This window comes from Rahnella bonaserana, assembly GCF_019049675.1.
Taxonomy (GTDB): Bacteria; Pseudomonadota; Gammaproteobacteria; order Enterobacterales; family Enterobacteriaceae; genus Rahnella; species Rahnella bonaserana.
This window is the reverse complement of sequence record NZ_JAFMOW010000050.1, coordinates 57672-98675: the sequence shown is the minus strand read 5'-3', so window position 1 is coordinate 98675 and position 41004 is coordinate 57672. Positions and strand designations below refer to the sequence as shown.

The following is a 41004-nucleotide window of genomic DNA, read 5'->3' as shown; positions in this document are numbered from 1 at the left end:
GTTGATATTTCTGTGCTCCCTCCCCTGCGAAGGGGAGGGGTGGGGTGGGGTGGGGTATTAATGACCCCATCTGAATCTGAAGTTGCCTGCTAAACCCCCTCCCATCCTCCCCTTCGCAGGGGGAGGCGTTTTATCAGGCCACCTGAACCGGCACGGCTTTGGCAGTGCGTTTCAGTTGGTTTTCACCTTCAAAATAGGCCACTTTCGGTTTGTGCTGGCGGGCCTGTTCATCTGACATCTGCACGTAAGAACAGATGATCAGCAGGTCGCCGACGCAGGCACAGCGTGCTGCCGCACCGTTGACCGAAATAATCCGCGAACCGCGTTCTGCCGCGATGGCGTAAGTCGAGAAACGCTGACCGTTATCAACGTTATAAATATCAATTGCTTCGTATTCCAGAATGCCTGAGGCATCGAGAAAATCCTGATCGATGGCGCAGGAGCCTTCGTAATGCAAATCTGCCTGAGTGACGTGAACCCGGTGCAGTTTGCCTTGCAGCATTGTACGTACCATTGCGTATGACCCTTCGTGCGTAAAAAGTCTGGGGATCCGCCGGCCGGACAGTCTAAAAGTCCGAAATTTCCGGCGGCCAACATAGTTGCCCATTTGACCTGCGCTGTCTACTGCGTCAGATCAACCTCCTGGTTATCAATCAGTCGCGCTTTACCCAGCCATGCCGCCATCAGGATCACCGCAGTGGTGCTGTCGACGGATAACTCCTGCAAGGTTTTTGCATCACGGATAAACAGTTCATCCGGCGTGAAACCCGCTTCGCGAAGTTGCTGCGCGGTTTCCTGCAACATTTCGTCGGTATGGCGTTCACCCTGGCTCAGACGCTGTGCCAGCGCGTTCATGATTTTGTTCAGCTGAGGCGCGATTTTACGTTCTTCGGCAGTCAGATAACCGTTACGGGAACTGAGCGCCAGACCGTCTTTGGCACGCACAATCGGCACGCCGACAATCTCGATGTCGTATCCCATATCTTCCACCATCGTGCGCAGCAGTGCCAGTTGCTGGAAGTCCTTTTGCCCGAAACAGGCCACCTGCGGTTGCACCAGATTGAACAGTTTACTGACAATGGTTGAGACGCCACGAAAATGTCCCGGACGGCTCGCGCCTTCCAGAATAGTGGAAATCACCGGCACATCTACCTGAGTCTGGGTCGCCAGACCTTTCGGATACACTTCCGCAGGCGACGGGGCGAACACTAAATCCACGCCACGCTTATTCAGCTTCTCGCAGTCTTCCTGCAAGGTACGCGGGTAACGTTCGAGATCATCCGCGCGCTCAAACTGCATCGGATTCACGAATATACTCACCACCACCACGTCGCCACGCGCTTTGGCTTCTTCCACCAGCGTCATGTGGCCTTCGTGCAGGTTGCCCATCGTCGGCACCAGTGCGATTCGTTTGTTATTCTTACGAAAATCACGGATTTCGCGACGCAGCAGCGCCACGCTGTCAATTATCAACACCAGCCTTCTCCCGCTTATTTAAAGGAATGTTCTTCGCCCGGATACACGCCCTGCGCGACCTGATCAACATACAAGCGCACAGCGCCACGAATATCGCCTGCTTCGCTGAGGAAGTCTTTGGCGAATTTTGGCGTATGACCGCCGGTGATACCAAAGGCGTCATGCATTACCAGAATCTGTCCGTCAGTCACATTCCCTGCACCAATGCCGATCACCGGAATGCTCAGTTCTTCTGTCACGCGGCGCGCCAGTTCGACCGGCACACATTCCAGCACCAGCAACTGTGCGCCAGCTTCTTCGAGCATCATGGCATCTTTGATCAGCTGATTGGCGGCGACTTCATCGCGTCCCTGAACTTTGTAGCCGCCGAAAATGTTCACCGACTGGGGCGTCAGCCCCAGATGGCCACACACCGGCACGGCACGTTCGGTCAGCATTCTGACGGTATCGCACAGCCAGCTGCCACCTTCGAGTTTGACCATATTGCCGCCCGCGCGCATCAGCACGGCGGCGCTTTCAAACGCCTGTTCAGGTGTGGCGTAACTCATGAACGGCAGGTCAGCGAGCAATAACGCGTGAGGCGCGCCACGGCGCACGCAGCGGGTGTGATAAGCGATCTCTTCAACCGTCACCGGCAGCGTGGAATCCTGGCCCTGAACGACCATGCCCAGCGAGTCACCGATCAGCATCACGCTGATACCTTGTTCGGCAAACAATTGCGCGAAACTGGCGTCATACGCGGTAATGGTCGCAAATTTATGTTTTTCCTGCTTCCATTGGCGAAGCTGGCTCAGCGTTGTTGGTTTCATGAACACGTTCCTTTGAATAATTCATCGGATGAATATGATGCCGGTATTCTACTGTATGAGTGGAAAGTCAGACAGCACGATCACGCTCAGAGACGTTGATCCCGCTCTTAAGAAGTGATTAAGAAGCGTCGGCTATAATGGCAAAAACGGAGGGAACCATGCGAATTCTATTAGTTGAAGACGACAAGATGATCGGCGATGGCATCAAAGCCGGGCTGACAAAATTAGGTTTTACGCTCGACTGGTTTACCGACGGCGTGACGGGTAAAGCGGCGCTCGACAGCGCGCCTTATGATGCAGTGATCCTCGATTTGAGCCTGCCGGGCATGGACGGAATGGATCTGCTGCGCGAATGGCGCAAGGCCGGACGTGACACGCCGGTGCTGATCCTTACCGCCCGTGATGCGCTCGAGCAGCGCGTCGGTGGCCTTCAGGCCGGCGCTGATGATTATCTGTGTAAGCCTTTTGCGCTGGTGGAAGTCGCCGCGCGCTTGCAGGCACTGATCCGCCGTCGTCACGGCGTAGTGACGCCAAAAGTCATTCATGGCGCGATAGAATTTGATCCCGCTGCCCGCAGCGTGATGCTTAACGGAGATGCGGTGACGCTTACCCCGCGTGAAGTCGCGGTACTGGAACTGTTTCTCAACAACAAAGGCCGGGTGCTGGCTCGTACGCTTATCCAGGAAAAACTCTACAGCTGGGACGATGAGGTCAGCAGCAACGCGGTGGAAGTGCATATTCACCATTTGCGCAGCAAACTCGGCAAAGGCTTTATCCGCACCGTCCATGGCGTGGGCTATACGTTGGGCGATGAAATAAAAGCGGGTGAAGGAGGGGAGGCGTGAGGCCGTTGAAGAAACTGAAAAATCTCAGTCTGCGACTGCGTCTGATCCTGCTTTTCTCGGTTCTGGCGCTGCTGACCTGGATGATTGCCAGCGGCGTGGCGTGGCATCAGACCCGTAAACACATCAACGAAGTTTTCGATACCCAGCAGATGCTGTTCGCCAAACGTCTTGCCGCCACAGGGCTTGGCGATCGCCTGAATCTGTCAAAAGATGCCGAATTGCCGGACACCAAAAAAATGGTACGCAAAGGGTCACGCGGTCATACCGATGACGATGCGCTGACCTTTGCTATTTTTAACCTTCACGGGCAGATGCTGCTTAACGATGGCGAAAATGGCAAACGCATCCGCTTCGATGGTGATACGCAGGGCTTTATCGATACCGAACTAAGAGGCGACAGCGATACCTGGCGGATGGTCTGGCTGACGTCACCGGACGGCCAGTATCGCGTGGCGGTCGGGCAGGAATATGATTATCGCAATGATATGGCCTGGAGTCTGGTCAGCGGTCAACTGACGCCGTGGCTGGCCTCGCTGCCGGTGCTGTTACTGGCGCTGATTGTGATGGTCACGCTGGAATTGCGCCCGCTGCGCCGCGTGGCGCAAGGATTGCGTCAGCGTTCGCCGGAAGATGCTACGCCGATAGTGACGGATTCCCTGCCCGGCGAAGTGCTGCCCCTGGCGAATGCGCTGAATTCCCTGTTTGCCCGTACCGGTGAGATGCTGGTACGCGAACGCCGGTTCACTTCGGACGCCGCCCACGAGCTGCGCAGTCCTCTGGCGGCGTTGCGGGTGCAAACTGAGGTGGTTCAGCTTTCGGGCGATGACGCCCAAATGCGTGAACATGCGCTGGAAAATCTGACCACCAGTATCGATCGTGCCACGCGGCTGGTGGATCAGTTACTGACGCTCTCAAGGCTGGAAAGTTTCACCGCGCCTGAAGAGCTGGAACGTATCGACTGGCCTTCGCTGGTCGCCCAAAGTCTGGCGGAACAGGATTACCGCGCGCACGGCAAAGGTATCGAATTACGTTTTGAAGAGCAGGGCGTTCCGCCTGAAATGCGGGGCCAGTCGCTGCTGCTCTCGCTGATGGTGCGCAATCTGCTGGATAACGCCATCCGTTACTCGCCGCCCGGAACCTGCGTGACGGTGCGACTGAATACGAGGGGCATGACGGTTGAAGATCAGGGGCCGGGGATCAGTGATGAACATCTGGCAAGGATCGGCGAGCGTTTTTACCGGCCACCTGGACAGGAACAAACCGGCAGCGGTCTGGGGATCTCTATCGTACAGCGGATCGCGCAGTTACATCAGCTGAAAGTGGTCTATGAGAATAAGGCAGAAGGGGGATTGATTGTACGGGTAAATCGCTGAGCGACTTACCATTTAGTCAGGCCGTTGAGCGGAACGCGTTCGAGCAGGGTTTGCAGCGTTTCGCCATCCGGAAACACCAGTTCCGGCGCCAGATCCGCGAGCGGATACAGCATAAACTCGCGGTTTTTCATGTCGTAATGCGGCACAGTTAAACGCTCGGTATTGATCACCTGATCGCCATAGATCAGCATATCGAGATCTAACGTCCGTGGTCCCCAGCGTTCGGCTTTGCGAACGCGTCCCTGATTTTGCTCGATCCCTTGCGTGCAATCGAGTAACTCTTCCGGCGGTAACAACGTATCAAGCGCCACCACCGCATTCAGATAATCAGGTTGATCTTGTGGCCCCAGCGGTTTACTGCGGTAAAACGGCGATGCGGCCACAAAGCGGGTGCGCGGCAAATGTGCCAGCGCCTCCAGCGCGCAATTTACCTGGTCAAGCGGACGGGCAAGATTACTGCCCAGAGCCAGGTAAACGCGGATCATTGACCGCTATCCTTACGCGGAGCCCGTTTACGCGGACGGCGCGCACGCGCACGGCGTGCCGGTGTCGCATCGTCACCGAGCGTACCCAGCATACTTTTTTGTGAAGCCGGTGTGGCTTCCTGGAACTCGCCCCACCACTGCGCCAGACTTTGCAGTTCGCGATGTTGTTCGACTTCAGCACGCAGCACCAGCAAATCATAAGCCGCGCGGAACTTAGGATGTTCCATCAGCTTGTGTGCGCGCTTACCCTGACGGCGTGACAGACGCAATTGCAGCGCCCAGATATCACGCACCAGCGTAGTAATACGTTTCGGGATCGCCAGCGTACGGCACTGCTCATCGAGCACGTCGTTCATCGCCAGTGCGAAGGCGTCGTAATACGTCAGACCGCCTTCCTGCGCCAGTTTCTGTGCATGCTCAATCACCGGATACCACAGCATTGCCGCAAACAGGAACGCCGGATTGACGCGCTGATCGTTATGCAAACGGTGGTCGGTATTTTTCAGCACCTGAATCAGAATGTGTTCCATCGGACTGTCGCCTTGCTCAGTAAACTGGCGGGCAATCAGCGGGAACAGCGGCTGGAACAGCTGGTATTCACAAAGCTTTTTGTAGGTCTCGTAGCCGTAACCGGCCTGCAAGAGCTTCAGGGATTCTTCGAACAGACGCGCTGGCGGGATTTCCTGCAACAGCGTAGCCAGACGCGGGATCGGCTCGGCGGTTTCCGGGCTGATTTTCATGTTCAGTTTCGCGGCGAAACGTACAGCGCGCAGCATACGGACCGGATCTTCACGGTAACGGGTTTCCGGATCACCAATCAGACGGATGATGCCGTTTTCCAGGTCGCGCAGACCGCCGGTGTAATCGCGAACGGTAAAGTCAGCAACGCCGTAATACAGGCTGTTAATCGTGAAGTCACGGCGCTGGGCGTCGTCTTCAATGGTGCCGAAAATGTTATCGCGCAGCAGCATGCCGTTGACCGCCTGCTGGGAAACGTTTTTATCTTCGGTTTCTTCGTACTGTTCGTGGTGACCACGGAAAGTGGCGACTTCGATGATTTCCGGGCCAAACATCACGTGGGCCAGACGGAAACGGCGACCGACCAGACGGCAGTTGCGGAACAGTTTACGCACCTGTTCAGGCGTGGCGTTGGTGGTGATATCGAAATCTTTTGGTTTTTTATCCAGCAGTAAATCGCGTACGCCACCGCCGACCAGGAAGGCTTCAAAGCCAGACTTGTTCAGACGGTAAAGGACTTTCAGGGCGTTTTCGCTGATATCACGACGAGAAATATTGTGCTCATCGCGGGGGATAATGGTCATCGCACGGGTTTCACCGGCGTAATCGAATGACGGACGCGGTTTCTGCACGTGTTCAACAGAAGAACGCGGAGCGCGTGGTTCGTTACGGTCGGCGCGCTGATCGTTATGACGATCGCCACGGGAATCGCTGCGCTCGCCACGAGGCTGATAAGGGGAAGAAGAGCGGCGGTTGTTATTATTGCGGCGGTCGCCCCGGTTCGCATTGTCATCCCGACGGCCGCGATTTTCACGGCGTTGCTCGTTGTCACGACGTTCAGGATTTTTTGCCTTCACATTGCCTTCGGCCACAGGAGACGGTTCACGACGGGAATTTTCCTCGCGATTAGTTTCTCCATGAAGCGCGGCTTCGTCATGAACAGCCTTTTCTTCACGAACGACTTTATCTTCACGAACTAGCACCTTACGGCAAAAATTGGCTACTCGGGTAAAAATGGTACACCTCGATAGTGACTGAAAAAATTGGCGTGACGCAAAAACAGCGGCTAATCATAGCTCACAGTAGCCGCTTTGAGAATGCCGATGTCACATCTGCGCAGCATTAGCGCCCTGATGCGGGATATCAGCCGTCGTCCACTGTGCTGTCGCCCAGCGTAATAATAAAGGCAAAGTGTAATCCTGCCAGTTTTCCGGCAGTCTTTGGCCTAAAAATTTGAGTGCATTAATGATAACCGGACGGGGATCGCCTTCCGGCAGCGCTGGCGCGTGATTCTGCTTGGAAAGTTTATCGCCATTTTCATTGAGCGCGAGCGGTAAATGCAGGTATCCGGGCTGCGGATAACCTAAATGCCGGTAAAGGGAAATCTGGCGCACAGTCGGTTCAATCAGATCCGCACCGCGCACAATGTGATTGACACCCTGAAAATGGTCATCCACGACTACCGCCAGATTATAGGCAAACAGGCCATCACGGCGGCGGATGATAAAATCTTCCCCGGCCAGTTTCGTGCTGGCCTGCAAATGTCCCTGAAAATCGTCATCAAAACCATACACTGGCAGCGTCTGGCGCAGGCGGATGGCGGCATTTTCTGCACCTAAATTCAAATCACGGCAATGACCGTCATAGGTTCCGCCGGTTTGTGAAATACGCTGGCGGGTACAGGTGCAGTAATAGCTTTTTTGCTGCTGATACAGCCAGTCCAGCGTGGCGCGATAGGCGTCATGACGTTTTGACTGCCAGACGACCTCGCCATCCCACTCCAGCCCGTAGCGTTCGAGCGTGGCTAAAATGCGGTCAGCGGAACCAGGAATTTCACGCGGCGGGTCGATGTCGTCGATGCGGACTAACCATTTGCCGTTTTGCGAACGGGCATGCAGATAGCTGCCAAGCGCGGCAATCAGCGAACCGAAATGAAGGTCACCGGAAGGTGAGGGGGCGAAACGGCCTGTGTAGTTTTGTTCTTGCGGCATAAAAGTGGGGGAGTGCGCTAAAAGGGAACGCGGTGCATGACGCACCGCGTGGGACCCGAAACTTAGCCAGCCATCTGCTTTTCGCGGATTTCTGCCAGAGTCTTACAGTCGATACACAAATCAGCGGTAGGACGTGCTTCAAGACGGCGGATGCCAATCTCAACGCCACAGGAATCGCAATATCCGAAATCCTGGTCTTCCACTTTTTTCAGTGTTTTTTCAATCTTTTTAATCAGCTTACGTTCACGGTCACGGTTACGCAGTTCAAGGCTGAACTCTTCTTCCTGTGTCGCCCGGTCAGCCGGGTCAGGGAAGTTAGCTGCCTCTTCCTGCATGTGTGAAACGGTACGATCTACTTCATCCCTGAGCTGATTGCGCCATGCTTCAAGAATCTTTTTGAAGTGAGCCAGCTGAGCGTCGTTCATGTACTCTTCGCCCGGCTTCTCTTGATACGGCTGCACCCCAGCGATAGCGAGAATGCTCAAGGACGACGTCTTACGGGTTTGGCCTTCTTGCATGATGCTTCTCCTACATAACACGCACTATGTTCATCCGCTTTTTACGCCACAGCATCACTGCAACATGCCAGCTTCGAACATTCGATCCCCAACGGGGGAAAAAATCAGGCCGCTATAAATAACAGAAGGCAACGAGGTTGGCAATTATTCCTCGCAGGTGCTTGACAAGCCTGTGAGGAAAAGCGTATTCGCGACCTGTTTTTTATGCCGCCGACAGGTAATTACAGGGTTATCCGAACTCTTTTTATTCACTGACTGATGTCGTCACCAGCGGTAATCTCTCTGTGAGGCGGATACCCTCAGCAGAAAGTTTGGCACCGTAGCACATCACCTCAACACCCTTGTTTTGAACATACGTCAGTAATTCGGTATAACGCGGATCAATATGGTGTGCGGCAGACACGCTTTCAATACCTGAATGTAAAACAGCGAAGAAAAGTACCGCCCGCTGCCCCTGTTCTGCCATCGACTGTAACTCGCGTAAATGCTTCTGACCGCGCAGTGTGACTGCATCGGGAAAGAATCCCTGCCCCTCCTGCAGTAACGTGACAGATTTCACTTCAATATAGCAGTCAGGTTGATTTTCTGCCTGTAACATCAAGTCTATACGGCTATTTTCGGCGCCGTATTTTACTTCTGATGTGAGTTTACTGTAACCGGATAATTCCGGTATGCGTTGCGCCATAATGGCTTCGCGTACCAGCTGATTGGCCCGTAACGTGTTGACGCAAATCCAGTGATTTTGCTGTGTTTTTGTCAGTTCCCAACTGTGCGGGTATTTGCGCTTGAGATTGTCGGACGTGGAATACCAGACGGTGTCGCCGGGTGTCGCGCAACCGGTCATTGCGCCAGTGTTGGCACAGTGCAGGGTCAGTTCGGTGCCATCGGGCGTGATCACGTCGGCGAGAAACCGTTTGTAACGTTTGATGAGGGTGGCAGGTTGAAGCGCAGGCTCGAAGTGCATGAAGGTTTCCGTGTGAAATGCTCTTGTCAAAGAGAATGCTAAAAGAGATCAGGTTTCCTGCATATCGCCCAGCGGCCAGGTTTGCAGGCAGTGGTAACGGGTGCGTCCCCGCTCAAACAACGATTCGTACAAGCTGAATTCGGTGGCATCCAGTTGCCAGCCAGGTGTGGCCGGTGGAATAGCGACCGGGCGTGTTGCATTGCGGTACAGCGACACATGCGGGTGGAACGGCAGTGTACTCTGATGACAGCCGTTGCGTGCCGCGTGAGATCGCAAAACAGACGCCAGCTGCAACAAGGCGTTGGGCGCGCGTCGGCTGCCAATCCATACCACGCCGGAGCCCGGCCAGTGGCCGATATCATCCAGTATCAGGCTGAATTTTTTCCCCTGAATGCGCCCGGCAACGCGTGTCAGCGCCGCTTCTTTAAGAGCGCTGACTTCACCGAGAAACGCCAGCGTAATATGCAGGCTGGCGGCTGCGACGGGGCGGCCGGTTTCCGCTGGGAAATTATCCGCACGCCAATTAATCACCTGCTTTTGCGTTTTTGCGGGCAGCGATAAGGCGAAAAACAGGCGGCGTTCGGCAGACATAGAAATTCCTGTGCAGGCAAATCACGGCAACATGCCGGATGTGGGGCTAAATGCTACAATGCCCGCCGTTTAAAGTTAACTCTCATGGTGAATTCATTGCCTTCTTTGCCGGTCAGCGCCGTACTTGAACCGCTATTAGCCGCACTGCAGCAGGCGCCGCAGGTGCTTTTACTTGCCCCGACCGGTGCGGGTAAATCGACCTGGCTGCCGTTGCAGTTGCTCAAACAGGCCAATTTGCCGGGCAAAATTCTGCTGCTGGAACCCCGTCGTCTGGCGGCGAAAAACGTCGCCTTCCGTCTGGCGCAACAGTTGGGTGAAACGCCGGGGCAGACGGTGGGGTATCGTATGCGCGCGGAAAGCAAAACCAGTGCCGCAACGCGCCTTGAAGTGGTGACTGAAGGCATCCTGACCCGCATGGTGCAGGCGGATCCTGAACTGACCGGCGTGTCGTTGGTCATTCTTGATGAATTCCATGAGCGCAGTTTGCAGGCCGATCTGGCGCTGGCGCTGTTACTCGATGTGCAGAATGCGCTGCGCGATGATTTAAAAATCCTGATTATGTCAGCGACGCTCGACAATCTGCGTCTGTCTTCTTTACTGCCGGATGCGCCGGTGATTGAATCCGCTGGCCGCAGTTTTCCGGTTGAGCGTCAGTATCTTTCCCTTGCCACGCACGAGCGGCTGGATGAAGGCGTGGCGCGCGTGGTCAGCCGTCTGATGGGCGAAAATCACGGCTCGATGCTGCTGTTTTTACCGGGCGTTTCTGAAATCACCCGCGTGCAAAATCTGCTGACCGGCAGGCTGGCGGAGGATATCGAACTCTGCCCGTTGTACGGTGCGCTGTCGCTGGAGCAACAGCAAAAAGCCATTCAGCCTTCACCCGCAGGACGCCGCAAAGTAGTGCTGGCGACTAATATTGCGGAAACCAGTCTGACCATCGAAGGCATTCGTCTGGTGGTGGACAGCGGTCTGGAGCGCAGCGCGCAGTTTGATCCACGCAGCGGCCTGACGCGGCTGGTGACGCAGCGCATCAGTCAGGCGTCGATGACTCAGCGCGCGGGCCGTGCCGGACGTCTCGAACCGGGATTATGCTGGCATCTGTTCAGCAAAGAGCAGGCTGAACGCGCCAGTGCGCAGGCCGAAGCGGAAATTCTGCAAAGCGATCTGAGCAGTTTCTGGCTGGAGTTGTTGCAGTGGGGCTGTCAGGATCCGGCGCAACTTCAGTGGCTGGATAAGCCGCCTGTTGCCGCGTTATCTGCCGCTAAAAATCTGTTACAGCAGCTTGGCGCCAGCGATGCGCAGGGCAAACTCACCGCTGCCGGACAGCGTATGGCGCAGCTTGGCTGTGAGCCAAGGCTGGCGGCGATGCTGATTGCGGCTGCAGCACAAAGCCCGGATGCGCTGGCAACGGCCGCCTTGCTGGCCGCAATACTCGAAGAACCGCCACGTGGCGGATTACCGGATATCGATTACTGGTTCAGCCGCCCGCAGGGCAACTGGCAGCGGCGGGCCAAACAACTGGCGCAGCGTACCGGTGCAAAAAACGGTGAGCCGGATGCCTCGCTCGCACCCTGGCTACTCGCCCGGGCTTTCAGCGACCGCATTGCGCAGCGCCGCGGCGAAGATGGCCGCTATTTGCTGGCGAACGGACTGGGCGCGTCTTTGCCGCAGGACGACGGGTTAACCCGTGCACCGTGGCTGGTTGCGCCGCAGTTATTGCAGGGCAACAATAGCCCGGATGCCCGCATTCTGCTGGCTGTCCCGCTGGATATCACGCAACTTCCATCGCGCCTGCCGGAAGTCGTTAAAGAACAGACAGCGGTGGAATGGGATGAAGAAAAAGGCACGCTGCGCGCGTGGCGACGCTGGCAGATTGGCCGGCTGGTGCTGAAAGCCAGTCCGCTGGCGAAGCCGGATGACGAAGAGCTGCAACAGGCGCTGATTGACTGGATCCGCACACAGGGTTTGCAGGCGCTGAACTGGTCGGTGGCGGCAGAACAACTGCGACTCCGGCTTCTGTGTGCCGCAAAATGGCTGCCGGAAGCTGACTGGCCTGCTGCCGATGACCAGGCTTTACTCGAGGGTCTGGAACGCTGGTTGCAGCCGTCTTTACAGGGCGTCCGCTCTTTAAAGTTACTGCAACAGGTTGATTTGTATGATGCCTTATTAAGGTTGCTGGACTGGCAACAACGTCAGCGTCTTGACAGTGCATTACCGACACATTACACCGTGCCGACTGGCAGTCGTCTGCCAATCCGTTATCATGCAGACCAGCCACCGGCACTTTCGGTGCGGATGCAGGAAATGTTTGGCGAGCAGCGCAGCCCGCAACTGGCGGAAGGCCGCGTTGCCGTGGTCCTTGAGTTATTGTCACCGGCACAGCGTCCGTTGCAGATAACAGCCGATCTGGCCGCTTTCTGGCAGGGATCGTACCGCGAAGTGCAAAAGGAAATGAAAGGGCGATATCCGAAACATCCGTGGCCGGATAATCCGGCCGAGGCACCGCCGACGCGCCGGACGAAAAAATACTCGTCCTGATGTCTGTCTGAGCTTATAAAAATTGTGCATGAAAGGGCCGATTTTTCAGACATTTCTTCTGGGCGAAATCCTGAGCGGGGCACAGAGTAAGCGCCTTGCGGCCTGAACTTCAGGCCATTAACGGTATCTATTTGAAATACAGTGTTTTTTGAAATCAAAAATGAAAATGACTCAGCTAAGCAGAATCATTATGACGAACACAGCAGCACGTTGGGAGATTGACTGATGTCTGGCGATGATCGCGAGCCGATTGGCCGTAAAGGTAAACCTGCCGGGCGGAAGCCTGCGCGGGCTCGTCCCGTTCGCCGTAGCCGCAGGGATGACGACTACGATGATTACGAAGAAGAAATCGATGACGAGTATGAGGATGACGATGAGTACGAAGAAGAACAGGGATCCCGCATGAGCCGTAAAGCAGCGCCGCGTAAAGCCAAAAAAGGCGGAAAAAAGAGCCTGAAGCGCCGTATTTTCTGGCTGTTAGTCAAACTGTTCGTCGTTTTTCTTATTCTGCTCGGGATTTATGCGTTTTATCTCAACAAACAAATCCATGACCGCATTGATGGCGGTAAAGTCTGGCAATTGCCTGCGGCGGTGTATGGTCGCCAGGTGAACCTTGAGCCGGACATGCAGATCAGCAAAGCTGAGATGGTCGGATTGCTGGAAGGTACGCAGTATCGCGAAGTGACGCGTATCACCCGCCCGGGCGAATTTACGGTCCACGCAAATTACATCGATTTGCTGCGTCGTCCGTTTGATTTCCCGGAAGGTAAAGAAGGACAGGTAAACGCCCGTCTGATGTTTGATGGCAGCAGCCTTGCAGAAATTAAAAATCTGGATAATCAGCGTGATTTCGGGCTGTTCCGCCTCGACCCGCGTCTGATAACGATGTTGCAGGCGTCGAATGCTAACGGCGAACAGCGTCTGTTCGTGCCGCGCTCCGGTTTCCCGGATCTGCTGGTCGATACCCTGCTGGCAACGGAAGACCGTCATTTCTATGAACACGACGGCATCAACTTCTATTCCATCGGCCGTGCGGTGCTGGCGAACCTGACCGCCGGTCATGCGGTGCAGGGCGGTTCAACGCTGACGCAGCAGCTGGTGAAAAACCTGTTCCTGACCAACGAACGTTCACTGAGCCGAAAAGCGCGTGAAGCCATTATGGCCATCCTGCTGGACGCGGATTACAGCAAAGACCGCATTCTTGAGCTGTATCTGAACGAAGTGTATCTCGGCCAGAGCGGTTCCGATCAGATCCGCGGTTTCCCGCTGGCGAGCCTGTATTACTTTGGTCGCCCGGTGAATGAACTGAGTCTGGATCAGCAGGCATTGCTGGTCGGCATGGTGAAAGGTGCGTCGCTGTATAACCCGTGGCGTAACCCGCAAATGGCCTTGCAGCGTCGTAATCTGGTGCTGCGTTTACTGGTTGATCAGAAAGTTATCGATCAGGAACTGTATGACATGCTCAGCGCCCGTCCGCTCGGCGTGCAGCCGAAAGGCGGCGTAATTTCGCCTCAGCCTGCTTTTATGCAGATGGTGCGTCAGGAGTTGCAGGCCAAACTGGGCGATAAAGTTCAGGATATGTCAGGGGTGAAAATCTTCACCACGCTGGATCCTATTTCTCAGGATGCGGCGGAAAAAGCGGTCGAAGAAGGCATTCCTTTACTGCGTAAGAAAAGTGGCCTGAATGACATCGAAACCGCGATGGTCATTGTTGACCGTTATACCGGTGAAGTGCGGGCGATGGTCGGCGGCGCGGAAACGCAGTTTGCAGGCTTTAACCGTGCGATGCAGGCGCGTCGTCAGGTGGGTTCTCTGGCTAAACCGGCGACCTATCTGACTGCACTTTCACAGCCGGATAAATACCGTCTGAACACCATTCTGGCTGACCAGCCGCTGACGCTGAAACTGGCAAATGGTCAGACGTGGTCACCGAAAAACGATGACCATCAGTTCCGTGGTCAGGTTCTGCTGGTGGATGCGCTGGCGCGTTCCATGAACGTCCCGACGGTGAATCTGGGTATGGCGGTAGGGCTGGATAACATCACCCAAACGCTGATCAATCTGGGGATCCCGAAAGAGTCCCTGAACCAGACGCCGTCGATGCTGCTTGGTGCGATTGCACTGACGCCGATGGAAGTTGCGCAGGAATATCAGACCATTGCCAGCGGCGGTAACAAAGCGCCACTGTCCGCAGTGCGTTCGGTGATTGCGGAAGACGGCACGGTGCTTTATCAGAGCTTCCCGCAGGCGGTCCGCGTGATCCCATCGCAGGCGGCGTATCTGACGCTGTATGCGATGCAGCAGGTTGTACAGGAAGGGACCTCGCGCGCGCTGGCGAACAAATTCCCGAAACTGCATCTGGCAGCGAAAACCGGTACGTCGAACGAACTGCGTGACAGCTGGTTTGCGGGCATCGACGGCAATCAGGTGGCGATTACCTGGGTTGGCCGCGATAACAACGGCCCGTCCAAACTGTGGGGTTCAACCGGTGCGCTGGTGCTTTACGGCCGCTATCTGGAGAACGGCACGCCGCAGCCTCTGGATCTGCAAATGCCGGAAGGCATCAGTACGATGAACATTGATGGCAGCGGCAACTTTGTCTGCGGCAACAGCAGCGGTGGAATGCTGGGCGGCGGTGGCGCAACGCGTTCCATTCCGGTCTGGACTGATTCTCCGGACGCCATGTGCCAGGCTTCTGTGACCGCTGTTCAGCAACAGCAGCAACAGATGCAGCAACAGCAGCAGCAGCAGCAACAACAACAGCAATCCGGGCAACAACAACAGCCACAATCTCAGGATGAGAAGAAAGACAGCAACGGCGTTGCGGGCTGGATTAAGGATATGTTTGGCTCAGGCAACTAAATATCCGTCATCCTTCAGGCTGGCCCGGCGTTAGCTGCGTTAAATCAACCTGAATGATTTAGGATATTGGATTAATTACAAAAAAGGGTGCGATGAAAATCGTGCCCTTTTTAATTGTTATTCTTAACGCAAATTAACCCGCCGCGTTTTACATTCTCCGCAAGTTCGTCACATCGATTCTCGTTTAATTTACAGGCATTTTTACCCATGTTTAACATAGGGATATTTTTTATTCATTCAGCCAATCTATGTGTGAATTAGTGTTGCAGACGGGCAAGCATTGCGCATAATATGCGACGGTCATAATAATAATTATCGTTTACATTCCCATTTCTACTCCAGAGATTATGCAATGGCTTCTCAACGCTCGCTTTCAAATTCTGTCCCAAAAGGCGCATTTAAGCGTCGGACATTAGCTTTAACCATTACCGCAGCACTGGGTACTGCCGCATTTTACGCGGGTGCCGCTACCACCGCGCCTGCGAAGGAAGATACCATTAATGTGACTGCTTCTTCTGCTCCCGAAGCGGCACAGGAATCTGCATGGGGCCCTGCGGCGACCATCGCAGCAAAACATAGCGCAACCGGTACAAAAACCGATACGCCACTGGTGAAGACACCACAATCTGTTTCAGTCGTGACTCGCGAAGAAATGGACATGAAGCAACCGGTGACTGTGAAAGAAGCCCTGGGTTATACGCCGGGTGTTTTTGCCAGCCGGGGCAGTTCTAACACCATCGACGCCATGGCAATCCGCGGCTTCACTTCAGTTAACACCAACCAGTATCTCGACGGTATTAAACTTCAGGGCGATAACTATTCTGAAGTCTCAATGGATCCGTACATGCTTGAGCGTGTCGAAGTGCTGCGCGGGCCTTCTTCCGTACTGTACGGCAAAAGCAATCCGGGCGGCGTTGTCAGCATGGTCAGCAAGCGCCCGACCACTGAACCGCTGAAAGAAGTGCAGTTCAAAATGGGTACAGACAATCTGTACCAGACCGGATTTGATTTCAGCGATGCCATTGACGATGCAGGCGTGTATTCCTACCGTCTGACCGGTGTGGCGCGCAGTCAGGATGCGCAGCAGGAAATGGCGAAAGAGAAACGCTATTCCATTGCCCCGTCTTTCTCATGGCGTCCTGATGATAAAACTGACTTCACCTTCCTGAGCAATTTCCAGAACGATCCTGATGCGGGTTACTACGGCTGGTTGCCGCGTGAAGGTACCGTGGTGCCGTATTACGACGCCAACGGTAAAGCACATAAACTCCCGACAGATTTCAACGAAGGTGAAGCGGGAAACCGCATGTCCCGCAACCAGAAAATGGTCGGTTACAGCTTCGCGCATCAGTTTGATGATACCTGGACGGTGCGCCAGAACCTGCGTTACACCAAACTCGATACCGAATATAAATCAGTTTACGGCTTCGGTTACCTCGGTAACGGCAACATTACGCGCAGCTATGTTCAGTCCAAAGAAAAGCTGGCGAACTTTGATGTTGATACGCAGGCACAGGCCAAATTCGGCACCGGCGATATCGATCACACGGTGCTGGCAGGCGTTGATTACATGCGTATGCGTAACGATATTGACGCAGACTACGGCAGTGCAAGTAACCTGAATCTGGCGGATCCGCAATACGGTAACGGCAACGTTTCGCTGTACTTCCCGTATGAGATCCTCAATCGTCAGGAACAAACCGGTCTGTATGTGCAGGATCAGGCAGAGTGGAATAAGTGGATCCTGACTGTTGGCGGTCGTTACGACTTCGCGAAAAGCTCAACCTTTACCCGCACGACCAACAGCGCGTCGCAGATCAACGATGAGCAGTTCACCTGGCGTGGCGGTCTGAACTACCTGTTCGACAACGGTATTTCTCCGTACTTCAGTTACAGCGAATCCTTTGAACCGACCGCAGGCGCGACCAAAGAAGGCAAGCCGTTCGATCCTTCAATGGGCAAACAGTACGAAGCCGGGATCAAATACATCCCGAACGATCGTCCGATCAGCCTGACGGCAGCGGTATACCAGCTCACAAAAGACAAAAACCTGACGGCCAACCCTGCTGATGCTGCCTTTAGCGTTCAGTCTGGTGAAATACGTTCGCGTGGTGTGGAACTGGAAGCCAAAGCCGCGGTTAACGCCAATATCAACGTGACGGCGTCTTACACTTACACCGATGCAAAATACACGCATGACACCAATTTCGAAGGCAAGCGTCCTGTTGAAGTGCCTGCGAATATGGCGTCTCTGTGGGCGGATTACACCTTCCACGAAACCGCGCTCAGTGGCCTGACCGTGGGCTCCGGTGTGCGTTATGTCGGTGCCAGCTCCAGCTTCTATACCGCAAACGGTGTGAATGCATCCAGAGAGAATGAAGCATTTAACGTTTCGTCCTATACGCTGGTAGATGCCACTGTGAAATACGATCTGGGTCGCTTCGGCCTGCCAGGTTCGTCCGTGGGTCTGAACATCAACAACTTGCTGGATCGCGAATATGTCGCCAGTTGCTACCGCGATTACGCCTGTTACTGGGGTTCAGATCGTCAGGTGGTAGCAACGGCCACATTCCGCTTCTGATATCCGTCGTAATTCAGGCCGCAGATGCGTTGACAGCGTTCGTTCACCCCGGTCACTTAGCTGACTAAGCTTCCGGGGATTCGCGAACTTGTTGCCTTCCTGCAACCCGAATTACTGAGGATATCGATAGCGTCATAAGCACTAAAATCCGGGCACGCTGGTCGTGCCCGTTTCCTGTTCTCAACCAGATGTCGACGTAGAAAATCTTATGCCTGATCACAACGTACATCCGTCATCCCCGCTGCCAGACAGCGTTTTCCGCCTGCAGGATGTGAGTTTTGCCGTCCCTGGACGCACGCTGCTTGCGCCATTGTCGATGACTTTTCCGCAAGGAAAAGTGTGCGGACTGATTGGTCACAATGGCTCGGGGAAATCGACGTTGTTAAAAATGCTGGGACGTCATCAGGCGGCGACATCCGGAACGATTTACCTCAATGAAACACCGCTGGCGCAATGGGACAGCAAAGCGTTTGCGCGCCAGGTCGCGTATCTGCCGCAGCAACTTCCGGCAGCAGAAGGCATGACCGTGCAGGAACTGGTGGCGATTGGCCGCTACCCGTGGCACGGCGCGCTGGGGCGTTTCAAACATCACGATAAAGAAAAAGTCGAAGAAGCGATTTCGCTGGTGGGCCTCAAACCCTTTGCACATCGTCTGGTCGACAGTCTGTCCGGCGGCGAACGTCAGCGTGCGTGGCTGGCGATGATGGTGGCGCAGGACAGCCGCTGCCTGCTGCTCGACGAACCGACTTCGGCGCTGGATATCGCGCATCAGAAAGACGTGCTGGCATTGATCCAGCGTCTGAGCCGCGAAAAAGGCCTCACCGTGATTGCGGTCCTGCATGACCTGAATATGGCAGCCCGCTATTGTGACCAGCTGATGGCGCTGCGTGGCGGCGAGATGATCGCTCAGGGTGAACCTGAAGAAATGATGCGCGGTGACGTGCTCGAACAAATCTATGGCATTCCGATGGGCATTTTGCCGCATCCTGCGGGTGGCGCACCGGTGAGCTTCGTATACTGATATGTCTGATATTTCAAACTTTTCCGGGATCACGCGCCGTCGCATTTTGCAGATGATGGCGCTTTCCCCGTTGCTGACATCTTTACCCGCGCTTTCTGCGTCCCGCCCCGATCTCAGCCGCATTATTGCGCTCGAATGGCTTCCCGCTGAACTTCTGATTGCACTCGGCGTGATGCCGCTGGCGATTGCGGATATCCGTAATTACAACATCTGGGTGGCAGAACCGCCGCTGGCGCCGGGCGTGATTGACGTCGGTCAGCGCACCGAGCCGAATATGGAGCTTATCCAGCAACTGAAACCGTCACTGGTGCTGCTGACGCAGGGTTACGGCCCGGCGACCGCTCAGCTGGAAACCATCGCGCCTGTGCTGAGTGTCAAAGCCAATGACGGCTCTGCGAAGCCATTAGATCTGGCGATCCGTTCGCTGCACAAACTGGCGGATACGCTCGGTTTGCAGGATCGCGCAGAACAGCATTTGCAGAGATATCAGGACACTTTAGTCAGAACCCGTGAACAGCTGAAACCGGTGGCACAGCAGCCGTTGTTGCTGATCACGTTCATCGATCCACGGCATGTTCTGGTCTTCGGGCAGGGCAGTATGCTGCATGAAGTGATGCTCGGTGTCGGACTGACCAACGCGTGGCAGGGTGAGGGCAGTTTCTGGGGCAGTGTATCAGTCGGAGTGGAAAGGCTGGCGGCGATAAAAAATGCGCGCGTGCTGTGCTTTGATCACGACAGCGCTGACATTATGAAGGCCGTCGAAAATACGCCGCTGTGGAAATCCATGCCTTTCGTCCGTACGGGTCAGTTCACCGTCATCCCTGCCGTCTGGTACTACGGCGCAACGTTCAGCGCGATGCACTTTTGCAATATTTTAGCTAACACGCTGAGGAAACCGGTATGAACCGCCGTTCGCTCAGCGTTTCGCTGACTCTTTTGATTACTCTGGCACTCGCTGCGGGCGCGCTAAGTATTTACAACCTGCATCAGCAATTGCCTTACGCACAATGGCGCGGCGCACTGTGGCAGCCGGACATCGACAACGTGCAGCAGATGCTTTTCCATTACAGCTCACTGCCGCGCATCGCCGTGGCATTGCTCGCGGGAGCGGGGCTGGGGCTGGTTGGTTTACTGTTCCAGCAGGTGTTGCGTAATCCGCTGGCTGAGCCTGCGACGCTGGGCGTTTCGGCGGGCGCGCAACTCGGCCTGACGGTTGCTACGTTGTGGGCGCTGCCGGGCGGGATGATCACCCAGCAGTTTGCCGCCATGATCGGCGCGGTAGTGATTGGTGCGCTGGTGTTCGGTATCGCCTGGGGCAAACGCATGTCTCCGGTCACGCTGATCCTGGCGGGGCTGGTGCTCGGTTTGTATTGCGGTGCGGTCAACGGCCTGATCGGTATCTTCAATTATCAGAGCCTGCAAAGCCTGTACATGTGGAGCAGCGGTTCACTGACGCAGCAGGATTGGGATGTCGCCAGCTTCCTGTTGCCGCGGGTGATTATTGTCTGGCTGCTGGCGTTTCTGTTGCAGCGTCCGATGACGCTTCTGGGGCTTGACGACGGCGTTGCCAAAAACCTCGGCCTCGGGCTTTCTGCGGCACGTCTGGCGGTGCTGACCCTTGCCATTCTGATGAGTGCGCAGCTGGTTAATGCGGTCGGTATCGTCGGCTTTATCGGTCTGTTCGCCCCGCTGCTGGCGAAAATGCTTGGTGCGCGACGTTTACCTTCACGTCTGATCATGGCGCCGCTGATCGGGGCCTTATTGCTGTGGTTCACCGATCAGGTGATGCAATACATCACCACGTTCTGGATGGAAATTCCGACCGGTGCCGCCACCGCGCTGGTCGGCGCGCCGTTGCTTCTGTGGTTGTTGCCACGTCTTCGTAACAACATGACGCCGCCGCCGATGGATCAGGGCGATAACGTGCCGGCTGAACGTCACCATCTGGTGCGCTGGGTGTCACTGGCGCTGACGGTGTTGTTTATCGGACTGGTTATCGCGCTGATGGTCGGACGTAACGCGACAGGCTTGAGCTGGTCAACAGGTGCGGATTTACAGGCGCTGCTGCCGTGGCGTTTACCGCGCGTGATGGCGGCGCTGGCGGCGGGCATCATGCTGGCGTCTTCCGGTGTACTGATTCAGAAACTCACCGGTAACGCGATGGCGAGCCCGGAAGTGCTGGGGATAAGCTCGGGTGCGGCGACCGGCGTGGTGGTCATGATGTTCATCGTGCCGGGTGAGGCCTTTACCTGGCTGTTACCGGCGGGCAGTCTCGGCGCGGCGCTGACGTTACTGGTGATTATGATGGCATCGGGTCTGCGCAGTTTTTCCGCGGAACGTATGTTACTGACCGGGATTGCGCTGAGTACCGCATTCACTACGCTGATGGCACTGCTTCTGGCGAGTGGTGATCCGCGTATGGGCGGTTTGCTGACATGGCTTTCCGGTTCCACTTATTCCGTGTCCGCTGAAGCGGCATGGCGGACGTTAATTCTGGCGGCAGTGCTGATGGTGATTGTGCCGTTCTGCCGTCGCTGGATAAATATTTTGCCACTGGGCAGCGTGACGGCGAAATCAGTCGGCGTTGCACTGACGCCAACGCGTATGGCGATCTTATTACTGGCGGCGGTGATGACGGCTGCAGCGACGCTGACCATCGGGCCGTTAAGCTTTGTCGGGCTGATGGCACCGCATATGGCACGTATGATGGGCTTTCGTCGTGCGGTTCCGCAGTGGATGGTCGCCAGTATTCTCGGCGGTTTGCTGATGGTATTTGCCGACTGGTGCGGCCGGATGATTATCTTCCCGAACCAGATCCCTGCCGGTTTGCTCGCCACCTTTATCGGCGCGCCGTACTTCATCTATCTGCTGAGAAAGCAGGCGAGGTAACAAAAAAGGGCGCTCCGGTGAGCGCCCTTAACATCGTCAGTGTGGACTCAAAAACTCACTTTTATGCCCACGGCTGCCTGATAATTAGTGTAATCATTCTCGCCAACATACGAGCCAGCCTGTCCCCAAATCCGGATGTTTTTCGCCGCTTTTCCGGTCAGCCCGACACGTAATCCATAGCGATTTTCTGGAACATCATTGCTCACGGTATCACCGTTAAAGTTCATGGAGTCCACGTACCTGCCGTTTTCCCAATTCGCTTCAACGTAAGGGATCAGGGTATTGTTATCCGTGATACTCCTGTTTGATAAACGAACCCCAGTCCGGCTTAGCATTGAGTCGTCACTGCCGCCGGTGATGCGACTGCCATTGGTTTCGGTATGATTTTCACTGTCATAGCGGTTATAGATGACCTGCACCTGAGGCTCAACCGTCCACTCACGGGATGAGGACTGGCCAAAAGCCAACAGATATCCTGTTTCCACCGAAGCTTGTACACCCTGGCTGCGGTAGCTTTCCGGGTGCTGGCCGTCGCCTTGTACGCTGTTGTCAAACCACGCATATTGCGCCCAACTGTCGGCGTACCATCCTTTCTGATATTTCGCATCCTGATACCAGGTGGCGTAGGCACCGAGGCTGTAGCCGTTGACCTTACCCGTTGCTCTGTAATAATTACCGTCAGCAGTAGATTTGGTTTTGCTGTCCCCTATACCCGCCATAATACCTAACTGGTACTGGCCACCCTGCGTTGTATCCTCAGTCAGCAGGTTGGTTCCCAATTGCAGGGTTGTCGTGTTTGTATCCAGTGACAACTCACCGTCTGCAGCATTGAGGCTGGTGGCCTCACTATGGATCAGTAGCCATGTATGCTCATCATTGCTCTTTTGTGCCGTACCCCGGTCATTAAGCTGCAATGTGAACATGCGTTGTGCTGCTAACTGGTTACCGAGATAAGCACCGGTCTCAGGACGATAAAGAGACGGATCGGGAGCCGGAGCCGGGTCAGGAACAGGTTCCGGGTCTGGAACAGGATCCGGTGCAGGCGCTGGATCAGGAACAGGATCCGGTTCAGGAGTCGGGTCTGGATCGGGTGTCGGAGTGGGTGTTGCTGATGAACTCAGATACCAACTGCCATCGTTTTCATTTTGAAATAAATTGTATTCATAAGCCCCGGCAACCGCACGGTTTCCCAGGGAGAACTGCCCGGCAGACGTACCGCCGACACTGATCACCTCCATGCCTTGCAGGGTTTCCGACCCCATTCCGCCGATATTATTGACGGTGAGGGTGGATTGTCCGTAGCTGTTGCCCTGAATCACCAGTTCATCCGTCAGTGCATCATCGTCCCCGAGCTCGCTGTTAATAACAACGGTTCCGTTATCACCCGTATAATCACCCGTGATGACATACGTATTACCGGGTTGACCACCGGCCAGCACTAAGGAACCGCTATTGGACATATTTCCTTGCAAAGTCGTCGTGGCTGCTGGTGCCGATTCATTGCCGGGCAGGGCGTTATAGACCATAACAGTTCCGCTGTTATTAATGTCACCCGTAACATTTCCTTGTGAAGCCAGCCAGGCGCCTTCCGCGACATTGACTTCAGGTGTGGTCAGCGAACCGGTAGCGCCAACCAGCATTCCTCCGCCGGTGTTAATTTGGGTATTTCCCGCTGAGGTGACATTGCCACCCAGAGTCAGCTGACCGCTGTTCACTAACAATGTGGACTCATCGCTGCCGGTAAGGTTGATATCGCCGGACAGTGTCCAGTTATTGCCGTCCATCGTCAGACTTTTGAAACCCGTACTGGCCGTAGAACCTGTAAAATTGGCATCTTCCGTGCCGGTTTCATGAAGCACCAGCGTATTTGTGTCCGCCGTGCTGCTGATAACATCCCCATTCAGCACGGAACCGGTGCTGAGCGTCAATGAATTGCTGCCAGTGCCTGTGAATGCAATGGCCGTGTCTTTCCCTGATATTGTTCCGTAATTAACCACGTCGAAACTGGCTGTACCACTGATTTCTATACCCGAACCCTGCTCAGAACTTATCGTTCCTCCGGCCTCATTGATGATGTCACCGGCAGAGTTCCCTCTCCCGATTACGGCATTCGTTTTTCCAGAAATACTTCCGGAATTCAGCAGCCTGCTGTCAGGATCTCCGGACAGCTGGCTGTTGAATACAATTCCGTAGCCCGTGCTGTCAATCACGCCCGTTTCGTTGCCGTTATAGTTGCCACCGTTTTCAAAATACACGCCGCTACGGGTTTGTGTTGGGTTCGAGGCTTTGATAACACCGCTATTATTCACGGTAGAGAATTTTGCGAGATAAATACCATCAGACTGCGAATCAATATAGCCGGAAGTTCCGTTATTAACGCTACCCTTCCCGCTAAGACTCACGCCGGCATCATGCCCTGCAAATTCTTTTCCCTGTGCGATGATATTGCCGTTATTATAAAGCGTGGTGTTTTCCCCATCAAAATGAACGCCGCTGATGCCTGATATCACAGGGGGGGTTCCTGATGAGTTTGGATTTATATATAAGGTATTTCCGGCACCTGTAACAGTAATCGCAGTATTGGTTAAATCGTTAACGTCTTCATCGACTGTAAACGTCTGACCTGTCCCACTGAAGGAGGTTGTTGATAGCGAAAATGCACTTTGAGGTAAGGGCGGCAGGGCAGCATGAACAAGCCCCCCGTTCAAAAAAACCGGTAGTGCAGTGTAAAAAGCAATGGTGACGAAAGAAAGTCGAGATTTAACTGCTATTCCTGGCTGGTTTTTAAAAAATAAGCCGTTGTTATATTTCATATAAATTTTCCCTTTTAAAATAATCCTGTAATTATTGGTTTTAAGAATGAGGATTATATTTTCTGGGAGGATTTAAATAAAATATATATATTATATGTTGGGTGGGGGATGTATATCCCCCGATTATATTAAAATAACTTAATTTACTTATAACTTGGCAAAACAACGGCGTGCGGCATCGATGGTGCGCTGAATATCTTCCTGTGTATGGGCAAGAGACATAAAGCCGGCTTCGAAGGCAGAAGGTGCCAGGTAAACGCCTTCTTCCAGCATCAGATGGAAGAACTTCTTAAAGCGCTCAACGTCACACTTCATCACGTCCTGATAGCAGGTCACGGTTTCGGCCTCGGTGAAAAACAGGCCAAACATACCGCCGACGTGGTTTACCACGAACGGAATATTTTCTTCATGTGCGGCATCCAGCAAACCTTCGGCCAGTTGCGTGGTGCGCTCGGTCAGGGTCTGATGCACGCCCGGTTGTGCGACTTGCGTCAGACAGGCGATACCCGCAGCCATTGCAATCGGGTTGCCGGAAAGCGTTCCTGCCTGATAGACAGGGCCGGTCGGTGCCAGCGCTTCCATCACGTCACGACGACCACCAAACGCGCCCACCGGCATACCGCCACCGATGATTTTTCCCAGACAGGTCAGGTCCGGCATCACATCGTAATACTCCTGAGCACCGCCCAGCGCGACGCGGAAACCGGTCATCACTTCGTCGATGATCAGCAGTGCGCCAAACTCGTCACAAATCTTGCGCAGACCCGGCAGGAATTCCGGCAAAGGCGGCACACAGTTCATGTTGCCCGCGACCGGCTCAACGATGATACAGGCGATGTCGTCAGGGAATTGTTCGAACGCGGCACGCACTGAATCCAGATCGTTATAGGTACAGGTCAGGGTGTGTTTGGCGAAATCAGCCGGAACGCCCGGCGAGTTTGGCTGGCCAAGAGTCAGCGCGCCGGAGCCGGCTTTCACCAGCAGGCAGTCGGCGTGGCCGTGATAGCAGCCTTCGAATTTGACGATTTTATCGCGATGCGTGAAGCCGCGCGCCAGACGAATAGCACTCATCGTGGCTTCGGTGCCGGAGTTGACCATGCGCACCATGTCCATGCTTGGCACCAGACCGGTGACCAGCTCAGCCATTTTCACTTCCATTTCGGTCGGTGCGCCAAAGCTCAGGCCACGTTCTGCGGCTTCAATCACCGCGCTGCGGATTTCGGCGTTGTTATGACCAAGCACCATCGGGCCCCAGGAACCGACATAGTCGATATAGGCTTTGCCATCGGCATCAAACAGGAAAGCGCCGTCAGCGCGGGCGATGAATAATGGCACGCCGCCAACGCCGGAGAAGGCACGTACCGGCGAGTTAACACCGCCCGGGATTAGCGCTTGCGCCTGCGTGAACAGACTTTCTGACTTACTCATTATTCAACTCCTGAAATTGCTGGGTTCTGGGTAAAGAAATTTTGTTGCGCCCATTCTAGTGAACTGAGCGGCGTTATCAAACCGTAAACCGTGCTGCATTTTGTTGCTGATCCTGTCAGGGAGCCAATTTGTATGATTAAATTCATTCATCTTCCATAACTTTTTCTGTATTTCCCTTTTCCTGATGAATGAATCTGAGACTGAGAAAGTAGAGCGCGCGCACATTCGCGGTCCCCGTAAACGCAGCGAAGCATTGCGCCTTTTACTGCGCCGTGACAAAACACCGGTCACGATTTTGCTCATGGCCGCGCTGGTGGGCACTGTTGCGGGTTTACTTGGCGTTGCTTTTGAAAAAACCGTGAATCTGGTGATGACATTGCGTCTTTCGAGCCTTGGGATGTTCAGTGATTACTGGATCCTGCTTTGGCCGCTGACTTTTGTTATCTCGGCGGTCATGGCGATGTTTGGATATTACCTTGTGCGAAAATACGCGCCGGAAGCGGGCGGTTCGGGGATCCCGGAAATCGAAGGGGCGCTGGAAGAGTTGCGCCCTGTTCGCTGGTGGCGGGTGATCCCGGTGAAATTTTTTGGCGGTCTGGGTACGCTCGGCGCGGGAATGGTGCTGGGCAGGGAAGGGCCGACCGTGCAGATGGGGGCCAATGTCGGGAAAATGATGTTCGATATTTTCCGTCTGCGCAGTGCGGAAGCGCGCCACTCACTGCTGGCGACCGGTGCGGCTGCCGGGCTTTCTGCGGCCTTTAACGCACCGCTGGCAGGCATTTTGTTCATCCTCGAAGAGATGCGCCTGCAATTTCGTTACAGCCTGATATCGATAAAAGCGGTGTTTATCGGTGTGATCATGTCGAGCATCGTTTTCCGGATTTTCAACGGCGACGGCGCAGTGATCGAAGTGGGCAGGCTGGCCAACGCACCGCTGAATACGCTGTGGTTGTATCTGGTATTGGGGATGGTTTTTGGCGTGGTCGGCGTGATGTTTAACGCCCTGATTTTCCGTACGCAGGACATGTTTGCCCGCGTTCATGGCGGTAATCTGCGTAATATTCTGATTATCGGCGGGATGCTGGGGGGCTTTTGTGGCCTGCTCGGGCTGGTTCATCAGGAAGTCACCGGCGGCGGTTTTGCGCTGATCCCGCTGGCAGCGGCAGGAAAATACAGCCTGATGATGTTACTGGTGATCTTTCTTGTTCGCGTGGTGACAACGCTTTTGTGCTTTGCTTCCGGCGCACCGGGCGGGATTTTCGCCCCGATGCTGGCGCTCGGCACGCTGCTGGGCACGGCATTTGGTACCGCCGCGCTGACGTGGTTCCCGCAGTACGGTATCCAGCCGGCCACGTTTGCGATAGCCGGAATGGGGGCGCTGTTTGCCGCCAGTGTCCGTGCGCCGCTCACCGGTATTGTGCTGGTTCTCGAAATGACCGATAACTATCAGCTTATTTTACCGATGATCATTACCTGCCTTGGCGCGACCCTGCTAGCGCAGTTTTTAGGCGGTAAACCCTTGTATTCCGCGATCCTGACCCGCACTTTGCAGAGGCAGGAACGTGAAAATGCAGAGAAAGCGCAGGCAGAACCTGACGCCGAAGGCACCAATAAGCAGGACAGCGCAGCAAAAAATGCCCATACTTGAACCATACTTTCAGGTATTAGATAATGAGTACATTATTCAGACAGTCAATCCGGCGGCCTGAACAAATGCGGATTGGGAGTGAGAAATTATGAGCGAAGCATTGATGAATGACACAGCCGCGTTGCCGTTACAGTTTACTGAGGCCGCAGCACGTAAGGTACAGCACCTTATTTCGGATGAAGAAAATCCGAATCTGAAACTGCGTGTTTATATCACCGGTGGTGGTTGCAGCGGATTCCAGTACGGTTTTACCTTCGACGATAAAATTAACGACGGCGACATGACCATCGAGAAAGCCGGTGTGGCGCTGGTGGTTGACCCGATGAGCCTGCAATATCTGGTCGGCGGTTCAGTGGATTACACAGAAGGTCTGGAAGGTTCACGTTTTGTTGTGACAAATCCAAACGCTAAAACCACGTGCGGGTGCGGTTCTTCCTTTAGCATCTGATGACCCGTCATCCTTCAAGCTGTCTCTGCATTGGCTGCTTTCATTCACCCCGGTCACTTACTTGTGTAAGCTCCCGGGGATATCATTCCAGTGCGGCCTTGATACAGCTCGAATGATTTAGGGTAAAGATTTCGTATAAAAAAAGCCCGTTTGCTGATGCAGACGGGCTTTTTTATGGTCAGACGCGGACGCTCAGGTTAGTAAGCATTCACAAAGGGGTTACCATTCTACGGTCACCAGCTTCGAATCTATGCTGATACCAGGTACGGCGGTGAGCATCATTTCGCTGATATGTGGTTGCATCATCGTCCGGCTGGCGCAGGTGACGGAGGTGCCGCTGTGTGCGGCTTCAATTTTGCAGCTGGGCAAAATGGTCAGGCTGACATTAATGTCGCCACTCACCATGCCAGCGACGGCAAATAGCGGACTCATAGCGAGTAACCCGCTGAGTAATAGAGCTTTCATTCTTTTTATCCTGCTGGTGTAGAACAACAAAAGTCAGCGTGGCTGAAAAGGTTATCGGTCTAATTTTTACGGCCTTTAATCCGGATTTCTTATGATCCGCAAATAAATCCCGTTTTTATCGGCAGTAGGGCCGGTATTTTTATTATTTCATTTGTAATACAAAGAGATAACGATAAAGCGAAGTCAGGCAACGTCCGAAGGATTTTACGCCGGACATATTACCAGATGAGAGCACTGAATTCTTGACTTTGGTTAATAAAAGAACAATTCAGAAAAAGGCGACAGAGGGAGAAAGAAGGCCGCTAAACGTCATGTTAGTGAACATTTACCCCTGAGGCAGGGCTGACAGCTGCGGACAAAGCTGTTGTGCTGCCAGTAAAATTCGCGGGCCTGCCCGGCTGAACCAGTCTGCATCCAGCGCAATGACCTGCGCTTTAAGCAGCGAATGCCAGTAATCTTCAATGACCTGTTTTTGCGATTTTCCGCCAGAAATAACAATAACCTGTGGCTGACGGGTTAAAACCTGCTCCCGGCTGACCTGAGGCCAGGGAATGCGGCTGTCGGCGAAAATGTTTTTTGCTCCGCACACTTCAAGTACTTCGCTTTGCATCGTGGCGGCAGAAGCCGTAAACAGGGGTTGTGTGCCGAACTGGATGAAGGCCGGAACCGGTCTTTGCCGGTGGTACTTCTGCTTAAGAGCCTGCCATTGCTGGCGAAACGCTTTTGCGGCGTTTTGCCCGACGGCAGGTGAAGGGCTGTACGAGGCGAGTTGTTCCAGCGCCTGTGCCACCTGATCCGCATTTTGCGGGTCAAGATAGAGCACTTTGATGCCGAGAGACGTCAGCTGATCCAGCGGACGCTGAGGATTTCCGCCGCGCCAGGCGAGCACCAGATCGGGTTTCAGCGTCAGAATGCGCTCGACGTTGATTCCCTGCCAGTTCGCCACCTGTTCCAGGTTGCTGGCCTGTGGCGGATAATCGGAGTAAGCACTAACTCCGACTAACTGTCCACCGAGGCCTGCGGCGTACGCCAGTTCTGTCAGATTGGGTGCCAGACTGACCACCCGTTGCGCCTGTGCCGCTGTGGCCGTCAGAGGCAGCCACAGGCAGCAAAGCGCGAGACAAAACCAGCGAAAAATCACTCTTCTGACGCTGCCAGCGCTTTTAGCATTGCATCTACCATCAGGGTAGATTGCTGTGCTGCGACGACCAGGAACTCTTCAAAGCTCAGGTGAGATTCACCGTCTGCCACGTCAGAAATGGCGCGAACAACCACGAACGGCGTTTCAAACAGATGGCACACGTGACCGATAGCGGCCGCTTCCATTTCCACTGCCGCCACTTTCGGGAAGGTGGCGCGGATACGGGCCAGAGGCGCAGCACCATTAATGAATGCATCGCCGCTGCACACCAGACCGCGGACAGCGTTTAAATCCAGTTCACGGATGCAGTTTTCTGCCAGCGTAATCAGTTCCGGATCGGCGGTGAACGCCGCAGGGCAACCGGCCATCTGGCCAGGTTCATAACCAAACGCGGTGACGTCAGCATCGTGATAACGCACTTCATCAGATACCACGATATCGCCGACTTTCAGCGACTTAGCCAGACCGCCCGCGGAACCGGTGTTAATCACCACATCAGGACGGCAATGTTCCAGCAACAGCGTGGTGCCCATCGCGGCAGACACTTTACCGATGCCAGATTTCAGCAGCGCCACGTCCACGCCGTGCAGCTGACCGGTATAGATTTCGCAGCCCGCGCGTTCGATAGTCTGACGGTTGATGATTTTGTCGCGCAGCAGGGTCACTTCCTGCTCCATTGCACCGATAATGCCTACTTTCATATGAATACTCGCAGATGAGGTTGAAATGAACCGCAGCTTGTGCGGAATTGACGGTTTAATCATGAAAACAATGTGCGATAGTCTATCATGGCTAAAGGTAAGAGATAATGCGTTTGGGATGCAGGATTATCAGGCTGCAAGCGTATCGGTTTGATGCGTGAGTTACTGAAAAGGTGGGAAATCATGTCCGGGATCGATTTTAAAGCGAAATTCAATTTTCAGCGTCCTTTTAGCGCCCCGATTGAGGCGCGTGATGCATACGACGTGGTTCGCCAGTTTGAAAGCGATCGCGGGCGTATTATCAACTCCGCCGCCATCCGCCGTTTGCAGCAAAAGACGCAGGTTTTTCCGCTGGAAAAAAACGCTGCCGTCCGCAGTCGTCTGACCCATTCCCTTGAAGTTCAGCAGGTTGGCCGTCATATCGCCAAAGAAGTGCTGCATCGTCTGCGCCGGCAGGGGAAACTGGAGACGTATGGTCTGGACGATGTCACCGATCCTTTCGAAAGCGTGGTCGAAATGGCCTGCCTGATGCACGATATCGGCAATCCCCCGTTCGGACATTTTGGTGAATCGGCAATTAATAACTGGTTTGCCAAAAGGATGGATACCGGCAGTTGTGGTGAAACGCCGCAGGAAACAGATTCCTGTCTGGTGGCGTGTTTGCGCCTGACTGCAGACGATGCTGAACTCAATCATTTACGCAGCAAAATACGCTACGACCTGTCTAATTTTGAGGGCAACGCGCAGGCCATCCGGCTGGTGTTTACCCTGCTGAAACTCAATCTGACCTACAGCCAGACCGCCTGCATTTTGAAATATACCCGTCCGGCATATTCGATGGCTAAACTGCCTTCCCATGATTACCTGATGAAAAAACCGGGTTTTTATCTGGCGGAAGAGCCGTTTATTAAAGATTTGCGCAGCGAACTGAGTCTGGGTGAATTCAACCGTTTTCCGCTCACCTACATTATGGAAGCGGCGGATGATATTTCTTACTGTATTGCGGATCTCGAAGATGCGGTCGAAAAAAACATTTTCAGCGTCGATCAGCTCTATAATTATCTTTGTCGCGAATGGGGCGAGATTGAGAAAAACGACTTCTTCGATAAAGTGGTTCGTACCGCCTACGAGAAAATGGATAAAGCCAAAACGTTCCGTAATCCGGTCGATTACTTCTTTATGGAATTGCGGGTTCAGACTGTAAAACAGCTCGTCCCGCACGCGGCGCGACGCTTCATTGATAATATAGAAGATATTTATCAGGGCACGTTTAATCATGCCCTGCTCGAAGATGACAGTCAGGCAAATCGTTTGTTAGAGATTTATAAGAGCGTGGCCTTTAAACAGGTTTTCAATCATCACGAAGTAGAAGAACTGGAATTGCAAGGTTACCGGGTGATCAGCGGCTTACTGGATATTTACAGCCCGCTGCTGGATATGCCGCTTGCCGATTTCAGTCAGCTGGTGCAGGAAGATACACACAGGAAATATCCGATAGAAACCCGCCTGCTGCATAAGATTTCTGCCAAGCATCGTCTTGCTTACAACAACGCGGTGACGGCGCTTGAAGGATTACCGGTGGCGGATCATGCGGCGCAGGAGTTTTATTACCGGGCGAGAATGATTCAGGATTATATCAGCGGAATGACTGACCTTTATGCATACGATGAATACAGAAGACTCATGGCGGCTGAGTAATTTGTTTTAAAAAGAAAAATTGAGATCTCTTTAATTTTCTTTACGGAACTGTCTGAAAAAACGCCATTTGTAAATACTGACAATAATTTTTTACCATTGTCAGATCGACCCTGATGAACTTCACGCTATTAATACCATCTCAGTATCACGACTACCAAGCAATGCGACTATATTGGTTGCCACAATAATTTAAAGAGATCCTGAAAAAATGAAAAAATCGAGTTTATTCCTCAGCGCATTAGCGTTAAGTATCGGTATGGCAATGGCCCCGGTTTCTTCTGCACTGGCTGCTGAAACAGCGTCTTCATCTGCAAGCACCACACAGCTGCCAAGTCTGGCACCGATGCTGGAAAAAGTGATGCCATCCGTGGTGAGTGTTAACGTGGAAGGCAGTGCGCCGGTAAAAACCCCGCGCATGGGTCAGCAGTTCCAGCAATTCTTTGGTCAGAATTCGCCGCTGTGTCAGGACGGTTCTCCGTTCCAGGGCTCACCGGTTTGTCAGGGCGGCGGTCAGGGACCGGATGGTCAGCCAGCACCTGAGCAGAAAGAAGATTTCCGCGCGCTGGGTTCCGGCGTAATCATTGATGCCGATAAAGGTTATGTCGTTACCAACAACCATGTGGTTGATAATGCGACAAAAATCAGCGTTCAGCTGAACGATGGCCGTAAATTCGACGCGAAAGTGATCGGTAAAGATCCGCGTTCAGACATCGCGGTTATCCAGCTGCAAAACGCGAAAAATCTGACTGCGATTAAAATGGCCGATTCAGAACAACTGCGCGTCGGTGATTACACCGTGGCTATCGGTAACCCGTATGGTCTGGGCGAAACCGTGACTTCCGGTATCGTTTCTGCACTGGGACGTTCCGGCCTGAATATCGAAAACTACGAAAACTTCATCCAGACTGATGCGGCGATCAACCGGGGTAACTCCGGCGGTGCGCTGGTGAACCTGAACGGTGAACTGATCGGTCTGAATACGGCAATCCTGGCACCGGACGGCGGCAACATCGGTATCGGTTTTGCGATCCCAAGTAATATGGTGAAAAACCTGTCCAAACAGATGATCGAGTTCGGCCAGGTGAAACGTGGCGAACTGGGTATCATGGGTACCGAGCTCAACTCTGAACTGGCGAAAGCCATGAAAGTGGACGCACAGCGCGGCGCATTCATCAGCCAGGTCATGCCGAAGTCTGCAGCAGAAAAAGCGGGCATCAAAGCCGGTGACGTAATCCTGAGCATGAACGGCAAGCCAATCAGCAGCTTCGCTTCGTTCCGTGCTGATATCGGCACCATGCCAATTGGCACCAAAGTGACGCTGGGCCTGCTGCGCGAAGGCAAACCGGTGAACGTAGATGTCACCATTGAGCAAAGCACGCAGACGCCTAAAGTTGAATCCGGCAATATTTATACCGGCATCGAAGGCGCTGAACTGAGCAACGGTTCTGCTGGCGATCAGAAAGGCGTGAAAGTCGACGAAGTGAAAGCCGGTTCTACCGCGGCACGCATCGGCCTGAAAAAAGGCGACGTGATCCTGGGCGTGAACCAGCAGAAAGTCACCAATCTGGGTGAACTGCGTAAAATTCTCGACACTAAACCGAACGTTCTGGCGCTGGACATTCAGCGTGGTGACACCTCGATTTACCTGCTGGCACAGTAACCCGTCAGCACGGCTCTTATGTAAGGCACGCTCCGGCGTGCCTTTTTTTATGCCCGGTTCAAAGACATGTTTGATGTCAGTTGTGCATTTGCTTAAAAATGTGACTTTCCCCGCAACTTCAATAGGTGCTTCTGCTCTTTGGGCATTTGCATAATGTATGGCAGTAAACCGCTGGGTATGCTTTGCGGACAACAAAACAATAATCCAAGGCAGGGGATCCATGTCGGCGTATCATCTCGATGCAAAGCTGGCGCAACAGATTGTTGCCCGCACCATGCAAATTATTGATAGTAATGTGAATGTCATGGATGGACGCGGAAGAATAATCGGCAGTGGTGACGATCAGCGGCTTGGTGAATTGCATGAAGGCGCATTGCTGGCCATTTCACAGGAACGTATTGTCGACATTGACGAAGGCGTCGCCAGGCATTTGCACGGTGTGCGTCCGGGGATCAACCTGCCACTGCGAATTGACGGGCAGATCGTCGGCGTGATCGGCCTGACTGGTAATCCGGCCCAGTTGCGGCAATACGGCGAGCTGGTATGTATGACGGCCGAAATGATGCTGGAGCAGGCCCGTTTGCTGCACATGCTGGCGCAGGACAGCCGTCTGCGTGAAGAACTGGTGCTCAATCTTATCCGTGTGGACGAGCTTTCTCCGGCGCTGATGGAATGGGCGCAGCGTCTGGGTATTGATCTCAACCGGCCGCGTGTGGCGGCGGTGGTCGAAGTGGACAGCGGACAGCTCGGCGTCGATTCCGCCATGGCCGAGCTGCAACAGCTGCAAACGTTGCTCACCACGCCGGAGCGCGACAATCTGATCGCCATTGTCTCCCTCACCGAAATGGTGGTGCTAAAACCGGCGCTGAACAGCTACGATCGCTGGGATGCAGACGGTCACCGTCAACGTATCGATCATTTGCTTTCCCGCATGACAGAAACAGGTCGCCTGCGTGTACGCATTTCACTGGGCAACTTTTTCACCGGCCCCGGCAGTATCGCCCGTTCCTACCGGACTGCGCGTACCACCATGACCGTCGGCAAGCAGCGGATGCCCGAACAGCGCTGTTACTTCTATCAGGATTTGATTCTGCCTGTACTGCTCGACAGTCTGCGCGGTGGCTGGCAGGCCGACGAGCTGGTTCGTCCGCTGGCCCGGCTGAAAGCGACTGACGGTAACGGATTACTGCGCCGCACGCTGGCCTCCTGGTTCCATAATAATGTGCAGCCGACCGCGACCTCAAAAGCGTTATATATCCATCGCAATACTCTGGAATATCGCCTTAACCGCATCTCGGAATTAACCGGTTTGGATCTGGGTAATTTCGACGACCGCTTATTACTCTATGTGGCTCTCCAGCTGGATAATGATCAGCTGTAATTAATCACGCCCCCTGAAAGTATTATTTCTATTATTTTCAGGCCGGGCGTACTTCACCCGGTTTTGTACTGCGTGATGCCGGTCACAGCTGTTTTAGTTTTTGTGAAACAACTCCCACCGGGCTGGGCATTTGCAACAAGATAAATGCAAAGCGCTGTTTATGCTTGTCGCTTTGCCTAATGAGTTGGTCAACGGATTGTCCCTATACTGGCAACGTTCCATCCTCCCTGAACCCTACAGTTCTGTGAATGGATTGACTTTTATCTCTGTTTAGAGGCGTTGTCATTAATTCCGGAGAACACCATGGAAACTACCGTTTCAGCAGCCAGTGCCGTAAAAAAAAGAACTAACGCGCGCTACTGGATAGTGGTGATGTTATTTATCGTCACCTCATTTAATTATGGCGACCGTGCCACACTCTCTATTGCCGGCTCGGCAATGGCAAAAGATATCGGGCTGGATTCTGTCGGGATGGGATATATTTTCTCGGCATTTTCATGGGCCTATGTTATCGGTCAAATACCCGGCGGCTGGTTGCTGGATAAATTCGGTTCCAAAAAAGTTTATTTCTACAGTATTTTCATCTGGTCCCTGTTTACCCTGCTGCAGGGCTTTGTCGATATATTCAGCGGCTTCGGCATTGTCGTTTCTCTCTTCGCATTACGCTTTCTGGTCGGGCTGGCTGAAGCGCCTTCTTTCCCCGGCAACAGCCGGATCGTTGCCGCGTGGTTCCCGGCTCAGGAACGCGGAACCGCCGTCTCCATTTTTAACTCCGCACAGTATTTTGCGACCGTGATTTTCGCTCCGATCATGGGCTGGCTGACCCACGAAGTAGGCTGGTCACACGTCTTCTTCTTCATGGGCGGACTCGGGATCATCCTGAGTTTCATCTGGCTGAAAGTGATCCACGATCCGAAAGATCATCCGGGCGTAAATCAGGCCGAGCTTGATTACATGGAAGCCGGAGGCGCGCTGATCAATATGGATCAGAAGACAACTAAAAAAGCGTCAGTGAAAGGTGAAAAACTTTTCCAGATTAAACAGTTAATGAAATCCCGCATGATGATTGGCATCTACATCGGCCAGTACTGCATCAATGCGCTGACCTACTTCTTCATCACCTGGTTCCCGGTGTATCTGGTGCAGGCACGCGGCATGTCGATCCTCAAAGCGGGCATGGTGGCCTCGGTGCCGGCGATTTGCGGATTCCTGGGCGGCGTACTGGGTGGGATTATTTCCGACTGGCTGATGCGCAGAACCAACAACCTCACGCTGTCACGCAAAGCGCCGATCGTTGTCGGCATGCTGCTGTCTATGTCGATGATCTTCTGCAACTACGTCGATACCGAATGGATGGTGGTGGGCATTATGGCCTTCGCCTTCTTCGGCAAAGGTCTGGGCGCATTGGGCTGGGCTGTAATGGCTGACACCGCACCGAAAGAAATCAGCGGACTGAGCGGCGGCCTGTTCAACATGTTCGGTAACGTCTCCGGCATCATCACGCCGATTGCTATCGGCTACATTATCGGCAGCACAGGTTCATTCAACGGCGCGCTGATTTACGTGGGGATCCACGCGTTGCTGGCGGTTATCAGCTATGCGTTTATTGTCGGAAAAATCGAACGTATTCAGTTACGTGCCTTCTGAGCCAAAGGAAAACCATGATGAATACTCAATCTTCACCGGTTATCACGGACATGCAGGTTATTCCGGTGGCAGGCCATGACAGCATGCTGATGAATATTGGCGGCGCGCACGGCGCTTACTTCACCCGCAACATCGTGATCCTCAAAGACAGCGCCGGCAATACCGGCGTGGGTGAAGCGCCGGGCGGAGAAGTGATTTACAACACGCTGGTGGAAGCCATTCCTCAGGTGAAAGGCCAGGAAGTGGCACGCATGAACCGGCTGGTGCATCAGATCCACGCCGGTAACCAGTCGTCGGATTTTGATTCCTTTGGCAAAGGCGCATGGACATTTGAACTTCGCGTTAACGCCGTCGCGGCACTGGAAGCCGCACTGTTAGACCTGATGGGCAAATTCCTTGGTGTGCCGGTATGTGAGCTTCTCGGACCTGGCAAACAGCGCGATGAAGTGACGGTGCTCGGTTACCTTTTCTACATCGGCGACCGCAACAAAACCGATCTGCCTTATCAGGAAGGCGCGCGGGACGTGCACGACTGGTATCACCTGCGGCATCAGCAGGCGATGGACAGCGAGTCGGTGGTGGAACTGGCGCAGGCGGCGCAGGACCGCTACGGTTTTAAAGATTTCAAACTTAAAGGCGGTGTGCTGCCGGGCGAGCAGGAAATCGACGCGGTTAAAGCGCTGGCAAAACGTTTCCCGGATGCGCGTATTACCGTCGATCCGAACGGTGCGTGGCTGCTGGATGAAGCGATCGACTTGTGCAAAGACCTTCACGGGATCCTCAGTTATGCCGAAGATCCGTGCGGCGCAGAACAGGGTTTTTCAGGCCGCGAAGTAATGGCTGAATTCCGCCGTGCAACAGGCCTGCCGGTCGCCACCAACATGATCGCCACCAACTGGCGTGAGATGCAGCATGCGGTGATGTTGCAGTCAGTGGATATTCCGCTCGCGGATCCGCATTTCTGGACCCTGCACGGTGCGGTGCGCGTGGCGCAACTTTGTGACGAATGGGGCCTGACGTGGGGCTGTCATTCGAATAACCATTTTGATATTTCGCTGGCGATGTTTACCCACGTTGGCGCGGCTGTACCGGGCAAACCGACGGCTATTGATACGCACTGGATCTGGCAGGAAGGCAATCAGCGCCTGACCAAAGAACCGCTGCAAATTGTGAACGGGAAAATCAAAGTACCTGAAAAGCCGGGACTGGGTGTGGAGATCGACATGGATCAGATCCGCCGCGCGCATGAACTGCATAAAAAACTGCCGTCCGGGGCGCGCAATGATGCCATTGCCATGCAGTACCTGATCCCCGGCTGGACATTCGATCGTAAGCGCCCGGCAATGGGCCGCTGATTACGGAATCTGAATCAATAAGGAGTGAGTATGAGTGCTTCATCTACACCAAAAATTGTTTCCATGCAGGTGATCCCGGTTGCCGGACACGACAGCATGTTGCTTAACCTCAGCGGTGCACACGCGCCGTTTTTCACCCGTAATATTCTGATCCTCAAAGACAGCAGCGGCAATACCGGCGTTGGTGAAGTGCCGGGTGGCGAGAAGATCCGCCAGACGCTGGATGATTCATCACTGCTGGTGATCGGCAAAACGCTGGGCGAATACAAAAACGTAATGACCGCTGTGCGGGAGAAATTCGCCGATCGCGATGCTTCCGGTCGCGGATTACAGACGTTTGATTTGCGTACCACCATCCACGTGGTCACTGCTATTGAAGCCGCCATGCTGGATCTGCTCGGCAGGCATCTGGGTGTGACCGTCGCGTCATTGCTGGGTGACGGACAGCAGCGTGATGAAGTCGAAATGCTCGGGTATCTGTTCTATGTCGGTGACCGTAATAAGACTTCGCTGGGCTACCAGAGTCAGCCGGGTGACAGTTGCGACTGGTACCGGTTGCGCCACGAAGAAGCGCTGACACCGGCGGCGGTGGTACGTCTGGCGGAAGCCGCGTATGAGAAATACGGCTTCAATGATTTCAAACTCAAAGGCGGCGTGCTGGCGGGCAGTGAAGAAGCTGAAGCCGTGACGGCGCTGGCGCAGCGATTCCCGCAGGCGCGCATCACGCTTGATCCGAACGGTGCCTGGTCGCTGAATGAAGCCATCGCACTGGGTAAACAATTGCGCGGTGTGCTGGCGTATGCCGAAGATCCGTGCGGTGCAGAGCAGGGCTTCTCCGGACGTGAAGTGATGGCGGAGTTCCGTCAGGCGACCGGTTTACCGACGGCGACGAATATGATCGCCACCGACTGGCGTCAGATGGGACACACCATCCAGCTGAAATCCGTGGATATTCCGCTGGCGGATCCGCATTTCTGGACCATGCAGGGTTCAGTGCGGGTAGCGCAGATGTGTCACGAATGGGGTCTGACCTGGGGCTCGCACTCCAATAACCACTTTGATATTTCGCTGGCGATGTTTACCCAGGTGGCTGCCGCTGCGCCAGGTAAAATTACCGCTATCGACACGCACTGGATCTGGCAGGAAGGCAATCAGCGCCTGACTCAGGAACCGTTGCAGATCAAAGGCGGTAAGGTAAGGGTGCCGGAACAGCCGGGTCTGGGCGTTGAGCTGGATATGGATCAGGTGATGAAGGCGCACGAGCTGTATAAAGGTATGGGCCTCGGCGCCCGCGACGATGCGCAGGGCATGCAGTTCCTGGTGCCGGACTGGAAGTTTGATCCGAAAAGGCCGTGTCTGGTGCGCTAAGCGATATGCATCTGTAAAAAAGCCTCTCACGTGAGAGGCTTTTGACGTTTTGGCAGGAAACTCAGCTGCGGGCGTATTCCGCGGCCTTTTCAATCAGTTCATCTGAAGGGCGCACGCCGGTATACAGCACGAACTGCTCGACGGCCTGTAATGTCGCCACTTCTGCACCTGTAATCACTTTTTTGCCGTGTTCACGACCGTAACGAATCAGCGGTGTTTCTGCCGGCAGCGCGACGACGTCAAAAACAATGCTGGCGCGGTCAATCACCGCCGGTTCAAATGCCAGAGAATCCACTTCCGGGCCGCCGGTCATACCGATTGGCGTGACATTTACCACCATATCAACGGCTAAATCACCCACTTCAGCTTTCCATTCATAGCCATATTCTTCTGCCAGCGCACGGCCATTGGCTTCGTTGCGGGCAATGATATAGCCCTTTTTGAATCCGGCATCACGGATGGCCGCGACCACCGCTTTGCCCATACCGCCGCTGCCGCGCAGGGCGAAAACCGCGTCATGTGGTACCTGATGACTATCGAGCAGTTTAGCGACCGCGATATAGTCAGTGTTGTACGCGCGCAGGAAGCCGTCGTCATTGACGATTGTATTCACGGACTGAATGGCAGTTGCGGAAGGATCCAGTTCATCGAGGAACGGAATGCAGGCTTCCTTGAACGGCATCGACACGGCGCAGCCGCGAATGCCCAGCGCACGGACGCCTTTCACCGCGGCTTCGATATCTTGGGTAGAGAAAGCTTTGTAGACAAAATTCAGGTCTGACGCCTGATAAAGGTAATTATGAAAACGCGTGCCGAAATTTCCCGGACGACCGGACAGGGACATACACAACTGCGTGTCTTTATTGATTTCCCGACTCATTTCGTTCTCCTTTCAGATGTTCTTTATGACCTTATGGCCTGTCAGAGCACCTTAGCTGAAACGATACGCCCCGACAATAATCCTGTTCCGGGACGGGTAAAGGTGGGGCTTAACCGTGTCTGATCACGTGAAAACCTTCTTCCGGTTCCGGTGCGACAAAGTGTCGGGATATCAGCTCAAACTGCTCATCGGTGACGCTAAACTGATGTGTTCCGGCCTGATTGCGCGCCCGCAGCCGGGCTTTACACACTTCTTCCGGTACGTTCAGATAATGCAGCTGATGGTCTGCGCCCGATCCCGTGATAAGACTCATCATCCACTGACGGTTCGCCACCGTATTAGCCGGAAAATCCAGCACGACCGAGACACCGGCCCTGAGCAGTGAAATGACATGTGGCGCAATGGCTTGTCTGAGTCTGGCCGAGCAGCGGATATAATCTGCGACAGAGTGCATCTCATCCTGATAAAGATGAGAAAGCCACTGGTCTTCATTAAGCACTACGGTGCCGGGCGCGCTGGCCAGATGTTGGGACAGGGTGGATTTCCCTGAGGCTATTTTCCCGCATAAAATATGCAGAACTGCCGGGTGCGGTTGTGTGACATTTTCGGGGCTGGCTGTGGAATTCATTTTTATCTCTCCGGTTCAGGCGGTATCTGAGTCATTAAAACATCGCATTAATTTCTGAATAT

General features: G+C 54.2%; 32 protein-coding genes. 16 read left to right on the top strand and 16 right to left on the bottom strand.

What is annotated here, in order from left to right; all coding sequences use genetic code 11:
* Positions 1-133 precede the first annotated feature (133 nt).
* The 3 genes from panD to panB all read right to left on the bottom strand — a co-directional run bounded on the left by panD (position 134) and on the right by panB (position 2285).
* A complete protein-coding gene (gene panD, locus J1778_RS03385) occupies positions 134-514 on the bottom strand; it encodes an aspartate 1-decarboxylase (RefSeq protein ID WP_013576951.1) in 381 nt (126 codons plus the stop codon).
* A gap of 107 nt (positions 515-621) precedes the next feature.
* Positions 622-1476, bottom strand: a complete 855-nt coding sequence (gene panC / locus J1778_RS03380) for a pantoate--beta-alanine ligase (RefSeq protein WP_217171995.1) — start codon at positions 1474-1476, stop codon at positions 622-624.
* Positions 1477-1490: 14 nt separating this feature from the next.
* Positions 1491-2285, bottom strand: a complete 795-nt coding sequence (gene panB / locus J1778_RS03375; protein ID WP_112287803.1) for a 3-methyl-2-oxobutanoate hydroxymethyltransferase — start codon at positions 2283-2285, stop codon at positions 1491-1493.
* A 158-nt stretch (positions 2286-2443) separates the two neighbouring features.
* On the opposite strand from panB, the gene qseB reads away from it, so the two are divergent.
* A complete protein-coding gene (qseB, locus tag J1778_RS03370) occupies positions 2444-3130 on the top strand; it encodes a quorum sensing response regulator transcription factor QseB (RefSeq protein WP_217171994.1) in 687 nt (228 codons plus the stop codon).
* A 14-nt stretch (positions 3131-3144) separates the two neighbouring features.
* Positions 3145-4503, top strand: coding sequence for a quorum sensing histidine kinase QseC (qseC, locus tag J1778_RS03365; RefSeq protein WP_217172002.1), 1359 nt, complete (start codon positions 3145-3147; stop codon positions 4501-4503).
* 5 nt (positions 4504-4508) lie between these two features.
* On the opposite strand, the gene folK is transcribed toward qseC, so the two are convergent.
* From folK to thpR, 6 genes are all read right to left on the bottom strand, one after another.
* Entirely contained in the window at positions 4509-4988 is a 480-nt protein-coding gene (gene folK / locus J1778_RS03360; RefSeq protein ID WP_217171993.1) for a 2-amino-4-hydroxy-6-hydroxymethyldihydropteridine diphosphokinase, read from the bottom strand.
* Positions 4985-6310 (bottom strand): polynucleotide adenylyltransferase PcnB, encoded by a 1326-nt coding sequence (gene pcnB, locus J1778_RS03355; protein WP_217172001.1) that lies wholly within the window; start codon positions 6308-6310, stop codon positions 4985-4987. The genes folK and pcnB overlap by 4 nt, the downstream gene beginning before the upstream one ends.
* A gap of 522 nt (positions 6311-6832) precedes the next feature.
* Positions 6833-7717, bottom strand: coding sequence for a tRNA glutamyl-Q(34) synthetase GluQRS (gluQRS, locus tag J1778_RS03350; protein ID WP_217171992.1), 885 nt, complete (start codon positions 7715-7717; stop codon positions 6833-6835).
* Positions 7718-7779: 62 nt separating this feature from the next.
* A complete protein-coding gene (dksA, locus tag J1778_RS03345; protein ID WP_112287808.1) occupies positions 7780-8235 on the bottom strand; it encodes an RNA polymerase-binding protein DksA in 456 nt (151 codons plus the stop codon).
* A 244-nt stretch (positions 8236-8479) separates the two neighbouring features.
* Positions 8480-9199 carry a DNA/RNA nuclease SfsA gene (gene sfsA, locus J1778_RS03340; protein WP_217171991.1) on the bottom strand — a complete coding sequence of 240 codons (720 nt, stop codon included), beginning with the start codon at positions 9197-9199 and terminating at the stop codon, positions 8480-8482.
* Between the two features lie 48 nt (positions 9200-9247).
* On the bottom strand, positions 9248-9790 hold the full coding sequence (gene thpR, locus J1778_RS03335) for an RNA 2',3'-cyclic phosphodiesterase (RefSeq protein ID WP_217171990.1): 543 nt from the start codon (positions 9788-9790) through the stop codon (positions 9248-9250).
* 84 nt (positions 9791-9874) lie between these two features.
* On the opposite strand from thpR, the gene hrpB reads away from it, so the two are divergent.
* The 6 genes from hrpB (at position 9875) to fhuB (ending at position 21681) form a co-directional block, all read left to right on the top strand.
* Entirely contained in the window at positions 9875-12328 is a 2454-nt protein-coding gene (hrpB, locus tag J1778_RS03330; RefSeq protein WP_238484546.1) for an ATP-dependent helicase HrpB, read from the top strand.
* 225 nt (positions 12329-12553) lie between these two features.
* On the top strand, positions 12554-15190 hold the full coding sequence (mrcB, locus tag J1778_RS03325) for a bifunctional glycosyl transferase/transpeptidase (RefSeq protein WP_217171989.1): 2637 nt from the start codon (positions 12554-12556) through the stop codon (positions 15188-15190).
* 352 nt (positions 15191-15542) lie between these two features.
* Positions 15543-17771, top strand: a complete 2229-nt coding sequence (fhuA, locus tag J1778_RS03320) for a ferrichrome porin FhuA (RefSeq protein WP_217171988.1) — start codon at positions 15543-15545, stop codon at positions 17769-17771.
* Positions 17772-17979: 208 nt separating this feature from the next.
* Entirely contained in the window at positions 17980-18792 is an 813-nt protein-coding gene (fhuC, locus tag J1778_RS03315; RefSeq protein WP_217171987.1) for a Fe3+-hydroxamate ABC transporter ATP-binding protein FhuC, read from the top strand.
* A gap of 1 nt (position 18793) precedes the next feature.
* Positions 18794-19696 carry a Fe(3+)-hydroxamate ABC transporter substrate-binding protein FhuD gene (gene fhuD, locus J1778_RS03310; RefSeq protein ID WP_217171986.1) on the top strand — a complete coding sequence of 301 codons (903 nt, stop codon included), beginning with the start codon at positions 18794-18796 and terminating at the stop codon, positions 19694-19696.
* Positions 19693-21681, top strand: a complete 1989-nt coding sequence (gene fhuB, locus J1778_RS03305; RefSeq protein WP_217171985.1) for a Fe(3+)-hydroxamate ABC transporter permease FhuB — start codon at positions 19693-19695, stop codon at positions 21679-21681. Before fhuD ends, fhuB begins: the two co-directional genes overlap by 4 nt.
* A gap of 47 nt (positions 21682-21728) precedes the next feature.
* Here the strand turns inward: fhuB and J1778_RS03300 are convergent, their stop codons facing one another.
* Together J1778_RS03300 and hemL are read right to left on the bottom strand one after the other, a co-directional pair.
* Positions 21729-24494 carry an autotransporter family protein gene (locus tag J1778_RS03300; RefSeq protein WP_217171984.1) on the bottom strand — a complete coding sequence of 922 codons (2766 nt, stop codon included), beginning with the start codon at positions 24492-24494 and terminating at the stop codon, positions 21729-21731.
* Between the two features lie 147 nt (positions 24495-24641).
* Entirely contained in the window at positions 24642-25922 is a 1281-nt protein-coding gene (gene hemL / locus J1778_RS03295) for a glutamate-1-semialdehyde 2,1-aminomutase (RefSeq protein ID WP_217171983.1), read from the bottom strand.
* 184 nt (positions 25923-26106) lie between these two features.
* On the opposite strand from hemL, the gene clcA reads away from it, so the two are divergent.
* Complete coding sequence (gene clcA, locus J1778_RS03290; protein WP_217171982.1) at positions 26107-27570, top strand: H(+)/Cl(-) exchange transporter ClcA; 1464 nt, start codon at positions 26107-26109, stop codon at positions 27568-27570.
* Positions 27571-27673: 103 nt separating this feature from the next.
* Complete coding sequence (gene erpA, locus J1778_RS03285) at positions 27674-28018, top strand: iron-sulfur cluster insertion protein ErpA (protein WP_112287829.1); 345 nt, start codon at positions 27674-27676, stop codon at positions 28016-28018.
* Positions 28019-28237: 219 nt separating this feature from the next.
* Here erpA and J1778_RS03280 read toward each other — a convergent pair whose 3' ends face one another.
* The 3 genes from J1778_RS03280 to mtnN form a co-directional block, all read right to left on the bottom strand.
* Entirely contained in the window at positions 28238-28483 is a 246-nt protein-coding gene (locus J1778_RS03280) for a hypothetical protein (RefSeq protein ID WP_217171981.1), read from the bottom strand.
* Positions 28484-28808: 325 nt separating this feature from the next.
* The gene (gene btuF, locus J1778_RS03275) at positions 28809-29621 is read right to left on the bottom strand and encodes a vitamin B12 ABC transporter substrate-binding protein BtuF (RefSeq protein ID WP_217171999.1); all 813 of its coding nucleotides are present in this window, start codon (positions 29619-29621) and stop codon (positions 28809-28811) included.
* Complete coding sequence (gene mtnN / locus J1778_RS03270) at positions 29621-30325, bottom strand: 5'-methylthioadenosine/S-adenosylhomocysteine nucleosidase (protein WP_217171980.1); 705 nt, start codon at positions 30323-30325, stop codon at positions 29621-29623. Before mtnN ends, btuF begins: the two co-directional genes overlap by 1 nt.
* A gap of 183 nt (positions 30326-30508) precedes the next feature.
* Here mtnN and dgt point away from each other — a divergent pair, with 183 nt between their 5' ends.
* The 6 genes from dgt to gudD all read left to right on the top strand — a co-directional run bounded on the left by dgt (position 30509) and on the right by gudD (position 39434).
* Positions 30509-32023, top strand: a complete 1515-nt coding sequence (dgt, locus tag J1778_RS03265; RefSeq protein WP_217171979.1) for a dGTPase — start codon at positions 30509-30511, stop codon at positions 32021-32023.
* Between the two features lie 208 nt (positions 32024-32231).
* The gene (gene degP, locus J1778_RS03260; RefSeq protein WP_217171978.1) at positions 32232-33683 is read left to right on the top strand and encodes a serine endoprotease DegP; all 1452 of its coding nucleotides are present in this window, start codon (positions 32232-32234) and stop codon (positions 33681-33683) included.
* Between the two features lie 220 nt (positions 33684-33903).
* Positions 33904-35064, top strand: a complete 1161-nt coding sequence (locus J1778_RS03255; RefSeq protein ID WP_217151506.1) for a CdaR family transcriptional regulator — start codon at positions 33904-33906, stop codon at positions 35062-35064.
* A 303-nt stretch (positions 35065-35367) separates the two neighbouring features.
* Complete coding sequence (locus J1778_RS03250; protein WP_217171977.1) at positions 35368-36711, top strand: MFS transporter; 1344 nt, start codon at positions 35368-35370, stop codon at positions 36709-36711.
* A gap of 14 nt (positions 36712-36725) precedes the next feature.
* Positions 36726-38066 carry a glucarate dehydratase family protein gene (locus J1778_RS03245; protein ID WP_217171976.1) on the top strand — a complete coding sequence of 447 codons (1341 nt, stop codon included), beginning with the start codon at positions 36726-36728 and terminating at the stop codon, positions 38064-38066.
* Between the two features lie 30 nt (positions 38067-38096).
* Entirely contained in the window at positions 38097-39434 is a 1338-nt protein-coding gene (gene gudD, locus J1778_RS03240) for a glucarate dehydratase (RefSeq protein WP_217171975.1), read from the top strand.
* Between the two features lie 61 nt (positions 39435-39495).
* Here the strand turns inward: gudD and J1778_RS03235 are convergent, their stop codons facing one another.
* Both J1778_RS03235 and J1778_RS03230 read right to left on the bottom strand, forming a co-directional pair.
* Positions 39496-40314, bottom strand: coding sequence for a shikimate 5-dehydrogenase (locus tag J1778_RS03235; RefSeq protein WP_217171974.1), 819 nt, complete (start codon positions 40312-40314; stop codon positions 39496-39498).
* A gap of 109 nt (positions 40315-40423) precedes the next feature.
* A complete protein-coding gene (locus J1778_RS03230) occupies positions 40424-40942 on the bottom strand; it encodes a P-loop nucleotide/nucleoside kinase family protein (RefSeq protein WP_217171973.1) in 519 nt (172 codons plus the stop codon).
* Positions 40943-41004: the final 62 nt, after the last annotated feature.

Coding starts and splice junctions, on each gene's coding strand:
- J1778_RS03300 (WP_217171984.1), bottom strand. CDS start 24,494: ATGAAATATAACAACGGCTTATTTTTTAAAAACCAGCCAGGAATAGCA.
- hemL (WP_217171983.1), bottom strand. CDS start 25,922: ATGAGTAAGTCAGAAAGTCTGTTCACGCAGGCGCAAGCGCTAATCCCG.
- qseB (WP_217171994.1), top strand. CDS start 2,444: ATGCGAATTCTATTAGTTGAAGACGACAAGATGATCGGCGATGGCATC.
- fhuA (WP_217171988.1), top strand. CDS start 15,543: ATGGCTTCTCAACGCTCGCTTTCAAATTCTGTCCCAAAAGGCGCATTT.
- erpA (WP_112287829.1), top strand. CDS start 27,674: ATGAATGACACAGCCGCGTTGCCGTTACAGTTTACTGAGGCCGCAGCA.
- mrcB (WP_217171989.1), top strand. CDS start 12,554: ATGTCTGGCGATGATCGCGAGCCGATTGGCCGTAAAGGTAAACCTGCC.
- J1778_RS03280 (WP_217171981.1), bottom strand. CDS start 28,483: ATGAAAGCTCTATTACTCAGCGGGTTACTCGCTATGAGTCCGCTATTT.
- J1778_RS03235 (WP_217171974.1), bottom strand. CDS start 40,314: ATGAGTCGGGAAATCAATAAAGACACGCAGTTGTGTATGTCCCTGTCC.
- gluQRS (WP_217171992.1), bottom strand. CDS start 7,717: ATGCCGCAAGAACAAAACTACACAGGCCGTTTCGCCCCCTCACCTTCC.
- fhuC (WP_217171987.1), top strand. CDS start 17,980: ATGCCTGATCACAACGTACATCCGTCATCCCCGCTGCCAGACAGCGTT.
- clcA (WP_217171982.1), top strand. CDS start 26,107: ATGAATGAATCTGAGACTGAGAAAGTAGAGCGCGCGCACATTCGCGGT.
- mtnN (WP_217171980.1), bottom strand. CDS start 30,325: ATGAAAGTAGGCATTATCGGTGCAATGGAGCAGGAAGTGACCCTGCTG.
- panD (WP_013576951.1), bottom strand. CDS start 514: ATGGTACGTACAATGCTGCAAGGCAAACTGCACCGGGTTCACGTCACT.
- dgt (WP_217171979.1), top strand. CDS start 30,509: ATGTCCGGGATCGATTTTAAAGCGAAATTCAATTTTCAGCGTCCTTTT.
- J1778_RS03255 (WP_217151506.1), top strand. CDS start 33,904: ATGTCGGCGTATCATCTCGATGCAAAGCTGGCGCAACAGATTGTTGCC.
- folK (WP_217171993.1), bottom strand. CDS start 4,988: ATGATCCGCGTTTACCTGGCTCTGGGCAGTAATCTTGCCCGTCCGCTT.
- J1778_RS03250 (WP_217171977.1), top strand. CDS start 35,368: ATGGAAACTACCGTTTCAGCAGCCAGTGCCGTAAAAAAAAGAACTAAC.
- thpR (WP_217171990.1), bottom strand. CDS start 9,790: ATGTCTGCCGAACGCCGCCTGTTTTTCGCCTTATCGCTGCCCGCAAAA.
- pcnB (WP_217172001.1), bottom strand. CDS start 6,310: ATGACCATTATCCCCCGCGATGAGCACAATATTTCTCGTCGTGATATC.
- J1778_RS03245 (WP_217171976.1), top strand. CDS start 36,726: ATGATGAATACTCAATCTTCACCGGTTATCACGGACATGCAGGTTATT.
- hrpB (WP_238484546.1), top strand. CDS start 9,875: ATGGTGAATTCATTGCCTTCTTTGCCGGTCAGCGCCGTACTTGAACCG.
- sfsA (WP_217171991.1), bottom strand. CDS start 9,199: ATGCACTTCGAGCCTGCGCTTCAACCTGCCACCCTCATCAAACGTTAC.
- dksA (WP_112287808.1), bottom strand. CDS start 8,235: ATGCAAGAAGGCCAAACCCGTAAGACGTCGTCCTTGAGCATTCTCGCT.
- degP (WP_217171978.1), top strand. CDS start 32,232: ATGAAAAAATCGAGTTTATTCCTCAGCGCATTAGCGTTAAGTATCGGT.
- J1778_RS03230 (WP_217171973.1), bottom strand. CDS start 40,942: ATGAATTCCACAGCCAGCCCCGAAAATGTCACACAACCGCACCCGGCA.
- fhuD (WP_217171986.1), top strand. CDS start 18,794: ATGTCTGATATTTCAAACTTTTCCGGGATCACGCGCCGTCGCATTTTG.
- gudD (WP_217171975.1), top strand. CDS start 38,097: ATGAGTGCTTCATCTACACCAAAAATTGTTTCCATGCAGGTGATCCCG.
- panB (WP_112287803.1), bottom strand. CDS start 2,285: ATGAAACCAACAACGCTGAGCCAGCTTCGCCAATGGAAGCAGGAAAAA.
- fhuB (WP_217171985.1), top strand. CDS start 19,693: ATGAACCGCCGTTCGCTCAGCGTTTCGCTGACTCTTTTGATTACTCTG.